Source organism: Aliiruegeria lutimaris (genome assembly GCF_900099935.1).
Taxonomy (GTDB): Bacteria; Pseudomonadota; Alphaproteobacteria; order Rhodobacterales; family Rhodobacteraceae; genus Tropicimonas; species Tropicimonas lutimaris.
Genome location: NZ_FNEK01000025.1, coordinates 1 through 56502, shown reverse-complemented (window position 1 = coordinate 56502; position 56502 = coordinate 1). Strand labels below are relative to the sequence as shown.

The following is a 56502-nucleotide window of genomic DNA, read 5'->3' as shown; positions in this document are numbered from 1 at the left end:
TCGGGGCGAAGTTCCATGAAGAACTCTCCGCCCGCTCCGATGACAATAACCTGTCCTCGCACCTGGGACTGGAGTTGTTCCACATTTTCGCTGCCAACCGCGATGTACCGAGCCTGCGCATTCTCAACGCCATCCGTATCCCCTATCGCGACGACAACCGTTTCGTCTGGGAGTTCGAGGAGTTCGACTGGGCCTCGCACGGCGCCGAGTACATCCCGGCCAGCCAGCGGCAGGTCCGCAAATATGTCTCCGTGATGGAGATGGCCCATGAGGTCGATGCCGAACTGGCCGGCGACGATGCGCAGGAGATCTGGGTCTGCAAGGACGAGTTCATGCCCTACGAGGATGCCGGCGAAGCGACGACCAGCTTCAACGACATGTGGGGCAAGGAGCCGATCTCGGCCCCCTTCCACTACCACGAGTGGGACTACCAGGTGCAGTTGCACCGGCCGGATTGGGCCACGGTCTATGAACGTCGCGCGAGCAAGGGCGATGCGGGCAATGTCGAGGCGATCCTCGCCGAGCACCGGCCCGTCGCGCATCGCATCCGCCAGATCATCGACATGCTGACGCCGGCGGGCGTGCAACGGGTACGCAACATGGAAGATGGCGACGAGATCGACCTCAACGCCGCCGTGGACGCAATGATCGCGATTCGCATGGGCAAGCAGCCCAACCCGCGCATCACCATGCGCAACGTGATCAACTCCCGCGACCTTGCCGTCACGCTCCTGCTGGACCTCTCCGAGAGCACGAACGACGCCGCCCCGGGCAGCGACAAGACCGTGCTGGAGTTGACCCGGGAAGCCGCGACGCTCGTGGCCACGGCCATGTCGGGCATCGGCGACCCATTCGCGATCCACGGTTTCGCCTCCGACGGGCGGCATGACGTGCATTACTATCGCTTCAAGGACTTCAACCAGCGCTTCGACGACGAGGCCAAGGCGCGGCTCGACGGGATGAAGGGGGGGCTCTCGACCCGCATGGGCGCGGCGCTCCGACATGCCGGGGCCGGGCTCTCGAAACAGCCCCAGCAGCGCAAGCTGATCCTGCTGGTGACCGATGGCGCCCCCGCCGATATCGACGAGCGCGACCCGCAGCACCTGCGCCATGACACCAAGAAAGCGGTGGAGGAATTACAGGCGAAAGGGGTGCTTACCTATTGCCTGACGCTCGATCCGGAAGCCGACAGCTATGTCAAACGGATCTTCGGTATCAACAACTACACCATCATGGACCAGGTCGCCCGGCTTCCCGAAAAGTTGCCCGCCCTGTTCGCAAGCCTGACACGCTGAGGCCTTTTCTCGCCGATCCCGCGGCCTGTCTCCCGCAACGCGGCCCGGATAAATCGTTCAGATCGTGAAGCAACTTGATAAGTCGCACTTCCGATGTATATTAAAATCATCGTTCTCCACACGCTGCCTTGGGGAGACGTCGAATGTCGCCGGAACGGAGTGCGTTCATGAGTCTGCATTCGCTCTATTCGCGGATGCAAGGGTTTGTTGAAAAAGCGAAAATCGAACCGCCCCTGTCGCGAATGGAGCGACAGGAGATAGGCATCTTCGAACATCCTCAGCCGCTGCATTTCATCGCGCGACAGGTGGCGGCGCTTCGCTCCTCCGGGACGGCCATCGCTGCCTCGCTCGAAGAGAAAGGGCTCGCAGGACGGCGCCGCGCCTCGCGGGACGGAGAGGTTTGGCTGCTGGGGTTGACCGACGCCGGGCACAACACTCACGAGCATCTGATCGAACGGTTTTCAAAGCTGTTTCGGCAGGAGGTACGCCTGACACGCGCAGAGATAGTGAGCCTTGCCAGCATGCTCTCGCGTCTCGACACAAGCGCCCGGGAGATTGCCCTGCCAAGAATTGATCTCAAGGGGGAGGCGCAACATGGCACGGGTTGAACGGCCTGAAAACGGCCCCTGCTACGTGATCTACCAGATCCACATGGACTATCCCGAAGGGCGATTGACCTATACAGGGCGCACAACCTGCAAGCTCGCGGCCATCCGCAATCGTGCCTGTCGGGAGGTGGACCGGGTACTGCGCGGCGTTCCCCCAACCAAATCGCATCACAGCCGGGCGATCCACATCGTCTCGGCCGCCGCAGTGATCGAGGGCTGGCCAATGGAGTTCGAAGTCAAGGCCTACACGGACAGCCGCGCGCAGGCGCTCAAGCTGGAACACCGCTTCAAGGCTGAAATTCCGGCTGAAGCCTCTCTCAACGGCATAGGATCGCCGAAGCTTCTCAAGACCTGCCGCCTTATCATTGCCGAGCACCTGCAACGTCAGGGCATGGAAAACCACCGCATTCGTACCGCGCTGAACCTGGAAAAGCTGCCCGAGCAGAGCCACCACCATGCGCGCGCCATGGCGGAGCCGCCCCTTGTGCGGACCAGTAGGCCTGAGCGCGTTTTCAGTCGATGACCATCGTCTTTCCGGTCCGCAACCGGCGCGCCGCCTTGGCGATCCTGGGATCATTGGCGCGCGCCCGCGATACCGTCGCCACCGCAAGACCGGACAGTTCTGCGACCGTCTTGAGTGTCGGGCGTCCTGGCGACATCTTGATCTCCGATTGTGAAACATCCTCTGCAACAAGGATGTCTGTCGCTAACGGACATTATTGAAGCGTTACAACAACCATGATCCTTCGCGTCGGTTTCCAATGGGAGGCAAACATCGAACGCGAGCATGTCGAAGGCCGCACCCTTCGGTCCCACCATGACCGAGCGCATGCGACTGACGCCCGGCAGCCGCAGGATGCTCCAGAATGAAACGCTCCCGGATTAACGAGATCATGGCCTCGGCGGACGAGAGGATCCGTCAATTCGGCTTCGTTCTTCCGCCCTTTGCCTATTGGACACCGGATGAATTCAGGGCCAGGAGCGAGATCGCCCGGAGCGTGATCGACGCCCGCCTGAGGTGGGACATCACCGATTACGGACAGGGCGATTTTGACAAGCTGGGCCTGTTTCTCTTCACCTTTCGCAATGGACGGCTGAGCGACCTGCAAAGCGGCAGAGCTATGTGCTGCCGAGAAGCTGGTGATTTCCCGCTAGGACCAGGTCAGCCCCTTCCACACCCACGTGATCAAAGCCGAGGACATCATCAACCGTGGCGGCGCGACGATGGCGATCGAGCTTTATGGCTCCGATGCGGATGGGAATTTCGACGAAACTGCGGGCGGCACCGTGATGTGCGGTGCGCGACGACAAGCCCGGCGAGGTTCTGCTGTTCCAGCCCGGCGAGAGCGTCACCCTGATACCGGGCGACTGGCGTGCTTTCTGCGGCGAAGGGGCTGATGTGCTGATAGGAGAGGTCAACACGGTCAATAACGATCTGGCCGACAATATCTTCCGCGCCCCTATCGGCCGCTTCTGCAATATCGCAGAGGATACCGACCCGACGCATCTTCTGGTCAGCGACTACGACAGCTGGATGAAGTAAGGCGATATAGGCCTGGGCTGCGGGCAACGCCCGCCGCCCCGCCATACTCACGATGGATCTGTCCGCTGTCGGTTCCTCGGGGCTCTAAGATCCGAAATGCAGTACTTCCCGGCTCATGCCGCCGGGCCGACGCCAATCGGTGCGACTGTCGCCCGGCTTCGCCCGGCCCGTTTCGACGCGTAAAGGGCAAGATCCGCGGTTTCCAGGATATTCTCGGGATCCGCTTTCGGATTATGCGCACTGGTCGTGATACCGATGCTTCCGGAAATTCGAAGCCGCGTGTCGCCGTAGGGAATCGGGACCTCCAGCCGCCGGATGATCCGGTCCCCAATGTCTGACAAGATCATGACATCGACCAACTTCTGAAAGATCAAAATGAATTCGTCGCCACCGACCCGCGCCGCGATGTCCTTTTCACGTGTCTCGTGAACAAGAATCTTGGCGACGGCCTGAAGAACCTCGTCGCCGGCGGCATGACCATGGGTATCGTTGACCTGCTTGAAATAATCGAGATCGAGATGAAGAAGGCCGAACGGAATGCCGTCCGTACCAAGCCGGGTTAGAACATGATCCATCGCGCGCCGGTTCTTCAAACCGGTCAGCGTATCTGTGAAGGCCTGTTCCTCCGCCGCGATCATTGCCCCCTGGAGCCGCTGGTTCAGTTTCTTGGACTCCTGGAGCGCCGCCGATTTTGCCTCAACCAGGTGGAGCATCTCGATGGCAAGATCGGTCCCGGCAAAATCGGCCGCTGTCAGATCGAAGCTGCGCACCGCCTCGACGAGGGAGAAGCCGAAGGAGAGGTTGAGCAAAACCTCGCCACTATTTGACAGCGGAACGACCACGCCCTTGAAGCAACCATTGGCCTGGTCACGCAAATGCAGCGAAAGACGACCGCCTTCGACGGCCTGCAACTCGGAAACGCTTCGGGCGCCCCGTGGTCGGCGCAACTCGAAAACGTCGAAGAAATTTGCGCCTTCCAGATCTCCGTCCGGTCGCAATTTCCGCAAACTTCGCCCAAGCCGGAGGATCCGGCCATCCGGAGACAAGACCAGATGCATGGGCATCAGCCGTTGCAGCGAGGTGGCGTCCAACGACACAGGGGGCAGTGCGGCAGGACATCCGACAGAGCCGGTAATGATTGGCAAGGCGATATGATCGGGGCAACTCATGCTTGCGGCTCCGGCGCATTGGCTGTCGGGCGCGCAAGCGAGAAACTTCGGCCTTCGGAAAAGGCGCTATCGAGCAAGCTGATGCGGATCGTCGGCCCATTGCCCGTCGTGCTTTCCTGTTCCAGAAAGGCAAGTGCGCCAAAATCATCCGCCATGGCACGCAGGATACCCACGAGCACGCAGGCATAGCGCGGCTCCGGCCCGCCCACACGCAGTTCGAATTGCCCGTCTTCTCCTCCCAGCAATTCCAGGTTCGGAAGCAGAAGATCCGGAACCGCCAAACGGACCCTGTCTGGCAGGTCATCCAGCGACAGCAGGAACTCAGAGAAAGTCTGCCCCCCGAAACGCAGCAATCGCCGAATCGCTTCCGTGTTCGGATGGCTCACAAGATAGGTCCCCACATCCTCCAGAAACATATCTTCCGGCTTGTCGAGCAGGCAGGAGGCGGCCTCGATCAGGGCATTCGTGAGCGCGTCCTCATATGTCAGCATGGACTCGAAACCGCTGACCTCGATTCCGATCTGCCGGGCGATCTCGATCCAGACGACCTGCCCGTAATTGTCCTGAACGAAACACTGGATCGACTTGTTTACTAATCCATGCATACCGATGCCTTTTCTTTCGAAGGAGGCTAGGTTGGCGGGTTTAAGAAATCGAAAACAGGCGCCTGGGTTCGGTGAGATCAGAAATCGGTCGGCGCACCACCTTCGGATTTCCGGCGCGCGACGAAGTCGGCCAACTCGTCGGCGATACCGGCCTCCAGAGCCGGTGGTTCGAAATCCGCGACGATCCGCTTCCAGAGCGCATGCGCACGCTCTGCTGTCCACCTGCCGCCATCCAGCGCCCAGGCCTCGTAATTGCGCCAATCGGACAGGATCGGCTGGTAGAAAGCCGTGCTATATCGGTCCTGGGTATGCGGCGTGCCGAAGAAGTGCCCCTCCGATCCGACTTCGGCGATCGCCTCCACGGCGATATCCTCCGGGCCAGTCGCCGTCAGGGCGGGATCAAAATATCGTTGAATTTGCTGTATAATTTCGCAATCCATGACGAATTTCGCGGGGCTAGCGATCAAGCCCCCCTCCAGCCAACCAGCGGCGTGATAGACGATATTTGTCCCCGATTGCACGGCCGACCACAGGGCGTTGGAGGTCTCCCAAATAGCTTGCCCGTCGGGCACATTCGCCGCGCTGGAACCGCTGGCCCGGAGCGGCAAACCATAGAACCGCGCCATCTGGCCGGTCATCTGCGTTGCCCGCATGTATTCCGGCGTACCAAAAGCCGGCGCACCGGACTTCATGTCAACATTAGACGTGAAGGTTCCGATCACGCAGGGGCAGCCGGGACGAACCCATTGAAACAGGGCAATCGCGGACAGCGCCTCGGCGATGGATTGGGTCACAGCACCCGCCATGGTCACAGGCGCCATCGCTCCGGCGAGCGTAAAGGGCGTCACGATGACCGCCTGCCCGCGCCGAATCAGCCGCAGGCAGCCGTCGATCATCGGGACGTCATGTTTGAGCGGCGAGGTGGAGTTGATGTTGGTGTACATCCGCGGTGTGGTCTCGAATTCCTCGTGGCTCAGCCCCCCGGCAAGGCGCACCATCTCCATCACGTCCTCGACCCGCTCAGGCCCGAGCGAATAGGCGTGAACGACCTTGTCCGTCAGCACCAGCTTGTCGTGGAGCACATCGAGATGACGCACGGAGGCATGGATATCCACCGGCTCCACGGGATAGCCGCCCGCGAAGTGGATACAGTTGAAATATTGGGTCAGTTTCAGGAGGTCTGCGCATTGCTTGCGGGTTCCAGGCAGCTTCCCATGCTCGATATCCCAGTAATTCGGCGGCGAGGAGACATTTCCAAACAGGATGTTGCGCCCGCCGATCGTGATCCTTCGAGCCGGATTGCGCGGGGTGATCGTGAAACTGTCCGGTGCCTTGCGCACCATCTCCATCACCCAATCGCGCCCCATGCGGACATTGGTGCCGTCGACGCGACAGCCTGCAGCCCGGAAAAGATCGAGCGCTTCCTTGTTCAGAAACTCGATTCCGATCTCTTCGAGAACCCGCATCGCGCCGTCATGAATCGCCAGAACGCCTTCTTCGCCGAGGGGTTCGGTCGGCCGGTCCGTATTCTGCGGAAGATGCCAGGGCATCTGTTCGATCACGCCGCCGGCCTGCCGCCGGGCATTGCCGGCACGTCCTCCGCCGCGCCCCCGACGGCGCGCGCCCTTCTCCCCGACAGTTTCCGCGTCCCTGTTCATGTCGCCGCTCATTCCGCGCCCCCCTTGGTCCTGCCAGAATGCCCGCAGGTGCGATGCAACGGAGTGCCGGAATGCGACCGGGCATGTCGGAAACGGGTGGCTTTGGCTCAGCTCCCGGCGAGCCAGCGGGGTAAATGGCCGATATCGGGCAACACGGCGGAGGCAAATGGCGCGAGATCCTCGTGCTTTGCCGGGCCCGTCAGCACAGCAACCGGAACCATTCCCGCAGCCTTGCCGGCATGGAGGTCATGCGTGCTGTCCCCGATCATGGCGACCTGCTCCGGGCGCAGGCCCACGGCCTCGCAAAAGGCCAGGCACTGGCCCGGTTCGGGCTTGGCGCCGAAGCCGCTATCGGCTCCAACGACGAAATCGAAAATACCCAATGCGCCGATCGTCTCCAACTGCACACGCGCGGCGCTCTCGGCGTCATTAGTCGCCACGCCGAGCACGATTCCTTCGGCCCGGAACCGTTCCATCAACGGAAGGAGCGGAACCGCCGGCGCCGGCGAAATGCGTTCGGAGGCTTCGACGATCCATGCGAACAGCTTGCCATAGTCGAGATGGGGCAGCCCCGGAAGCAGAGCCATCACAGCGTCGTCGACGGTTCCGGCGATCACGACGGACTCGGGCGCGAACTGCCGCTCCGCACGGTTCAGGTGGATCCGTCGAGCAAGGTGCTCCGCAACCGCCTCGTCACCCTCACCCAATTCTAGCATGAGATCGGACGCCCAGCCGCCCCAGGTTGCCTGGAAGTCAAAAAGCGTGCCGTCCTTGTCGAATAGAAGCCCGCGGATTTCGGACATCGATACGCCTCCAGCTAGGTCCAGTCCGGCGATGCGCCACCGGGCAGAGCCTGCCGAGCCGCCATCGGTTCGTCGTAACGCAGGCCTTGTGATTCGCAGAAGGCCATGACCCAGGCATCGTCCATCATTATGAAATCGAGCACGGAGCCCAAAAAATCGGCATCTTCTGCCCGGGTTTTCATGTCATCCAGGCTCGCACCGGTCGCTCCGAGAAAGACCGGCAGCAACTCGTCGTTTCCGGAAAGCCACGCAAGCGCCAGTATAGCCAAGGTTTCCGCGGTTTCGCTCTGCATCAAAGCCTCGTGAAGATTCGGGAAAGGTTTCTTTAACCAATCTCAACAAAGAATGAGCACCACAAGAGTTCGCGGGGGCTCATGAGGGGAGTGCGGCGCAATGCCCGGTAGAATACTGGTCGTCGACGATGTTGCCACCAACAGGATCATCCTGAAGGTGAAACTTGCCGGCGCCGCCTATGACGTGCTTCAGGCCGGAAGCGGCGCGGAAGCTCTGAAGTTGGCGCAGCGGGACATGCCGGACCTGATCCTTCTGGATATTTCCATGCCCGAACTTGATGGGCTGGAAGTCTGTCGGCGGCTGAAGGCCGACCATCGCACAGCCGACATACCCGTGATCATGGTAACCGCCTTCAACGATCCTGCCTCCAAGATCGCCGCACTGGAAGCCGGCGCCGAGGATTTCATGACAAAGCCGCTCGACGATCTGGGTCTTCTGGCCCGGGTCCGCTCGTTGATACGGGCACGCGGCGTCGCCGCTGAGCTGGCCCTGCGAGAAGGCACCCGGCAGGCGCTCGGCTTTGCCGAACCGACGAGCGGATTCGTGGCTGCGGGACGGATCTGCCTTGTTGCGGCCGATGAAGCCACCGCGCTTGCCTGGCGCCGGGGGCTGGACGGCAAACTGCACGACAAGATCGAGGTCCACTCCCCCGGCGAAGTGCTGAAGAACGCCAACGGGCCGAAGCTGCCGGATCTCTACGTGATCGCGGCGGATCTTTCGCGCAGCAACGAAGGGCTCATGTTGCTGTCCGAGCTGCGCTCGCGCCAGACCACGCGCCATGCCGGGATTCTCATCGCGATCGACGAGGACGCCCGTATGCCGGCCACGATGGCGCTGGACATGGGCGCCTCGGACATCATCACCCTGCCATTTGACTATGACGAGTTGGCTCTTCGTCTGCGGGCGCAGCTTGCCCGCAAACGCCAGGGAGACCGGCTGCGGTCACGGGTCCGCGACGGGCTGCAGATGGCGGTAACCGATCCTCTGACCGGGCTTTACAACCGCCGCTATGCCATGTCGCACCTGACACGTGTCCGCGAGCGGGCGATCGCGAATGATCGCAGTTTTGCGGTGATGATGATCGACCTCGATCACTTCAAGCAGGTCAACGACACGCATGGACACGCGGCCGGGGACGAAGTGCTCAAGACCGTCGCCGAGACGCTGAGCTGCAACTTGCGGAGCGTCGATCTGGTGGCGCGGATCGGCGGCGAGGAGTTCATCGCCATCCTGCCTGACATCTTTCCGGACGCCGCGCTCAGTGCCGCCGAGCGGCTTCGGGAAAAGGTTTGCACCGCGCCGATCACCCTGCCCCGGAAAAACGGGCAGGCTACTCCCTTGACGTTGATACAGACGATCTCCGTCGGCCTGGTCACGGATGGTTGCGGGCCGGCCGGCACGCACGCATCGCTGTCGGAACTGTTGGATCGCGCGGACAAGGCGCTCTACCACGCCAAGAGCCTGGGTCGGAACCGGGTAGTGATCAAGGCGTCCGGCCAGGAAGCGGCGTAACAGGCACGCCGAAGATCAGCCATTGAGACGCGCGGCCGGCACCTTCGTCATTGCGGCGGGCGCGGCGGCATGGCGGGACGCATGCCGTCGCCACGTTTTCCATCACGCATACCTGGACCACGTTGTGCGCCCGTCTCAAGGCGATCGGCAAAAGCTGAGCGCTCCTCGGGAGTCATGGCTTCAAGTTGGGAGACCATCACCTCCAGCCCAACCTCGCGACTGCGTGCCGCCAGTTCGGACTGCCGGGCAATCGCGGCCCGCAGGCGTTCCGCGTCGAACGGGTCCGCACGCAACGCCTCAAGGGTCTCGGTATAGAGATTCCGCCACTCCGCCCGGTTGACGTTGACCTTGCCACGCTGCGAGCGGGCCGCCTGTTCGAGTTGCCTGCGGTTCTGCGGTTCGAGCGCCATCAGGTAGGGCCCAAGCCCCAGGTCGCGCGCGATTAGCCTTGGATGGTCCTCGCCGCGCGAGAAATTCAGCCAGGCTCCGCCGGCAACGCCGAGGATCACCATGTTCAGTGCCAGCGAAATGAACAGCAGCACGCGCAGCCCGGTGCGGCGGCGCGGCTCGTCCTGTTCTTCGGGCATCGTCGTTTGATCCGTCATCTTCTGCGGTTCCTATCCTTCGGCCAGCAGTTCGGAATATACCGGAAGCATCGAGCCGAGGCTGGCGTCATAACTGTAGCTGCTCTCCATGACCGACAGCGTCAGGTCATCCAGCGCGGCGGGCGGGTTATATCCGATCCAGACACCGGCCACCGTTGCCGTGACCAGCCCAGCCACCGCCGGCCAGCCGCCGATCATGTCCAGCAGGCCACGGATCCGTCCGCGTCGGGCAGGCTGCGGGCCGCTTGAGACGGGTTCGGGCATGGCCTTGGCCGCCCGTGCATCCTGCGCCTCGTAAGCATCCGCCAGCACGCGGGCCAGAAGGTCCGAGGAGGGCTCTTCGGGCTCGTCCCGCAGCGCATCGAACAGCGCTTCCAGTTCCAGCTCGTTCTGCTTTTCGAATTCAGCCGTCATCGCTCAACCCCAGTTCAGCACGCCGTCCCTTCAACAGGGCGGACAATGCGCGTTTGCCTCGAGCGGTCAGACTTTCGACCGCCTCGACGCCGATTTCCATCACAGCCGCGATCTCGGGGTTCGACAACCCCTCCAGGTGACGAAGCACCACTGCCTGCCGCTGCCGGTCCGGCAACTCGGCCAGCGCCTCTTGCAAGGCCGTGGCTCGGACCGCCGTCTGCATCCGTTCCTCCGCGGGCGGCTGCTCGTCCGCGGGCGCGACACCGTCTCCGAAAGCGTCGTCCAATCCGACCCCGCGCCGCCGGCGCAACCTGTCCGTGCACAGGTTCGACGCCACCCGGTAAAGCCAGGTCGAGACCTGCGCCTCGCCCGTGCGCCACTCCGGCGCAATCTTCCACAGCCGCAACATGGCTTCCTGTGCCACGTCCTCGGCCTCGGAGCGGTCGCCCAGCATCCGTGCCGCCACCGACAGGACCCGCGGCGTCAACCGCATCGTCAGCGTGCGGGCCGCCGCCCGGTTGCCGCTCGCATAGAGCGCCAGGAGGGCTTCGTCCGTTAGTTCGGAGTCGGCATCGAATGGCATGGTCATGGTATCCGTGGCCTAGCCTTGATCTCCCTCCGGACGCAATGGTCCGTTGCGGAAGGCCCCGCGCGGCCGCTTGCCGCGCGAAGCAGGTTTTCATTGCAAGCTCAGTTGCGCCAGAACGGCATCCAGTCGCCGCCCCGCTGGTCTCCACGGCCACCACGCATGCCACGCTCACCGGGCTCGCCACGCTTGCCGAAATTGCCGCGATCACCGCGCTGTTGCATCCGCTCGGCCATGGCAGCGTATTCCGCTTCGCTGATCGCGCCATCCTTGTCGGTGTCGGCGAACTGCATCATCCGGTCGCCCGGATCCCGCTGCGCGCGACCCTGGCCCATCGCGGCTTCCATTTCCTCCTGGCTGATGAACCCGTCCTTGTCGGTATCAAAACGTGCAATCATGTTATCCAGACGGTTATTCTCGCGGGCGGCTCTCATGGTTTCGATCTCGGCTGCCATCTCTTCCTTGGAGATCTTGCCGTCGCCATCGGTGTCGGCAGCTTTGAAACGCTCGGCCGCGCGGGCAGCGGGGAAGCCCTTCAGCTCTTCGGCCGAGATCTTGCCATCGCCATCGGTGTCGATCTGCGCAAAGCCCGGACGGTCCTCGGGGCCCATCGGCCCGCCGAAAGCAACGGCGGAATTTGCTGCGACCAGACCTGTCACAATAGCGGTCGTCAAAAGCACGATACGGGTCATTTCCATTTTCCTGTTCTCGGTTTCTTTTTCGCTCGAACGCGGCGTTTTCGCACCCCGTTATGCTTCTCCAACGCCCGGACGCGGCAGTTCCGTCGCTTCGGGTGCAACTTTTTTTCGGTACCCCTTTCGCGACATCGCGCCGCAAGACCGCGCAAGACCCTGCCAAAACCGTTGAAAGGTGCCATGTTATGGGCTGCGAACAGGAAACGCCCTTTCGGGCAGAAAGAAGAAGGCTTCGATATGTGCGCTGTACAGCAGACGCCCGAAGAACGGCCCGTCCGGCCGGCCATGGCGCGTGGCTGGAGACGCCGTTGCCCCAATTGCGGCCGTGGACCGCTGCTGTCGGGCTATCTCAAGGTTGCCGATCACTGCCCCGTCTGCGAGCAGGAATTTCACCACCAGCGGGCCGATGACGGCCCGGCCTATATCACCATCCTGATCGTCGGGCATATTATGGCGCCGCTGATCCATGTTTTCTATGCGCGACTCCATCTTGAGCCGCTGGTGATGGCATCGATCCTGTCGGTTCTCTGCGTTGCGCTCTCGCTCTACCTGTTGCCCCGGATCAAGGGCGCCTTTATCGGGTTGCAATGGGCCCGCCGCATGCATGGCTTTGGGGGCGACACGAGCGGCGCCGGCTACAGCCACTAGCGGTTTTCGCCTTAAACCGGAATCGCCTTTCACTGCCTCTCGGCTTCGCCTCGAACGCAAAAGGCGTTACGTGGTATTTCAGATTGAAGGCAAAACTCTACAGGAGCGCCACATGGCCGAGACCATCGACAAGACTGCCATTCGCGACGCCTCAACGGTCATCCTGTGGCGCAAGGGGCGCGCAGGGCCCGAAGTGCTGATGGGCCAGCGCGGCTCCGGCGCGGCCTTCATGCCCAACAAGTTCGTCTTTCCCGGCGGCGCGATCGACGACGCGGACGCGGATGTGAAACTGGCCGGAAAGCCGGACGCCACCTGCCTGCGCCGGCTTGCGATAGAGACTGATCGCGCCCGCGTTCCGGCGCTTCTGGCCGGGGCCATCCGTGAGGTCTGGGAAGAAACCGGGCTGGTGCTGGGCCGCAAGGCCGCGTGGGAAGCACCCAACCCGGATTGGGCGGGTTTTGCCGCGTCCGGTTTCGCGCCCTCGGCGGCGGGGTTGTCCTACGTGTTCCGCGCGATCACCCCTCCGGGCCGGCCGCGCCGCTTCGATGCGCGGTTCTTCCTCGTCTCCGCCAGCGCGGTGCAGGGCGATCCGGAAGACTTCACCCATGCCTGCGACGAACTGCGCCACTTGCAATGGATCCCGCTCGCCAGCGCCCGCGATTTCGACTTGCCCTTCATCACCGAGGTCGTGCTTGCCGAACTGGCGCCGCTGATCGCACGAGGCGGGCTGCCCAAGACGGTTCCCTTCGTGCGCAATGACGATGTCGTCTCCGGCATTACCCGGCTGGCCTGATCGTCAGACGACGAACGCCAGCACGAGCACGCTGCCCCCCAGCAGGACAACGCCCGAGACCTCGCGCCGCGAAAGCCTCTCGCCAAAGAACACCGCCCCGCCAAGGATGCTGAGCAACAGCTCCACCTGCCCGACGGCATAGACATAGGCCGCGTTCTGCAGCGCGAAGGCGGTGAACCAGAAAAAGCTGCCGCCAAGGCTGGTCAGCCCCATCGCGACCCCCGGACGCCGGGCGGCAAGCACGCGAGCGATTTCCGCCCGGTCGCGCCAGAGAAACCAGCCCAGCATGAGCAGCATCTGCGACAGGCTGATCAAGGTCAGCGCCAGCGCGGAGCGCAACCAGAGCGGATCGTCGCCGAGCGCCAGCATCGCGCCGCGATAGCCGACGCCGGCAAGCGCAAAGAACAGCCCGCTCGTCAGCCCCAGCACGGCCGAAGGGGTCAACAGGCGCCGCGCAAGGCTCTGCCGCGCCCCACCCTGCGCCACCGTTTCCCTGGAAAGCACCAGAAGCGCCACCGCGCCGAGCAGCAGCGCGCCGAAACCGGCCAACGACACCGCCTCTCCCAGAACCAGCCACCCCACCAGCGCCGTCATCAGCACTTCGGATTTCTTGAGCGTTATGCCCACGGCGAAATTGCGCCGCGAAAAGAGCGCGACGACACAGATCGTCGCCAGGATCTGGGCCACCCCGCCCATCAGGCCATAAGCCCAGAATTCCGTGTTCGGAAATGGCAACTGCGCCCCCGATACCCGCTGCACCCCGAACAGGGCGACCACCAGCGGCGGCGCCGAGTATACGAACCGCGCCCATGTCGCCCCGGCCGCCGAAAGACCCGCCGTTTTCAGCCGTTTCTGGATGGAGAAGCGCGCCGTCTGGAAACAGACGGCGGCAAGGGTGGCGGCGATCCAGGGCTCCATGGCGCTGGTCAGTCCAGACAGACCGTCGCCCGCCGCCCGCCGGAAACCAGAACCTCGTGGCAGCCGAAGAGGGGCGTGACAGGCGCACAGGTCTGCGAACGCGCGAGGCAGTACCCTTCACAATCGGATTCCTGCCGACAGGCCTGATTGGCATCCTTCGGCGTGATTAAACAGATCTTGCTGGCATCGCCCGGGGCATTGCTGAAGGTGCCGCCACGGGCTGCGCAATTGGCGCGCTGCTGTTCGAGAAACTCCGCCGTGCCCGGCGGCGCCGTGGGTTCCGGCGCCTTGGACGACAGCATGCAGGCCCCCAGAACCAGGACCCCCGCCAACAGGTATGTCGTTATGCGCATCTCACCGCTCCGGGCATCAGAAAGGCATCGGGTGGGTCCGGTAGGCCGCGTCGATCTCGGCCAGTTGCTCTTCGGTGAGTGTCAGATCCGCGCCTTCAAGGATATGCGCCAGTTGCACGGCATTGGTCGCTCCGAAGATCACCGAGCCCATGAAGGGCCGCGCGACACAAAAAGCCAGCGCCATTTGCGCAAGGTCCAGACAATGCCGTTCCGCGATCTCCGCATAGGCCTCCACGGCAGCGGTCGAGCGCTCGTTCACCCGGTCGCCCAGAGACGCATTGATCGACATCCGGCTGCCCTCGGGCACGGCACCGCCGCGGTATTTCCCCGTCAGCAGGCCCGTCGCCAGCGGCGAATAGGCCAGCAGGCCGATATTTTCGCGCACGCAAAGCTCAGCCAGGTCGGTGTCGAAAATCCGGCACATCATCGAGTATTCGTTCTGGATCGCGACCATCTCCGGCGCCCCCGTCTGCCGCGCCAGCCGCAGCCATTCCGACGTGCCCCAGGCGCTCTCGTTCGACAGGCCGAAATGGCGGACCTTCCCTGCCTCCTGCAGCTCCCGCATGGCTTCGAGTACCTCGACCATGTTGGCCTCGATCTCTTGCTTGTTCTGATCGCCTGGCTTGTAGGTCCAGTATTGGCGGAAATGATAGGAGCCGCGATTGGGCCAATGCAGCTGGTAGAGGTCGATCACGTCCGTCTGCAGCCGCCGCAGCGAGCCTTCTACTGCCTCGACGATAGTCTCGCCGTCGATCCCGCGCCCACCACGCGTGTGCCCCTTGTTGTTGCCAATAATCTTGGTGGCCAGCACCATCTCGTTGCGCCGCCCCGACTCCGCGATCCAGCGCCCGACAATCTCTTCGGTCTTGCCAATAGTCTCGGGTTTGACCGGGTTCACCGGGTACATTTCCGCGGTGTCGACGAAATTGATGCCCGCGGCGAGCGCCATGTCGATCTGGCGATTGGCGTCCTGCTCGCTCGTCTGGGTGCCGTAGGTCATCGTTCCGAGGCAGAGTTGGCTGACCTCCAGATCCGAAGTCCCCAATGTCGTTTTCAGCATGTTCGCTCCTGTCATCCGGTCAGCGCCAAGGGATACGCGCCCCCGGCGCGAGCGCAAGACGTTTTCCGCCGTCGGGCTTCTCCTGCTGCTTGCCCCCTGATCTGTAACGGGATCTGTCTTGCCCGTTGCGGCAGGGAAAAACATCGTTGTAAAAGCAACGAGATTATTCCCGCGGAATCCGCGGTTACCCGGGACGAGCCCGGCCGTAGAGATCTGGAGGAAATGCATGACCCTATTGAGAAGCTGGATCGAGACCGCGAATGATCCAGAATGCCCGTTTCCGCTCAACAACCTCCCCTATGGCGTCTTTACCCACAAGGACAGCGCGCCGCGTTGCTGCACCGCGATCGGAGACAAGGTGCTGGACCTTGGCGGGATGCAGCGCGCCGGGTTGCTGGAACCTCTCGGGCTGACAGAGCCGGCACTGAACGGCCTGATGGAGCAGGGGCCAGAGGCCTGGGACAGCCTGCGGGTGACACTTTTCGGCTTTCTCGGAGAGGGAAGCGACGCCGCGGCAATGGTTCTGCCGCATCTCTTCCCGATGGAGGAGGTGAGGATGCACCTGCCCTTCCGGGTGTCCGAATACACGGATTTCTATTCCAGTCGCCACCACGCCTTCAATGTCGGCTCCATGTTCCGCGGCCCGGAAAATGCACTGCCGCCGAACTGGCTGCACATCCCGATCGGCTATAACGGTCGCGCCTCCACAATCGTCGTATCCGGCACCGATATTCGGCGCCCGATGGGCCAGATCAAGCCGAAGGAAGCCGACATTCCCTTCTTCGGTTCGTCGCGACGGCTCGATATCGAGCTGGAAATGGGCACGGTTGTCGGACAACCTTCGCAGATGGGCAAGCCCATCACCGTTGCCGAAGCCGACCAGATGATTTTCGGCTATGTGCTGCTCAATGACTGGTCCGCGCGCGACATCCAGGCTTGGGAATACCAGCCGCTGGGCCCGTTCCAGTCCAAGGCCTTCGCCACTTCGATCAGCCCATGGGTCGTTACCCGCGCCGCACTGGAACCATTCCGTTGCTCGCCCCCTCCGCGCGAGGTGCCGCTGCTCCCCTATCTGGCGGAGCCAGGACCGATGCTTTACGACATCAACCTGTCGGTGACGCTCACCCCTTCCGGGCGGAAAGCCCCCACGACGATCACGCGAACGAATTTCCGCGAGATGTATTACTCCGCCGCACAACAGCTTGCCCACCACGCGTCGTCAGGTTGTGCCATGCGAGTTGGCGACCTGCTCGGCTCCGGCACTATTTCCGGACCTGAGAAAGACAGTTTCGGCTCGTTGCTGGAACTGACCTGGGGCGGACAGGAACCGCTGAAGCTGGCCGATGGCGAAGAGCGGACCTTTATCGAGGACGGCGACCGGCTGAGCTTGGAGGGCCATGCCCAAGGTACTGGGTATCGCATCGGCTTCGGGGAATGCACCGGGACGGTTCTTCCTGCTTCCGGTCTCCCGGACTTTTGACCGGGCGCTGGCTCCCAACGGAAGACTATTGGGGGCGCTGCCCCCAATCCCCCGGTATATTTCCTGTCAGAAGAAAACAAGGGAGCGCCCTGGACTTCTTCTGACAACAAATATCCCTACCAGAGGCACGATCCGCAGGATCGTTACCACGCACTAAATGAAACTGACGCAAGGCTCACGAACGGCGTCCAGCAATTGATCCCGGCAAAAGAGCCGCCAAATCTCCTTGCCACTCGTAGCCGTTTCTGGCTTCCATCCCCGGCAAGCGCAAAATCAGCGGAGATCCGATGACCATAATTACTGTCTGCACAACCTGCCGCAACGAAGCGACCCGCGGCAGCAAGGATGGCAGCCCGACAGGCGAAGCCTTTCTCGAAACCGTGCAGGCGGCGGCAAAGGATGCGCCGGTGAAACTGCGGGGGGTGGCCTGTCTGATGGGCTGCGCTCATGGCTGCAACACCGCAATCTCCGCCGAAGGCAAGATGACCTACGTGCTTGGTCGCTTCGATGGCACCGAGGAGGACGCGCAGGCGCTGGTGGAATATGCAACACTTTACAGTGAGAACGAGAAAGGCGTTGTACCCTTTCGCCAGTGGCCGCAGGGGGTGAAGGGGCGTTTCGTCTCGCGGGTGCCGCCCCTCGACTGACCCGGATCAGATCGGTCGGGCAAGTGCCAGCATTGCGTCCAGCGACATGTGCCGTTCCAGGTGGTCGGCCAGCTTGTCCAAAGTCTCCTCGACTGCCGCGTCATAACCAAATCCGGACGCCTCACCGCCAATGCTGCGCAGGAAGGCGGCGCGGAAGCCGTCATCCGAGAACAGCCCGTGCAGGTAGCTGCCGATGATGCGTCCGTCCGGCGAGATCGCGCCTTCCGGGCTTCCCGCCACCTCGGCAAAGGGGCGCGCCCGATCCGGCCCATCGCTGCGCCCGATATGGATCTCGTAGCCCGAGACGGCCTCACCGCTGGCGACATGGCGCGCCTGCACGCGTGTCAGCCGCTTGTCCGGTACCATCACGGTTTCGATATCGAGCAGGCCGAGCCCCTCCGTCTCGCCCGCCGGGCCTTCCAGCCCCCCGGGATCCACGATCCGGCGGCCAAGCATCTGGTAGCCGCCGCACAGGCCCAGCACCCGCCCACCGCGCCGCACATGCGCGGCAATATCCACGTCCCAGCCCTGTGCCCGCAGGAAAGCGAGGTCCCCACGTGTGGATTTCGTGCCCGGGATGATCACGAGGTCAGTGTCGGGCGGGATCACGTCGCCGGCCTCGATCATGCTCAGCCTGACGCCCTGTTCCAGACCTAAAGGGTCGAGATCGTCGAAATTGGCAATCCGCGAAAGCACGAGGCAAGCAACATGCAGCGCGCCATTGCTGTCCGAACCGCTGATATCCAGCGCATCCTCCGCCGGGAGTTTGCGCGCATCGGCAAACCACGGCACCACGCCCAGTCTCTGCCAGCCCGTGCGCTCCGCGATCAGGCGATAGCCATCATCGAAAAGCGTCGGGTCGCCGCGGAACTTGTTGATGGCAAAGCCGGCGATCATTGCGGCATCCTCGGGGTCGAGCACTTCCTGCGTGCCGATGAGCTGCGCGATCACGCCACCACGGTCGATGTCGCCGACCAGCACGACCGGACAATTCGCGGCACGGGCAAAGCCCATATTGGCAATGTCGCCCGCGCGCAGGTTCACCTCGGCCGGACTGCCCGCCCCTTCGACAAGGACCAGGTCTGCCTCCTGCCCCAACCTTTGAAAGCTCTCCAAAACCGCGGCCAGGAGCTTTGGCTTCATCGCCGAAAACTCGCGCGCCGGCACCGTCGCCACGCGCTTGCCCAGCAGGATCACCTGCGCGCCGATATCGGTTTCAGGCTTGAGCAGGACGGGATTCATATCCACCACCGGGTCGACGCCGCAGGCCAGTGCCTGAAGCGCCTGTGCCCGCCCGATCTCGCCGCCGTCCACCGTGACGGCAGCATTATTGGACATGTTCTGCGGCTTGAAGGGGCGGACCTTGAGCCCACGCTTAGCGAAGGCCCGCGCAAGCCCCGCCACCATCAGCGATTTGCCGACATTGGAGCCGGCACCCTGTATCATCAAGCCCTTAGCCATCAGCCGGCCCTCTTTCCGATATCCGTTCTGCTCAGAACTCGACGCCGGCCTGCGCCTTCACGCCCGAGCGGAACGGGTGTTTCAGCAGCTCCATCTCGGTGGCCAGATCCGCCGCCTCGATGAGCGCTTCGCTGGCATTGCGCCCGGTCAGCACGACATGGGTCATCGGCGGTTTGTGCTCGGCGAGGAAGGCGATCACCTCGGCCGTGTCGATATAGTCGTAGCGCAGCGCGATATTGATCTCGTCGAGCAGCACCATGCGGTTTGTCTCATCAAGGATCAGCTCCTTGGCTTTCGCCCAGGCCGCCTGCGCCATTTCGATATCGCGCGACTTGTCCTGCGTCTCCCAGGTGAAGCCCTCGCCCATCGTGTAGAACTGGCACTTGTCGGCGAAATGCGCCTGGATCAGGTTGCGCTCGCCGGTATCCATGCCGCCCTTGATGAACTGCACCACGGCGCAGGGCATGTCATGGGCGATGCAACGGAAAATCATGCCGAAGGCGGCCGAACTCTTGCCCTTGCCCTTGCCGGTGTGGACGATGATCAGCCCCTTTTCCTCGGTCTTGCCGGCCATGATCTTGTCCCGCGCTGCCTTCTTCTTGGCCATCTTGGCGTTATGGCGTTCAACATCGTCGGTCATGGGAAAATCTCCTGAACTGTTGGGAACATGGCTGCCTGAAGCGGCGATGGCAGCGTCCGTCTTCTTGCTTTGAACTCACGACGCCAACTCCGCCAGTCGCGCGCGTGCCGAGTTGGACCGCGGCGACCAGAGCCCACGGTCGATCGCCTCCTGGAAACGCTCGGCCATTTCGCGCAAGGCGGGCGCATTGGCCTCGGCAATGAACTCGCGCGTCTCGTCATCCTCCAGGTAGGCGTCGTAGACGAGGTCGAAATGGTGGTTGCGCACCGAATGGGTCGTTGCTGCGAAGGCAAAGAGGTAATCGACCGTCGCTGCCATTTCGAAAGCGCCCTTGTAGCCATGCCGCTTGATGCCATCGATCCATTTCGGATTGGCCGCACGGGAACGGACCACCCTGCCAATCTCCTCGTCCAGCGTGCGGATCACGGGGCGTTCGGGGCGGGAATGATCGTTGTGATAAACCTCCGGCGCCTCGCCACGCAGCGTCTCGACCGTCGCGGCCATGCCGCCTTCGAACTGGTAATAGTCGTCGCTGTCGAGCAGGTCATGTTCGCGATTGTCCTGGTTCTGGACCACGGCTTCGACCTTGCCCAGACGCTCGGCGAAATCCTCCCGCGCGGCGGTGCCCTCGGCGCTTTCGCCATAGGCATAGCCGCCCCAGGTCAGGAAGGAGGAAGCGAGATCCGAGCGGTTCGCCCAGAGTTTTTCGTCGATCATCGCCTGAAGACCCGCACCATAGGCACCCGGCTTGGAACCGAAAACGCGGAAGGCGGCACGGGTCTCGCCGACCTCCGCCGCTTCCGCGCGGAACCGCGCAGCGGCCGGGTTGTCCGCCTCTGCTTCGTCCAACTTCATGACGGCCTTGGCCGCCGAAGCCACGAGGTCCATCTGCGCCGGAAAGGCGTCCCGGAAAAAGCCCGACACCCGCAGCGTGACATCGACACGCGGCCGGCCCAGCGCCGAGATCGGGATGATCTCGAAACCGGTGACGCGGCCCGACATTTCGTCCCATTTCGGCTTAACACCCATTAGCGCGAGCGCCTGGGCGATGTCATCGCCGCCGGTCCGCATATTCGCGGTGCCCCAGGCCGTCAGCGCCATGGCGCGCGGCCAGTCGCCATGTTCCTGCAAATGGCGGTCGATCAACAGGCTGGCCGATTTCCACCCCAGCGACCAGGCGGCGCGGGTAGGGATGGCGCGGCTGTCGACGGAGAAGAAGTTTCGCCCCGTGGGAAGCACATCCAGCCGTCCCCGCGTCGGCGCGCCAGAGGGACCGGGAGAAAGGAACTCACCGTTCAAGGCGCGCAACAGCCCGGCCATTTCCGATTGCCCCGTCCGGGAGACAACCCTGCGCAGCCACGTATCGATCCCTTCAAGAACCGCGGCGGATCGAGGCCCCGGCGCCGAGGGTTCCTCTCCTGCAACAAGACGTGCCGCGAACAATTCCAGCCGTTCGACACTGTCACCGTGGCTGCGCCAGGGATTGCGCTCTCCCTTCGGAGAGCGCGGGGCGGTGGGGGAGGCGGGCGCGCGCAGCGCGCCCGCCTCCCCCACCGGGTCGCCTGCGCCAGCAGGCGAAACGTCCAAACTGGCAAGGGCGTCCGGTCGGGGACCGTTCCAAGGCGCCGCCATGTCGCAATCCAGCGGATCGAAATCCATACAGAAATCCGCTGCCAACGCCCGCAGCAACGATGCGTCCTTGCCTTGCCCGTCCCCGCGCGGCACCCGCGTCAGCGCGACAATCAGGTCGGTCGCGAGCCGCCCTTCCGGCGCCTGGCCGAAGATATGCAACCCGTCGCGGATCTGGCTTTCTTTCAGTTCGCAGAGATAGGCGTCGAGCTTCTGCAAGCGGCTGTCGGAATCGTCTCCCGCCTTGATACCGGCATCGACCGTAAGACCGGTGGACTCCATCAGCGACAGGATCTCGTCGCGCAAGTAGGAAATCCGCCGCGGGTCCACGCCCGCCGCCTGGTAGTACTCGTCCACCAGCGCTTCGAGATCGCGCAGCGGGCCATAGCTCTCCGCACGGGTGAGCGGCGGCGTCAGGTGATCGACGATCACCGCCTGGCTACGCCGCTTCGCCTGCGTCCCCTCGCCCGGATCGTTGACGATGAACGGGTAGACATGCGGCAGCGGGCCGAGCACGGCTTCCGGGAAGCAACTCTCCGAGAGCGCAACCGCCTTGCCGGGTAACCACTCAAGGTTGCCATGCTTGCCCATGTGGATGATGGCGTGGGCCTTGAGGCTCCCCCGCAGCCAGAAATAGAAGGCGAGGTAGTTATGCGGCGGCACGAGGTCCGGCGCGTGATAGGTCTGCTCGGGATCGATATTGTAGCCGCGCGCTGGCTGGATACCGACCACGACATTGCCATAGCGCAGTATCGACAGTGCGAACCCGTCATCGCCGCAGAAAGGGTCGTTCTCCGGCGCCCCCCAGCGGTCTTCCATGGATTGGCGAACGTCCAGATGCAGGCGATCATACAGCGCGCGATACGCGTCAAGCGACAGCGTTTCACCACCCTGCCGCACTGCGCGATCGGTCAGCCAGTTCGTCGGGCCTGCGAGGATCTGTTCCATCAGCTCCGCCGATGTCTCTGGCGCCCCCGATACCGTGTAGCCCGCGTCGCGCAGGGCATTCAGCACGGTGACGGTCGCGGCCGGCGTGTCCAGCCCGACACCATTCGCCAGCCGGCCGTCCTTGTTGGGGTAATTCGCGAGGATGATCGCGACCTGCCGTTCGCTCCGCGCCGCTTTGCGCAAAGCCGCCCAGTTCGCCGCCAGATCGGCCACGAACTGCACCCGGTCGCCGCGCGCCCGGTAGGCTGCGATGGCGCTTTCGGTCGCCTCGTCGAAATAGGCCTGCCCCTTGAAGCTGATCGCCCGGGTCAGGATCCGCCCATCGACTTCCGGCAGGGCCACGTTCATCGCGATGTCGCGCGCCGACAGCCCGCGCTCGGCATCCTCCCAGGCCTCCTCGGAGCTCCCCGAAAGGATTACCTGCAAAACCGGCGCGCCGGTTGCGTCCAGAACGGTGGCCGGTCGCTCGCCCTGCTGCCAGCGGGCCGGGTCGGGCGAGGAAACGGCGAAACTGGTGCCGTTCAGAACCACGTCCGGCGCATGCTCGGCAAAGATCTGCTCCAGCGTCGAAACCGACACCGGATCCTTCAGCGAGGCCACGAAAACCGGCAGCGGGTTCAACCCGCGCCGGAGCAGCGCCTTGACCAGCTGGTTGACCGGGTGCAGCCCCGCCCCTTGCAGCAGGGCGCGGTAAAAGGTGATCGCAATCACCGGCGCGCCGTCCTGCCAGTGCCGACGCAAAAGGTCCAGATCGGCCAGCGCCTCGCCCGGCCAGTAAAGCCCGGCACGCAACAGCGGCTCAGCTTCGGGCGGGCGTTCGCCCTCGCCCAGCATGTGGCGGGCAAGTTGCAGGAAGCGCGTGGCATTCTGCGGCCCGCCCTCGATGCAATAAGCCCAGAGCGCCTGCCAATCCTCCGTGGACACGGTGGAAAGCGAGAGCAATTCCGGGTCGGGCTTGTCATCGCCGGGCAGGAGCGCCAGCGGCACGCCCGCTTCCAGAAGCCGCGCGGCCAGTTGCTCGACGGCATAGGACCAATAGGCCGCCCCGCCCAGAACCCGCACCACGACCAGCCGCGAACGCTCCGCCGTATCGCCGATATACTTGTCGACCGAGAACGGGTGCGACAGCCAGCCGAGATTAGCCAGCCGCAGGCTCGGCGCTTCCGCGCCCAGCGACTGCCGCGCCTCAGAGAGCGCGGCCAGCTCGGTATCGGCCGCCGAGAGGAAAATCACATCAGCCGGCGACTGCCCCGGATCGACCGGTTCGCTCCCGTCCGAGATCTGGCCGGGCGTGGCCGCAAGCAGATGCATTCAGATCGCCTTTTCCATGAAGATGGAATGCGGGCTTTCGGGGTATTCGCCGAAACGCTCGCACTCGGTGAACCCGTGACGGCGATAGAGCCGATGCGCCAGTTCCAGCGTATTGCCGCTCTCCAGCCGTAACAACGTTATGCCCCGTTCGCGGGCCAGCGAAGTCAGTTGCTCCAACAGCCGGTCGGCAATGCCCATGCCGCGCGCATCCGGATCGACGAACATCGACTTGATCTCGCCATAACCCTCCCGCTCGGCCAGCGCCACGCATCCAAGGCTCCGTCCGCCGCGCTCGGCAACGTAGAAATGGATGCCAGGCATGCAGAGCGCGTCAATCGGCAGGAAGTAGTTGGCGTCGCTGGGATACAGCTCCTCCATCAGCCCATGGCTGGCCTTCAGAAGGGACGTCGCCCCGGGTTCTCGCGGGTTCGCGCGGCGAATGGAAAAATCTGTCATACCTGAAGCGCCTTCTCGATGGCCAGCCGGTCCAGCCCGGCCTGCCCGATCACCACGAGACGGGTTTCGCGCTGGTCGGCGGCGGCGAATGGACGGTCGAAATAGCTGTCGATCCTTGGACCGACGGCCTGAAGCGTCAGGCGCATCGGCTTGCCAACGACCGCGGCAAATCCCTTCAGGCGCAGGATGTCATGCGCGCGGATCACCTCGGCGACCTGCTCGGAGAAGACTTTCGGGTCGAGGATCTCGGCGCGGGTGACAACGAAGCTTTCGAACTCGTCATGGCCATGGGCGTGCTCATGATCGTGCTCTTCATGATCGTCGTCGTGGTGATGATGATGCACCTCGTGGCGCCCGTCCATGTCGTCCTCGGAGCCGATGCCCATCCCCAGCAGGACCGCCGGATCCACCACGCCCATCTCCGCATGCAGGACGGAAACGCCGTCGCGCACTTCACCGCGCAGCTTCTCGGTCAGCCGGGCCGAAGCCTCGGCGCCCAGCAGGTCCGCCTTGTTGATGATGACCATGTCGGCACAGGCCAGCTGGTCTTCGAACAACTCGGAAAGCGGCGTCTCGTGGTCGATCGTGTCATCGGCCTCCCTCTGCGCATCCACGGCGGCCTCGTTGGCGGCGAAACGCCCCTCGGAAAGCGCCGGGCCATCGACCACGGCGACCACCCCGTCCACGGTTACGCGGGTGCGAATATCGGGCCAGTTGAAGGCGCGCACCAGCGGCTGCGGCAGGGCAAGTCCGGAGGTCTCGATCACGATGTGATCGGGCGCCTCGTCCCGGTCGATCAGCTTCTGTATCGCGGGCAGGAAATCCTCGGCCACGGTGCAACAGATGCAGCCGTTGGAAAGCTCCACCACGTCCTCGTCCTTGCAACCCTTGATGCCGCAACCCTTGAGGATTTCGCCATCGACGCCGAGATCGCCGAATTCATTGATGATCAGCGCGATGCGCTTGCCATTGGCATTCTCGACCAGATGCCGGATCAACGTCGTCTTGCCGGCCCCGAGGAAGCCGGTCACGACCGTTGCGGGTATCTTCTGTGCCATTTTGTCTGGCTCCTTTGAAGCGCCTGTCTTTGGGTGCGGATCGTTCGTTCGCGGGGACGGGCCGAGGCCCGAGCGCGTCCCAGAGCACCCCGCCCGGACCACACCCCGCGCCGGCCAGCGGGCCGGCGTCACGAGGCAGGTCTCCTGGCTCGCGGGTCAGCGCCGGCCCAGCCTTCCCGGCGCGTCGCGCACCAGTGGCACCGGGGGTCGGCTCACCGCATACAGTCGCGGGGGCGGCTGCGGTTCGGCCTGCCGAATCCCAGGCTTCCGCATTCCCTCTTGGCCCGGGGGTGCCCGGGAACCTCGTGACGGGGGTTATGGGGTCGGGCCGGAAGGCGTGTCAAGCGCGAGCCACATTGCAACGGCCCGTAGGATATCCGCCATGTCGTGAAAGTCTGGCGCGATGCCGGACGTCCCTGGCCGCTCGATCATCAGGATCGGCAGGCCAAGCGCCGCCGCTGCCGCGAGTTTCGCCCGCCCGCCCCCGCCGGAATTGCGCGTCACCAGATGCGTCACCGCCCGGCTTTTCATCAACTCCCGCTCCTGCGCCTCGGAAAAGGGCGGACGGGCGACGAGCGCCTCGACATGCTCGGGCAGGTCTTCGAGCGGTTCGATAGCCCGCAGGACCAGGTGCAGGTCGGACCGAATCCCCAACACATCCCGCGAGCCGGAGCCGGTTGCGAGAAATGCCCGCGCGCCCGCCGGAAGGGCTTCGATGGCCGCTTCCAAGGAAGGATGGGGCTGCCAGTCCTCGCCCTCCTCGGGTTCCCAGGCAGGTCGGGTGAAACGCAGGAGCGGGCAGTCCTTGCGCTTCGCGGCTCGGGAGGCATTGGGCGAGATCCGTTCGGCATAGGGATGGGTCGCGTCGAGCAGAAGCGAGATATCTTCCTTCTTCAACCACTCCGCGAGCCCGTCTTCGCCACCAAAGCCGCCCATCCGGACCTCTCCAGGATAGCGGGCCGGCACGCTCGTCGCCCCGGCAAGCGACACGGTGAGGCGAACGGGCCACTCGGACAAGGCCTCGGCGAGGTGCCGCGCTTCCGCGGTTCCGGCCAGCAACAGGATGTGCGGCTTGTTCATGGTACATGGACTCCCTTGGAATCGGCGAGCGCGACGAGGTTGCCGGCCCGGTCGATCAGCAGGATATCGACCTCCACCGGCGCGTCGGACAGCACGGCTTGTGCCTTCATTCGCGCCGCCTCGGCGATGGCGCAAGCCAGCGGCGCGCCGACAATGCCGAGCGCCTGGTTCGCGGTATTACATGCCGCGATCTCGGCCCGGTCGGCGCCAAGCGTTGCGGCAAGATCGGCCAGTTGCTCGAAATCGACCTGGCTGCGGCCCGAATGCAGGTCCATCGCCCCCTGCGCCAGCTTGGTCAGCTTGCCGAAGCCGCCGGCGATAGTCACGCGCGGCACGGGGTGGCGGGCGATGTATTTGAGCATGCCGCCGGCGAAATCGCCCATGTCCAACATGGCGTGATCTGGCAAGCCGAACCGAGCCTGCGCGACCTTTTCCGAGGTGGCGCCGGTGGCGCCCGCAACATGAGCGAGACCCGCCGCCCGCGCCACATCCACCCCGCGATGGATCGAGGCGATCCAGGCCGCGCAGGAGAACGGGCGCACGATTCCGGTCGTGCCGAGAATGGAGAGCCCGCCGAGAATGCCCAGCCGCGGGTTCCAGGTGCGTTCGGCCAATTCCGCGCCACCAGGAACCGAGAGTGTCACGTCGAAATCGGCGCTGATTCCCGCCGCTTCTGCAAGATCCGCCAGCGACCGCCCGATCATCTCGCGCGGCACCGGGTTGATGGCGGGCTCACCGACGGGCACAGGCAGGCCGGGCCGCGTCACCGTGCCCACCCCCTCGCCCGCGAAAAAGCGCAAGCCCCCTCCGGTTGCGCCGCGCGCGACCGTCGCGGTGACATTTGCGCCATGGGTCACATCAGGATCGTCGCCAGCATCCTTGACCACCACGGCCCGCGCCCAGCCTGCGCCCTCGGCACGGGACTCGAGCGGAAACAACACCTTCTGACCCCGCGGCAGGGTGATCTCCACCGGGTCGACCCATTCGCCCGTCACAAGCGCCCCCGCGGCGGCGGTGGCGGCGGCGGTGGCACAGGCACCGGTGGTGAAGCCGGTGCGTAGCTCTCCTGCGGGTTTGCGAGTCATGCGCGCGGTATAGCCGGATTGCGACATGTCGCGACAGGGGCAAAGAAGCGGCCTCCGCCATCTCGCCATTGCCGCTGCGCAGCGATATGCTTCGCGCCATGATCGACGACACCCAGATTTCCCTGCCGGCGCATGACTGGCCCGACTTCCCAGCCGGCCTCGTCTGGCTGGTGGGTGCGGGTCCGGGCGAGCCTGGCCTGCTGACGCTGCAGGCGCTCCATGCGCTACGCAGCGCCGATATCATCGTACATGACGCGCTGGTGGATCCGCGCATTCTCGACTGGCGCCGTCCCGGAACCGAGTTGGAATATGCCGGCAAGCGCGGCGGGCGTCCGTCGGCTGTCCAGCGCGACATTTCCCTGCGGCTGATCGAGCTTTCGCGCTCCGGCAAGCGCGTGCTCAGGCTCAAGGGCGGCGACCCTTTCGTCTTTGGCCGCGGCGGCGAGGAGGCGCAGACGCTGGTGCAAGCCGGTGTGCCGATTCGGCTGACGCCGGGCATCTCGGCCGGAATCGGTGGGCTGGCCTTTGCCGGCATCCCGGTCACCCACCGCGACGTGAACCAGGCCGTAACCTTCCTGACCGGGCACGATCAATCCGGGCTGACCCCCTCGGCCATCGACTGGGAGGCGCTGTCACGCGGCAGCCCGGTGATCGTCATGTACATGGCGATGAAACATCTCGACCAGATCACCGGCAACCTGCTGGAAATGGGACGCGACGCGAACGAGCCTCTCGCCATCGTCTCCAACGCGACCCTGCCGGATATGAAGGTGCTGGAAACCACGCTTGGTCGGGCCGCCGCCGATGCACAGGCCAATGACATGCAGGCCCCCGCGATCGTCTGCCTTGGCCGGGTGGTCGCGATGCGGCAGGTGATCGACTGGATGGGCCAGCTGCGCGGCGAAGCGGTTCGCGACATGGATCCGCTCGGCACGGAGGCTTCCAGTCAGGTCTCATGAGCGCACGCGGCTTCGTGATCGCCGCCGCGACCTCGGGCGCGGGCAAGACAACCCTGACGCTGGGGCTGCTCCGGGCGCTGAAGCGGCGCGGGCTGGATGTGCGCGCGGCCAAGAGCGGCCCGGATTACATTGACCCCGCTTTTCACGCCGCCGCCTGCGGCGCGCCTTCCGTCAATCTCGATGCCTGGGCCATGCCGCCGAATGCGCTCAGGGCACGGGCAGCAGCGCAGGGCGGCGAGATCCTCGTGGTCGAAGGCGCGATGGGCGTGCTCGATGCCGGGCGCGACGGCAAGGGCTCGGCGGCCGACCTGGCGCAAGCGCTCGGCCTGCCGATCGTGCTCGTACTCGACATCGCCAAGGCCGGGCAATCCGCGCTTTTGCCGGCCATCGGCCTGCAGGCGCTGCGCCCGGAGCTGCCGCTGGCGGGCGTGATCCTGAACCGTGCCGGCACGCGTTCCCACGCCGAGATGGCGCGCGCGCCACTGGAGGAAGCCGGAACCGACGTCTTCGGCGCGCTCCTGCGCGACAGCACGCTGCACCTGCCCGAGCGCCATCTGGGCCTTGTGCAGGCCGGTGAGACGGAAGGACTCGACGCCTTTCTCGACCACGCCGCCGAAATCGTGGAGAAATCGCTCGATCTCGACGCGCTCCTGCAGGCTGCCGGCCCCCTGATCCCACCCGAGCAGGATTTCCCCCGCCTTGCCCCGCTGGGCCACCGGATTGCTGTTGCCAGTGACGCCGCCTTCGCCTTTGGCTATCCGCATCTGCTGGCGGACTGGCACGCACAAGGGGCGCAGATTCTCCCCTTCTCGCCGCTCGACAACAAGGGGCCAGACCCGCTGGCCGATGCCGTCTACCTGCCCGGCGGCTACCCTGAGCTGTTCGCCGGACAACTGGCAGCGGCCGGGAAATTCCTGGCCCGGACCCGGCAGGCCGCCGAGCGCGGCGCGCGCATCTATGGCGAGTGCGGCGGGTTCATGGCGCTCGGCAACGGGCTTATCGATGCCGATGGCAAGCGGCACGAGATGCTCGGCCTGCTCCCGCTGGCGACCTCCTTCCAGAAGCGCCGCCTCACGCTCGGCTATCGCCGTCTGACCCCCCTGCCCGGCGCGCCGTGGAAGGGCGCGCTGCGCGGGCATGAATTCCACTATGCCACGATCCTGCAGGAAGGCGCGGCCGAGCGGCTTTTCATCGCAACCGACGCAGCCGGAACGCCGCTGCGCGACATGGGGCTGCGGGTGGGCAAGGTCGCGGGGTCCTATGCGCATGTGATCGGCCCCGGCTGAGCGAGCGGTTCACCGAGAGTTCAACCGCTTGCGCTTGCCGCGCTCCGGCACTTCGCTAGGGTGGCGCCGAACCGCATATCGGAGAGCCGCATGAAACGGATGATCGCCTCGCTTCTTCTCGCCCAAATGGCCACGGCGGCCGTAGCGGAAATCCCCTGCGGCGGCAGCTTCGCCGATTTCACCGCGGCCATGAAAGCCGAGGCGATTTCCCGGGGCCATACGCCTGCGAGTGTGGACGCCTTTTTCCGCGGCACCGCGCAGGACCCCAAGGTGCTTCGCGCCGACCGCGCACAGGGCATCTTCCAGCTTCCCTTCATCGACTTCTCCCGTCGCGTCATCAGCCAGAACCGCATCCAGAACGGACAGGCCAACCTGCGCAAGCACGCCGCGACCTTTGAGCGGGTTCAACTGGAATACGGCGTCAGCCCCGGCGTGCTTCTCGCCTTCTGGGCGCTGGAGACCGATTACGGCGCGGTGCAGGGCAATTTCAACACGCTGAACTCCCTGCTGACGCTCAGCCATGATTGTCGCCGCCCCGAGCTTTTCCAGCCGCAGGTCTATGCCGCGCTGGAGTTGTTCGAACGCGGCGATTTCGTTCCGGCCACGACGACCGGCGCCTGGGCCGGCGAGATCGGCATGGTGCAGATGCTGCCGCGCGACATTCTCGAAAACGGGGTGGATGGCGACGGCGACGGCAAGGTCTCGCTGAAAACCTCCGTGCCGGATGCGCTTCTGTCCGGTGGCGCCATGCTGCAGGACCTTGGCTGGCGGCCCAACGAGCCGTGGCTGCAGGAGGTGCGCGTGCCGCGAGGGCTCGACTGGTCCCGCACCGGGCTCGATCACCCCCTGCCCGCCTCCGAATGGGCGGCACTCGGCGTTACCCCGCGCTCGGGCGCGCTGGCCGCCCCCGACCTGCCCGCCTCGCTCCTGCTGCCGCAGGGCCGCAACGGGCCGGCCTTCCTCGCCTATCCCAACTTCAACGTTTATTTCGAGTGGAACCAGAGCTTCACCTACGTGCTGACCGCCGCCTATTTCGCAACCCGGCTGGAAGGCGCCCCTGTCTACGAGGCAGGCAGCCCTGCCCCCGCCTTGTCGGGCGAGCAGATCCAGTCGCTGCAACGCAAGCTGGAATCCCGTGGGTATGACGTTGGCGGCATTGACGGCATCCTCGGTTCCCGCACCCGCGCCGCCGTTCAGGCCGAGCAAGTCAGGCTGGGTCTACCTGCGGATGCCTGGCCGACATCGGAGCTTCTGGGCGCGCTCTGAGCCCGGGCCTTCGGTACGGCGCGCCCCGGCACACCGAAGGCGGGCCGCCCCCAACGAGCGGAGTGCCCCCTTGCCCGGCATTGCTCCAAGCGAGGATCAGGCGACCAGCGCCTCCGCCTTCTTGAGATCGACCGATACGAGTTGGCTCACGCCCTGCTCCTGCATCGTCACGCCAAACAGCCGGTCCATCCGGCTCATCGTCACCGCGTGGTGAGTGATGATCAGGAACCGGGTGTCGGCCCGCTGTACCATCTCGTCGAGCAGGTCGCAAAAACGGGTCACGTTCGCGTCGTCCAAAGGCGCGTCCACCTCGTCCAGCACGCAGATCGGCGCCGGGTTGGCGAGGAAGACAGCAAAGATCAGGGCCATCGCGGTCAGCGTCTGCTCGCCGCCCGAGAGCAGCGACAGCGTAGAGAGCTTCTTGCCCGGCGGCATGCACATGATCTCCAGCCCCGCCTCCAGCGGATCGTCGCTCTCAACCAGTTCCAGTTTCGCCTCGCCACCGCCGAACAGGTGGGTAAAGAGCAGCCGGAAATTGCCGTTCACTTCCTCGAACGCGGTCAGCAGCCGCTCACGCCCTTCGCGGTTCAGGCTGGCAATGCCGTTGCGCAGGGTGCGGATCGCCTCCTCAAGGTCCCGCTTCTCGTCGACCAACGCCCCGTGTTCGGCCGAAACCTCCTTGGCATCCTCTTCCGCCCGCAGGTTCACCGCGCCAAGCGCGTCGCGCGAGCGGCGCAGCCGGGCGATATCGGCCTCGATCGCTTCGGTCGCAGGCATCTCTTCCGGGTCGGCGTCGAGCGACTCCAGCAGCGCCTCGGGCGTGGTCTCCAGCTCCTCGCGGATCCAGGTGACAGCGCCCTCAAGCGTCTCCCGCGCCGCCTCGGCCCGCGCCTCGGAGGCCGCCCGCGCCTCGCGCGCATGGCTGGCGAATTTCTCGGCATCGCGCTCGGCGCGCTCCGCCTCCCGAAACACGGTCTCCGCCGTGGCCAGCGCATCCGCAGCCGAGCGACGCCGCGCCTCGGCTACTTCCAGCCCTTCGGCGAGCTTCTCGCGACGCGCGGCGATCTCCTCCGGCGCGGCGCGCGCCAGCTCGATCTGCTCCATCGCGTCTTCCTTGCGCTCTTCCAGGTCGGCCGTGCGCGCCTCGGCATTGTCGAGCCGCTTCTGCCAGCCGTCGATATCGCGCTGGATCTCCTTGATCCGGCGATCACGCGCCTCGCCCACGCGGCGCAGTTCGTCCTGCGCGGCACGCGCGGCCATCATGTCTCGCCGCGAGCCTTCGACCTCGGTCTTGGCCTGCTCGATGCGAAGCCGTTCCTCGGTAAGGTCCGGCAGTTCCGCCCGCGCCTCGACAGCCTCTTCCAGCCGCTCTCGCGCCGCCGCCGCTTCTTCCTGGTGGCGCGCGACGGCCATTTCCGCCGCCTCAAGCCGCGCCCCGGCCATGGAGCGTTCGTTCTCGGCCTTGGAAAGCGCCCGGCTGGCTGCAGCCACCGCCGTGTCGGCGTCCTTGCGCGCCTGCCGCGCGCGGCGATCGGCTTCAGTCAGGTCCTGCAATTGACGGTGCAGCATCTCGTGGGCCTGTGCGGCGCCCTCGGAACGGGCCGCGACCTCTTCCAAGTCACGCTTGAGCTCGACAAGCCGGTTTAGCTGCTGCAGGCGCAGCGCCGCCGCCGAGGGCGCATCCTCCGCCGCGGCGCGCAGGCCGTCCCACCGCCAGAGATCGCCTTCGAGGCTCACCAGCCTCTGCCCTGGTTTCAGCAATGGTTGCAGACGCGCGCCCTGCTCGGCTGGAACCACGCCGACCTGCGACATCCGGCGGCGCAGAACCTCCGGAACGTCCATCCGGTCGGCCAGCGACGGCACACCTTCCGGCAGCGACTGGGAGGCATCATAGGGCGGCAGAGCCACCCAGCCCGACCCGTCGTCCTCGCCGATCTCCGGCGCGCGCAGGTCATCGGTTAGCGCTGCGCCGAGTGCCTTCTCAAAGCCAGCATCGACCCGCAGGTGATCCATCACCTGGTCGCCTTCGCTGGCATCGCGTTCCACGAGCCGTGCCAGCGCGGCCACCTCGGCGCGCAATGCCTGCGCCTCGCCCTCGGCGCCGGAGCGCTCCGCTCGCGCCTCGGCCTCGCACGCGGCACATTCGGCGCGCGCCGCATCGGCCTCGGCCAGCGCATACTCGGCAGCCTCGGCGGCCTCCGTCGCCTCCGAAAGCCCGGCTTCCGCCATTTCCAACGCTTCCTCGGAAGCCTCCAGCACCGAGCGCGCATGTTCGGCCGTTCCCGAGGCTTTCTGCGCTTCCTGTTCATGGCGGGCAACGGCGCGCGTCGCGTCTGCCTCCATCCGTTCAGCGGATTGGTGTCGCGCCGCGAGCCGGGCGACATCTTCCGTCAGCTCGGCCAGCGCGCGCTCCTTGCCCTGCAGGTTCGAGGCCGCAATCCGCGCCGCCTCTACCGCCGCCTCGAGCTTCTCCTCGTGCCCATCATTGGCGACGGCAAGCTCCTCTCGCTCCTCAACCAGCCGCGAAATCGTCTCGCCGGCATCCCGGTTCAGACCGGCCTCGCGCTCGATATCCTTGGACATCTGCAGGATTTGCCGTTCCAGCGTGGCGATGCTCTCCTGCGCGCGCGCCTCCTCCTCACCGATGGCGCCCAGCTCGACCTGGAGCCGTTGCAGAACCGCCGCCGCGATCGCCTCTTCTTCGCGTAGCGGCGGCAGGGCCGCATCCGACACCTCGCGCTTGCGGGCCGCCTCCACCGCCAGACGCTCCGCCTTGGCCGCTGCCGTCATACGCTCGCGCAACTCCGCCCGTGCAGCTTCCAACGCATCGGCCGCCTCGCGCCAGCGGCGATAGAGCAACATGCCCTCGGCCTTGCGCAGGTCGGTGCCAATGGTGCGATAGCGCTCCGCCTGCTTGGCCTGCCGGGCCAGTTGCGCCAACTGACCGGCCAGTTGCTCGACAACGTCATCGACACGGGCGAGGTTCTGTTCCGCCCCGTTCAGCTTGAGCTCCGCCTCGTGGCGCCGCTGGTAGAGCCCCGAGATTCCGGCCGCTTCTTCGAGGATCCGGCGACGATTTTTCGGCTTGGCGTTGATCAGTTCAGCGATCTGCCCCTGCCGGACCAGCGCCGGCGACTGGCTACCGGTCGAAGCATCGGCGAACAGCATCTGGATGTCGCGGGCCCGCACGTCCCGCGTGTTCGCCTTGTAGGCGGAGCCTGCATCGCGGGTGATCCGGCGCACCACTTCGAGCACGTCGGAATCGTTGAACCCCGAGGGCGCGAGCCGCTCCGAATTGTCGATGCTCAGGACGACTTCGGCAAAGTTGCGCGCTGGCCGGCTGGAGGCACCGGCAAAGATCACGTCCTCCATCCCGCCGCCGCGCATCGCGGTCGGGCGGTTCTCGCCCATTACCCAGCGCAGCGCTTCCAGCAGGTTGGACTTGCCGCAGCCATTCGGACCCACAACTCCCGTCAGCCCGTCCGCGATCACCAGATCGGTCGGGTCCACGAAGCTCTTGAAGCCGTTGAGTCGCAGCCGTGAGAATCGCAAAAGCCTGTCCTGCTCGAGTCGTCAAATGGTGACGGATCTTTGCAAAGCCTGCACCAGAGTCAAGTCTTGGCCCAGAATGTGGGGATTTCCACCGAGTTATCCACAATATCTATTACGGATTCCCATGATGAGGTGACCCCAGAAACAAAACTGAACCGTGCAGTTCAAATTCTCTTGCAAGACGGCACATCCCATGTATTCATATTTACGAATGTGAATACGAAAGGAGCGCCCCATGAGCACCCCCACCCGTCCTTCAGACAATTATTCACCGCTCTATTTCCTTGGCTCGCTTGGTGCAGGCGGCCTGTCGGTGACCTTTTTCATGTACCTGTTCATGTGGGTGCCGCATAAGGGCATCCCCGTGCCGACTTTCGAGCATATCTGGGCAGCGCTGACGACCGGCGGCCCGCTGCAACAGGCTGCGATCCTGATCGCCTGGGCCGGTATCGCCTTCTTCGTCTTCCTGAACCTGAAATACCTGATCTGGAACCTGAACGCCTTCTCGGCCTTCAAGAAGACCGACGCCTACCAGAAGCTGCGCAACTCCAATGCCGAAACGACCATCACCGCCATGCCGCTGGCGATGGCCATGACGATCAACGGCCTGTTCGTAGCCGGTCTGGCCTTCGTGCCGGGCCTATGGTCCATCGTCGAGTATCTCTTCCCGCTCGCCATGATCGCCTTCGGCCTCGTCGGCATTCTGGCGCTGAACATCATCGGCGATTTCCTCGGCCGCGTGCTGACCAAGGGCGGCGTGTTCGACGTGACCGCGCATAATTCCTTCGCCCAACTCACGCCGGCCTTTGCGCTTTCCATGGTCGGTGTCGGCTTCGCCGCGCCCGCCGCGATGAGCCAAAGCACCGTGACCGTCGGCATCGCGCTGGTACTTTCGACCTTCTTCTCGGTCGCCGCAGCGCTCTACATGGTTGTCGCCATGATCACGGCCTTCAATTCCATGTTGCATCACGGAACCGCCAAGGAATCCGGGCCGACGCTGATGGTGATCGTTCCGATCATGACCATCCTCGGCATCACCTTCCTGCGCCAAAGCCACGGCCTGCACGTGACTTTCGAAGCCCATGGCAGCACCGCCGACTCGCTGATGTTGCTGTCGCGGCTGCTTACGGTGCAGGTGATCTTCCTGATGCTCGGCCTGCTCGTCCTGCGCCGCCAGGGATATTTCAAGGAGTTCGTCTTCGGCCCCAAGACCTCGCCTGGCTCCTATGCCCTCGTCTGCCCCGGTGTCGCCCTGTCGGTCATGCTGCAATTCTGGCTGAACAAAGGCCTCGTCGCGGCCGGTGTCGTGGACAAGTACTCGCTTGCCTTCTGGCTGATCTCCGTACTCGCCGTGGCTTTCCAGGTCGCCATGATCGCGCTGGTCCTGAGGCTCAACAAACAACATTTCGGCTACTCATCCAGCGACAAGAAGAACGTCGCGGTTCCCGCCGAATAGTCTTCTCCCAAGTGCGCAAACGAAACGGGCGGCCTCCGGGCCGCCCGTTTCATGTCTCAGCTGAGAGCCGATTGTGATCGTTTAGATGGACTCCGCCACCCGCACTTTTCCAAATGGCCGCGCTGGCGTCCTTGCGCTCCTCAGTGGCGCTGTTCCTCTCCTGGCCGCAAATAGATGAACCAGTAAAGCAGCCCGACGAACAGCCCACCGCCGATGATGTTTCCGATCGTCACCGGCAAGAGGTTGTCGAGGAAGAAATGGCCCCAGGTCAGGTCGGCGAACTGGGCTGCAGTGGCACCGGTCGCTTCCCAGAATTCCGGGCCAACCGCGTTCTTGGTCAGGATCGCCATCGGGATCTGGAACATGTTGGCAACGCAGTGCTCAAAACCGGCAGCAACGAACATTGCCACCGGCATCGTCACCGCCAGCAGCTTGTCGGTCACCGTGCGCGCCGAGAAGGTCATCCAGACACCGAGGCACACCATCACGTTGCACATGATGCCGAGCGCGATGGCCTGGCTGAAATCATGGTGCAGCTTGTGCTGCGCGATCTTCATGTAGTTCAGGCCAAGCTGTCCGCCGGCAAACTCGTAGTGCTGCGCCACCTGCATGATGGCGACAAGCGCAAGGCAGCCGATGAAGTTCCCGACATAGACCAGCACCCAGTTCTTTCCGAGCTGCCCCCAGGTGATCTTGCCGCTGGCCTTGGCCACCACGGTCAGCACGGACGAGGTGAAAAGCTCACCGCCATTGACCACAACCAGCATCAGGCCAAGCGAGAAGGCGAGGCCGCCGAGCATCTTGCTCGCGCCCCAGCCCATGTTCGGATTTCCGGTCGTCACCACGGTATAGAAAATGAAGGCGATGCCGATGAAAAAGCCTGCCGAGATCGCCAGTGCGAAAGCGTTGCGTGGGCGTTTCGTTGCCTTTGCCACGCCGAGATCCTCGGCCTTCTTGGCCATCTCCGGCGGCAATATGGGATCGAAGGGTTGGTGCTGCATGTCCATGCGTGTTCTCTTTGATGCGGTCGGGCGCTGTCGCTTCTTTGCCGCGTGTCAGGTCGCTTCCAAGCCACGGGCGCGAAAAATCTCCCGCGCGGCCTCGGTTTCATCGTTGGACGGAGTGCGGGTGTCGCGAAGCTTGTATTCCAGCCCCAGCCGGTCCCATTTGGACGTGCCGAGCTGGTGGAAAGGAAGGACCTCGACCAGCTCGACCGCATCGCCGTAACTGGCCACGAGATCCGCCATTTTCGTCACGTCGTCGGGCGCGTCGGTCCAGCCGGGCACCAGCACGTAGCGGATGCGCATCTGCTTGCCGAGCCGCACGAGGCGCTCGGCAAAATCAAGCGTCGGTTGGAGCGGCTGGGCGGTGAGCTTCAGGTAGCGTTCCGGGTCGATATGCTTGATGTCCAGCATCACCAGATCGATCGGGTCGAACCACGAGTCCTCGACCTTGCCATGCAGGAAGCCCTGCGTATCGAGCGCGATATGCAGACCCCAGCGTTTCTTGATCGCCGCCGCCGTGCGGCCGACGAATTCCGCCTGCATGAGGGGCTCGCCGCCCGAGAAGGTGACGCCGCCGGCGAATTTCAGGAAGGAAGAGTATTTCCGCACCTTCGCCAGCATGTCCTTAAGTTCCACACGGATGCCGTTGTGGAGCTTCCAGGTATCGGGGTTATGGCAATAGAGGCAGCGGAACTGGCACCCGGCCATGAAGAAGACGAAACGCATCCCCGGTCCGTCGACCGCCGCACCCGATTCCACCGAATGCAGAAAGCCGTGGCAATCCGCTTGATGCGTGGCGTCGAATGCCGTCTCGGGGACCAATGCGGTCATGATGTCTTCTCCGGCGGTTTGGATGGGGCGCCGGAGAGCGCCCCGCCCGGTTGACTTACATCTGGTTGTGGAAGGTCCGACCGATCACATCGAGCTGTTGCTCGCGCGAGAGCTTGACGAAGTTCACCGCATAGCCCGAGACACGCACGGTCAGCTGCGGATACTCTTCCGGGTGATCCATCGCGTGCATCAGCGTTTCGCGGCTGAGCATGTTGACGTTCACGTGGAAGCCGTCCGCGTCGAAGAAGGCGTCGAGGCAGTTCGACAGGTTGCGCATCTGCTCCTTCTCCGTGTGCCCCATCGAGTCCGGTGTGGCCGAAGCGGTCCAGGAGATGCCGTCCTTTGCGAACTCGTAGGGCAGCTTGGCGACCGAAGCCCCGGCGGCAACGAAGCCGTTCTTGTCGCGCCCGTTCATCGGGTTGGCGCCCGGGGCGAAGGGCTCGCCGGCCTCGCGGCCATCCGGCGTCGCGCCGGTCTTCTTGCCGTAGACCACGTTGGAGGTGATGGTCAGCACCGACTGGGTCGGCATCGACTTGCGGTAGAAATGCGGCTGGCTTTCGACCTTCTTCATGAAGACCTCGGTGAGCCAGACGGCGATATTGTCGACCGTGTTGTCGTTATTGCCGAAAGCCGGGTACTCGCCCTCGATCCTGTAATCGACAGCCAGGCCGTCCTCGTTGCGGATCACGTGCACCTTGGCGTGCTTGATGGCCGAGAGGGAGTCCGCGGCGATCGACAGCCCGGCAATGCCGCAGGCCATGGTGCGAAGGATGTCGCGATCGTGCAGCGCCATCTCGATACGCTCGTAGGCGTATTTGTCATGCATATAGTGGATGACGTTCAGCGCCTTGACATAGGTCTTGGCCAGCCAGTCCATGGCGATCTCGAACTTGGCGACAACCTCGTCATATTCGAGCACATCGCCGGTGATCGGCTCCAGACCCGCTGCGACCAGTTGGCCGGACTTCTCGTCCACACCACCGTTGATCGCGTAGAGAAGCGCCTTGGCGAGGTTAGCGCGGGCACCGAAGAATTGCATCTGCTTGCCGATGGCCATGGCCGAAACACAGCAGGCGATACCGTAATCGTCGCCCCATTTCGGGCGCATCAGGTCGTCGTTCTCGTACTGGATGGCCGAGGTGTCCTTGGAAACCTTGGCGCAGAAATCCTTGAAGCCGCGCGGCAGCTTGGAGGACCACAGAACCGTCAGGTTCGGCTCCGGCGCGGGACCGAGGTTGTAGAGCGTGTGCAGCACCCGCATGGAAGTCTTGGAGACCAGCGTGCGGCCGTCCTTGCCCATGCCTCCGATGGCCTCGGTCACCCAGGTCGGGTCGCCCGAAAACAGCTCGTCGTAATCCGGCGTGCGCAGGAAACGGACGATGCGCAGCTTGATGACCATGTCGTCGATCATCTCCTGCGCGGCTTCCTCGGTCAGCGTACCACGGGCAAAATCGCGCTCGATATAGACGTCGAGGAAGGTCGAGATCCGGCCGATGGACATGGCCGCGCCGTTCTGTTCCTTCACCGCGGCAAGATAGCCGAGATAGGTGAACTGGATCGCTTCGCGGGCGGTCTCGGCCGGTTTCGACATGTCGATCCCGTATTTCAGGCCCATCTCGCGCAGTTCTTCGAGTGCGCGATACTGCTCGGCCAGTTCCTCGCGGGCGCGGATCGTTTCCTCGTCAAACACCGCGTCGTCCAGCTCACGATGCTCGCGCAGCTTGTCTTCCTTGAGGAAGTCGATGCCGTAGAGCGCGACCCGGCGATAGTCACCAATAATCCGGCCGCGGCCATAGGCATCCGGCAGGCCGGTTATCACACCCGATTTCCGGCAGGCGGTGATGTCGGGAGAATAGACGTCGAAAACGCCCTGGTTGTGGCTCTTGCGGTACTTGGTCCAGATCTCGTGGACGGTCTCGTCCGACTTGAAACCATAGGCCTCCAGACCGTTCTCGACCATGCGCAGGCCACCGTTCGGCATGATGGCGCGTTTGAGCGGCGCGTCGGTCTGCAGGCCGACGATGATCTCCAGATCCTTGTTGATATAGCCGGCATCATGCGCGGTGATGGTCGACGGCTTGTCGGCAGAGACGTCCAGAACGCCCGCAGCGCGTTCCTGTTTCAGAAGCTCGCCAAGCTCTGCCCAAAGCGCGGTCGTGCGCTCGGTCGGGCCCACCAGGAAGCTGTCATTGCCTTCATACGGCGTGTAGTTCTCCTGAATGAAGCCGCGCACATCCACCTTGCTGCGCCAGACGCCGTCGGAGAATCCCTCCCAGGGATCGGAAATTGTGCTTTGAGTCATGACGTTCATTCTCGTATCCTGACGATCCATTGCGCGAATCTGCTCCGCGACAGTCCTTGAAATCCGAACCGGGGCCCGAAGGCATCAAACCGCACCAGCCACTTGGCGCCTTCCCGACCCTTACGTTACGGCATCACGCCGCCTTGCGACAAACATAGGGTCAGACAGAATAATGCTTCAATTACCGTTGTTTCCGGTAACATATTTTTTTCCTTTAAATTTCAATATGATGCCAGAACGGTTGAGGCGGCATTGCGCCGTTTGCATAGAACGATTCGAGTAATCTCGTTTCGTTCAACCCCCATCCAAATGCGGAAAATTACCTGACGACATATTGCAACCCCCACGGAGGGAATAACGAAAGATCCTGTCTTTCCAAATCTTCTCCCTCCTCGGAGCGGAACGCACGGCAAAAAGCCGAGTCCCCGAGAGGGAATGCCACCAAGTTCCACGGGACGCACATTTTTTCACCACGGGACAAGCGGCAATCGCGACCGGGACGAAGCCTGCTCGGGCGACCTGATGCTCCCGATCTCGCTTTCGGATTGTCGAGAGACATAGGCCCGGGATCGGGTCTTGATGACATCCAGTATCCCGATGCCGGAATCGAATAAAAACCGTTGTGATTACAGGAGGTATATGGGGACGGAGTTCGTGGAGTGGGTAGACGGAATCGAACCGACATAGCCTGCTTGGAAGACAAACGTGCAAATCGGATATTTATAAATATATTCAGATACATATCGCCAACATCTGGCGTGTTTTGCAGGCATTGTGTCGGAAATGGATTTCTGGAGCGGGCGGCGGGAATCGAACCCGCGTCATTAGCTTGGAAGGCTAAGGTCTTACCACTACACAACGCCCGCTCAGCAGAGTACGGCTTATTTCATGGGTGTTCCGAGGTCAAGGACTGGCTGACGATTCATCTGGAGGTGACGACGATGTCCGAAACAGACGCGGTGATCATTGGAGCGGAAGACGGAGAGATCGCCGCCAGCAATGACGGCGTGGACAGATTCGTCACGAAACACTTCGGCGTGCTCGGGACGTTTCGCCTGCATCGGGCGGCTATCGGCTGGGACCTGCTGGCCGCGCCTCTCAACGTGATGCTGGCGCCGATATTCCTGCTCTCTCGACTGACTGCACTGGTACTGGCCGCGCTCCGCGTTAGGCGAGCCAGTCAGTGGATCCTCGCTTACCCGATCTTTCTCCACTCAGCGGTCGCACGCGCCGTTGAGCAACGGATCGAGTTCGAACTCTGGCCTGCAGTCTCGCCGCAAAAGGCGTCACTGAACGATCGGCAGAGGCAACTTCTGAGAGATTACACCAGCGTTCGAACCTCTGTTGCCGAGATATTCACCACTCTCGTCGTGCTTGCGCTCGGCTTCTACCTGTTTCGAAATCCGACGCCGGGTATCGTCTCGTTGACCCCGTTCGTTTCCGACCTCATGACGCAAACCTCGGCTGTCGCGAACTTTCCGTTTGGTCAGGGGCTCGGGCAGATGTGGTACGCAGCGTTTCCACCCGTGCGATCCTTGAGTTATGTGATCACCGTTGGGATCAGTCTCGCTCTTGTCGCCTCGCTTGTCACGACCTTCGCTGGGATCATCGCCGACCCGATCCAGGCATATCTCGGCATCCATCGCAGACGTCTGTTGCGGCTTCTTGAAGATCTCGACGCGAGCGACGCGGCCGGACCTGTCCTGGCCCGGGAACATGTTCTCGCGCGGCTCGCGGACATTTCAGATGCCGGAGTCAGCCTCTTCCGGATGCTAAGGTGATGGGTAGAGCGGCGACGCGAGAGTTCGAGGAGGACCAGTTCGAAATGATCGGAGGCGTGTTACTCGACATCTCTGGCGTTCTCTACCAGGGAGACGTGGCGATCCCGGGCGCCGTCGAGGCTGTAAGGCGCCTTCGGGACACCGGCTTACCGATCCGTTTCCTGACCAACTCCACTGTGCCTGCCCCCTAAAACTGGGCCATTGATTGGACTAGGAATGGGGGAAGAGAGATGGCTCGGAAACGGTATTCGGATGAGGACGTCCTCAAGCTGCTTCGAGAGATCGAGTTGAAGCTGGCGGATGGTAATGACGTGCGAACGGCCTGTCGTTCGGTCGGTGTCAGCGACGCAACCTATTACAACTGGCGGCGTCGGTTCGGCGGGATGGGCAGGTCTCAGCTGTCGGAAATGCGCACTCTTGAAAAAGAGAACGTAAGACTGAAGAAGATCGTGGCCGAGTTGGAACTCGACAAGCTGATCCTCAAGGAAAGCCTGAACCACCTAAAGCCGAGGGCCTGACGACGAGCCAGCTTCGTCAGGCCGTCATTCACACGCGTCAGAAACTCGCCACGTCCGAACGCCGGACCTGCAAGGTGATCGGACTTGCCCGCAGTTCCATGCAGTACCGAGCTGTCGAACAGAACGACGATGAGCTGCGGCTTGCCATGATCCGACTGGCGAAGAGCTATGGGCGTTATGGCTATCGAAAGGTGGCAGAGTTGCTGCGGGTCGAGGGCTGGCGCGTGAACCACAAGAAGGTGGAGCGGCTCTGGGGCGAGGAAGGGCTGCAACAGCCACAGCGGCACAAGAAGAAGCGGCGCCTTTACCACGAGGACAGTTCGATCATTCGGTTGCGACCGACACATCCGAACCATGTGTGGAGCGTTGATTTCGTTCACGACAAACTCAGCAATGGCCGCAGCTACAAGATGCTGACGGTGCTGGACGAATACACCCGCCAGGCGCTGGCAGTAGAAGTCCGCACCCGCATGGGTTCTGAGGATGTGCTGGAGGTCCTCTACGGGCTGTTCCTGCGCCACGGAAAACCGGAGTTCGTCCGGAGCGACAACGGCCCAGAGTTCGCATCGGAAGCGACACAGGGATGGCTTGAGAAGGTCGGTGTGAAGCCAATCCGGATCTATCCGGGCTCACCATGGGAGAATGGATACAACGAACGGTTCAACGGAACGCTACGCCGGGAAGTCCTCAATGCGGAATGGTTCACGACGACCAGGCAGGCCCAGATCGTCATCAACTGCTGGCTCAAGCAGTACAACCACACCCGTCCGCATCAGGCACTCGGAATGCGGCCTCCTGTGCCTGAAACCCTATCAAGAAGTGGCCCATAGAAATGGGGCTGGACATTTGGGCCGGAGATAGTCGGAAAGAATTGAATTAGAACCGTCTGGGTTCATTGGAGTTCCAATGGACTTCATGCTCATTTCTGTTACCTCATCTTTTCATTCTGCCTAAACAGATTCCATAACATTCGCCAGGCGTCAACCGGCTAAGCATTTGTTATAAAACAGTTTTCTTCACTCTTTGGTTGACATTTCACATTTTCGTTGAGGTTGGTATTGTCTAAATTCAAAAGCTTATTAGAGAAACGAACTGCCAAATTGCGTTATTCGAAACCCAAAAAAACGTTCACAGATTTGTCACAAAAAGAACTGGAGACGAAAGAAATCCACCCAAAAAAGAGCGTCGTTCGGCACTCACATCATCGTTTGACGTTCGGCGGCATCCTGATTGATTCTATCAAAAGTGGCTCGACCAACCACCGGTGCGAAGTTCGGACAATGCTGCTAACGTCTCTACGGAGGTGAACCAAATGCTCGTTCGAGTAATCACTGCTTTATTCGCAGCGGTCGGCGCAGGTGCGGTCTCGGCCCAGGTCGCAGATCCTGACGCCGGGCGAGACATCTTCATGTCGTACTGCGTACAGTGCCATGGGTTCGACGGAGAGGGCGCCGGACCAATGGCCGAACTGCTAAACGTCATCACTCCAGACCTGACGATTCTCGCCAAAGGCAACGGCGGCGTCTTCCCGACCGCAGAGGTCGCGATGAAGATCGATGGTCGATCGCTTGTGCTCGCGCATGGCGGAGACATGCCGCTGTTCGGACCGTTTTTCGATGTTGGAACCGACGTGATCATTCGATTGCCGAGCGGGCAGTCGATGATGATGAACCAGACGCTGGCCGATCTGATCAGCTATCTGGAGACGTTGCAGGCGCAATGAGCGCACTACGTCCATATCCGCACTAAGAGGACACCCATGAAACCGCCTGAGCAACTCGAAGCTGAGATAGTCGATCCCGAGCAAACCCATGCCCGAGAACTGCTGAGCGACAGACTGGCCGGCCTGTGGTGGACCTTCGTGCTGCGGGGAATCCTTGCCGGGGTTGTTGGCATTGCCGCCCTTTTCTGGCCGACCGGCAGCATCTCCCTCTTGCTTCAACTCGTCGGCGTGCTGTTGCTTCTGGACGGCGCACTGACCTTGTTCGGCTTCGGTCGCAAGGGCGCTGCAGGAGGCGTCGGGATCGGGGCAATCCTGATCGGCCTGGTGCTCCTGATCTGGCCCGAGGGAACGGCGCGGTTTGCCTTCTTCCTTCTTGGCGCCTGGGCGTTGTTTATCGGCATCGGGTCTCTGATCACCTGGTGGCAAATGCCCGAATGGGACCCCGAACGCTCAACCGCACGCGGCGTCGGGTTACTGGCGTCGCTTGTCGGGTTGGTGCTCATCTTCTGGCCTGGATCAGGGTTGGTGGCTCTCGGCTGGGCGATCGCATTTGCTGCGATTGCAATCGCCGCTGTGATGTTCTGGCTGGCAACGCGGTTCAAGCGGGCGAATGAACGGCTACAGATGCGGGTCGTTAATCGGTAGCGGCCGAGAGCGTGCACAACGATCTTGCCGGTGGTGTTGCAACGACGCCAGCTCCTAAGGCGAAACACGTTCTTTGGATTCCGGTCGGGAGCACGCTAGGTCTTTCTGCATGAGACTGGTTTTGCTGTTGACCTTTGCGCCTTTCCAGGCGCTGGCATGGGAGTTTTCCCCAACGCCCATCTGCACGCTGTCTCATAAAACAGACGAGGCCAAACTGGTGATCACTCACGATCCCGCCGTTCCGGAATATCGGTTGGAGATAAATCTGAACGGGGACTCCTGGGCCACGAGTGGAACATTTGGCATTGCCTTCCAGGGCGGCGCAAAACTTACGATCGGCACCAACCGACACCGAACAGATGGCTCAACGCTGAGCGTCGCTGATAGCGGCTTTGGAAACGTGCTCGATGGGCTGGAGTTCAACGGCACCGCGACGGCCTTCACCGAAAGCCAGACCGTTGCGTTTTCTCTTGCTGGTGCCCAGCAGCCGGTCCGCGACTTTCGCGACTGTTCCGAGAGCTTTCGCCTGTCTTAGCCGGGTCTTCCCGATAGAGTTGGATCAGATTCGCAGGTGCCTCTGCGCTGGTCGGCAGGCATTGGCCGATGCGGTATGGCGTTTGTCCCACGGGTCCAGTTCCGACAATCGAGTTCGTCTCTTTGCGAGGTATCGAGCATGACACCGACAGAAATCATGGAAGCACTGGCAGAACCGGGACCGCTGCCGCGCAAGGCCATGGAAGCGGCTGGGCGGTCCAGAGAGGCAATGATCTTTGAGTTTCTGGCCTGCATCGAACGGCTTCAGACGGCCGATACAGACACCGCGCTGAAAAGCGACCTAAATGCGTTTCTCTTCGTCTACTACCTGCTTGGGGAATGGTGTGATCCGCGAAGCTACCGTCCTCTTGTGAGCCTGCTGAGGTGCAATCCCGACCTGCTAGAGACTGTGCTTGGGGACGCGCTTACCGAAGCAACCGCTCGGGTCGTGGCCGGCGTTTGCGACGGAGACCTTCAACCAATCTTCGACGCCGCATGTGATGAAACGGCCGACGAATTTGTCCGTTCGCAGATGTTTGACGCAATGACCGCGCTTGCCCTCTCAGACCCGTCAAAGCGATCCCAGGTCTATGAGTTTCTTAGCAATTTCGAAGGCCCCAGAACGAAGGATTCAGAGGCGTCCATACTCAGTGCGTGGGCGTTTTCCATTGCCGCGCTCGGGCTCTCTGATTTGAAACCAGCGGTGCGAAAGATCTACGGCGCTGGCCGGATACCGCCAGACGACAGCGATTTCCCGTATTTCGAACGTTGCCTTGAACAAACACTTTCCGCAGGCCGACCGCTCTGGTTCGAGCGACGGCGTGTCGGCCAGCCTATCGACAGCGCGATTGACGAGTTGTCCGGCTGGTACTGCTTCTCGCCGGAGTTTCTTGAGAGCAAGTCGGACGGTTCCGCACGGACTGGAGATTCGCTTGGGCTATCGAGCGACACATTTCAGACCGTGCTGCCGAAAGTAGGCCGGAATGATCCTTGCCCTTGCGGCAGCGGCAAGAAGTACAAAAAGTGTTGTCTGCACTAACTGTTACGCTTCGGTAAATCTGATAATGTTCTTTCCCGACCGCATTTGACGGATACGGTATTGGCCGTTCACCTCGTCCGGCGGCGCAGCTCCTCACACACTGTCGCCATCGCCGGCCTAAGGGCCTCAATTGACGGTTTGGTGTATCGCTGGCCAGTAATCGAGAGCGGCGTATGGTTGAGCAATCGACCGACAATCTCTTCCAGCACGCCGGCCTCCATTGCCACGGTGGCGAAGGTACGCCGATTAGTGTGCGGGCTCCATTCCATCCGTGTTGGCGTTGTCAATCGCCCAGACATCCAGAGCGTCGATACAGCGATCCAGAGAAGAGTGCTGCTTGTCCCGTTCAACGTGACGATCTCTGAGCATGAACAGGATACCGAACTCGAGAAACGGCGGATACACCAACGCCAAGACGAACACGGCAAGAAGCTTCAAGGGGATTGAACTACGCCCTTGGCATCCATCTCAATCGATTTCCACCTGCTTCGATCTGTGACACTTGTGACAGGATTAAGGAAATCGCCCTCCGTTTTCCATCAGTCGAAGGCTTCGGTTGAAAGTCTCGAACCTATCACATGTGCCGCGCGTCCAGAGAGACCAAAATTCACTTGGCAATCTCAGAAAACTTCAGTGTTTTGCCAAGAATTTAGCCAATCAACCTCCCTATTTTTGGTTCAAGCAATTGCCCATAGAAATGGGGTTGGACAAGTTGGTAGATAGGCAGAAGCCTTCTCTTTAATCGCAATGTACGGGAGGTCCCCGATGAAAACGACACGGCTTGGGCCCGATGGCCCCGAGGTCTCGCAGTTCGGGATCGGCGCAATGTCCTTCGCGGGCCTCTACGGCGACGCGACGGTCGAAGAAAGCCATGCCGTTTTGGACGCCTGTCGCAACGCGGGCGTTACCCACATCGACACGGCGAATGTCTATGGGAACGGGCGCTCAGAAGAGATCATAGGCAGTTGGTTTGCAGCCAATCCAGCCGCTCGGGACGAGATGGCGTTGGCTACGAAAGCTGGGATCACACGGGATCCGAAACGTCGATTCAACAATGATGCCGAGCATCTGGAGGCGTCACTGGATCAAAGCCTGGAGAGATTGGGAGTCGATCACGTCGATCTGTTCTACGTCCATCGCTATGACCGTGCCCACAGCCCCGAGGAGGTTGCTGGATCGCTGAAGCGTCTTATCGATTCAGGCAAAACCAAGGCCGTGGGCTTCTCAGAAATCGCCCCAAGCACACTCCGTCGGGCCTCCTCGGAATGCCCAATCGCGGCGGTCCAATCCGAGTACTCTCTTTCAACGCGTGCGCCTGAGCTTGGTCTCGTTCAGACCTGCGCGGAGCTTGGTACAACGCTCGTCGCCTTCTCACCGGTCGGTCGCGCCTTCCTTACCGATGATCCGTTCAGCTTTGAGCGCGCGCAATCCATGGCCTTCACAAAATCCAATCCGCGCTTCATCGAACCAAACTACACTGCAAACATTTCGGCGACGGATCGGCTGCGGGCGCTTGCAACCGAGATAGGAGAACCCACTGCCGCGCTTGCCATTGCATGGCTGATCTCGCGAGGGGATCACGTCCTTCCAATCCCCGGAACCAAGAACACGGCCCACCTCGCAGAGCTCGTTCGCGGCACTGAAATCACCTTGTCAGAAGATGCTCTAGACGAGATCGACAAGGCGCTCCCCGTCGGTTGGGCGCATGGTGATCGATACAATGCAACACAGTGGGAGGGGCCTGAGAGATTCTGTTGAGCCCGGCTTCAAAACCAGAACGTATCGAGTCTCTGTCGCGGAGCTGCGCCACGGGTAATCTCCTGTAGAGACATTATTTTCTTTTGGAATCCAACTTGAGAACGATCACGAAAGGTGAAATCCCACAGACATGCCCAGCATTCGATTTGTTCACACTTCCGACCTTCACCTCGGCAAGCGTTTTGGCACCATGCCGGATACGATCCGCAGCAGGCTGGTCGAGGCACGACACGAGTCCATTGCTCGGGTTGCGGACGTTGCACGATCACGCGATGCAAGACATGTCCTCGTAGCGGGCGACACATTCGACACCGAAACTCCCTCGGACAATGTGCGTGTTCAGGCCTTAGCCGCGATGGGATCCGATCCGGATCTGAGCTGGTGGATCATCCCCGGAAACCACGACAGTCTCTCGGCTGAAACCCTCTGGGAACGGGTGGAAGTGGATGCGCCCTCGAATGTCCGTGTCCTGACGAAGCCAGAACTGGTGGAAATTGCACCCCAGGTATTTCTGCTGCCCGCCCCGCTCCCGCATCGTTTTCCGGGTAGAGATCTCACCGATTGGATGCCTAGTGCGGAATCTTCGGAAGGAGCGCTTCGAATTGGCCTGGCGCATGGGCGCGTGCAGAGCTTTCATGAGGATGCGGATACGCGGGACATCATCCCCCCCAATCGTGCGGCCAGTGCCGGTTTGGACTATCTTGCTCTGGGCGATTGGCATGGAGCCCTGACAGTCGATCAACGCACGCACTACTCCGGAACGCCTGAACGGGATCGGTTCAAGCACAATGGGCCGGGATCCTGCCTTGTTGTGACGCTCGACGGTGGAACACCCGAGATTGAAACTATCGAGACCGGACGCTTTGACTGGCAGGACGTGGACCTGACCCTGACTCCGGATGCCGATGTCGGCACCCTCCTGTCTGCTCATGTACCAGAAGACGCCGTAAAGCGTCGGGACATGTTGCTGACGATCCGAGCCAACGGCACCCTCCGTTTGCCTGAAAAGGGTAAGTTGATTACCTCCGGAAAGTCCGTCGCCGACAGCTTTGGGCTTTTCAGATTGCTCACAGACGACCTGACGACCGAAGTCGAAGCGGGTGATCTGGACGCCATCGCGACGGGTGGAGCCCTGCGAAGCGCTGCGGACCTTCTTCGAAACGAAGCGGAGAACGAGGCTGCCAGTGAGACTGATCGGCTGATCGCAGCACGAGCTCTCGACCGACTGTGGACTCTCGCCCAGGAGGACGTGTGATGCAGATCCATTCGATCCGCCTGGAAAACGTTCGCCGCTTCACCGATCCGGTGGAGATCACAGATATTGGTCCTGGCCTCAACGTGCTGTCCGCACATAACGAGCACGGCAAGTCGACGATCTTCGATGCGCTGCACGCGGCGTTCTTCCTTGATCGGAAATCCATGCGGGCCGATGTCGCCTCCCTGATCCCGCATGCTGGCGGCGATCCCGAGGTGACCGTCTCATTCTCGACGGCGGCGGGCCGCTGGAAACTGCTTAAACGCTGGAGCCGGACGGCCAGCCGCAAGGAAGTAAAGCTTTGGAAGGACGACGTGCTTGTCGGCCAGGAGGACCAGGCCGAGTCCATGCTCTCAGACATTCTGAAAGCTCCCAAAGCGGGCGGGCCAGCAGGCCTCCTTTGGGTACGCCAGGGTCTTGTCGGACTGGAGGAGAAGGGAGATGAGCAGAATGTGCGGCGAGATCTGCTGTCGTCTGTCACTGGCGAGGTTGAGGCCATGACTGGTGGGCGCAAGATGGACGGTATTCGCGCAGGCGTTAAGGAGTCTCTTGCCCGGTATCTCACGAGCACAGGGCGTCCGAAGAAGGACGGTGATCTGGCACGGGCGCAGGACAGACTGGAAGACCTTGACCAACGCCATTCGTCTTTGAAATCAGCCGTCGACGACCTCAGCAACGATCTGGGCGACCGACGCCGTCTTCGTGGAGAACTGGAGGAGCTTGAGGAACCCGAGGAGAGAGAGCGCAGGTCTGCTGCCCTGAAAGAGGCCGAGACAGCATTGGCCGATGCCGAACGTGCTACCGAAAAGCTGAATGCAGCACGGGAAACAGCAGCACGTGCCAAAGCCCAGGTCGCGGGAACGGAGGAACGCCTTGATCGGTTGACCAAGGCCATCAGTGAACGCGATCTTGCCGAGGAAGCGTTGCGGTTGGCCCAACAATCGGCGGATCCGGCCAAAGAAAGATTGGCAGCAGCCGAAACAGCATTCGATAACGCGAACAGGTTTCAAAAGGCCGCTGAAGTTTCCACAGACGCCGCTCGGGCGGTGCTGAAGGCCGCAACGCTTGCGAAACTGGCTGCATCCTCTGAGGCGCGACGGACTGAGTTGCGGGAAGTTCTGTCTGCGGCAGAGGCTGCACGCAAAGATCTCGAGAAAGCCAATGCGGACATCGTACTCGGACCAGATACAAAGACGGTCGAACGGATTGCCAAACTCGCGCAAGCTTTGGAAGTTGCACGCATTGGTGCGGAGGCGTCCGCACCATCCGTGACCGTTTCCTATACCGGCGATGGCCGCGTTCGCAGAGATGGTGAGGCATTGAAGGAAGATACCCGCATTGCCTTGCCGAACGGCGCCGATCTGGAGATCGACGGAGTTGGCCGCTTACTGGTCCAACCTGGCTCGGACGCCACCACCGATGCAGTCAGCAGAGCGGAAAGGGCTCTGTCGGATGCTCTCGAGGTAGCAGGTTTCGCTGATCGCGCATCGCTGGACGAGGCGGTCAAATCCCGTGTCGAGGCGGAGGATCGTGCTCGCAACGCCAGTGCCAACCTGAAGGCGGCTGCGCCGGATGGTATCGAGGCGCTTCAGGCACAGATCGCGGCCATTCCGGAACCCGCCGAAAGTGACGAAGATCTGCCGACTGTTGGCGAGGCTGAAGCGGCAGAAGCCATGGCCATCGAAGCGCTGTCAGACGCGAACGTGGAATTGGAAAAAGCGCGTACGGAGAAAGATCTCGCACACAGGGAGGTGACACGCGCTTCAACGGAGCTTGCGGCAGCAAGTGAACGTAATGCCCGCGCCACCCAGGCCTTGGAGAGTTCGTCCGATCCCGAAAAGGAGGCGAAGGACCTAGAGGAAGAACTTACGAAATTCCGGGGGGAGCTGGCAAATGCCATTGAAGATCGGGTTACGCTGGAGGCCAACACCCCCGACGTGTCGGCGCTGAAGATCACGCGTGACCGGGCGAGAACCGCCATCGAAAACGCGCGCATCAGGGTTGAAGACATTCGTGTCAGACTGGCTGAACTGGATACCCGGATCCGGGCCCTGGCGTCGGACGCCGTTGAAGAGGAACTTGCCGACGTCGTGGAGAAACGTGATCAGGCGCGCGCAACCCTGACGTCCATCGAAACCGAAGTCGCGGTTCTCCGCAAACTCCTGGATGCCCTGGATGCGGCTCGCGAAGAGGCCCGTGAACGCTACGTTGAGCCGGTCCTCAAAGAGTTGCGCCCGCTGATCGACCTGCTCTGGCCAGAGGCCGAACTTCAGATCGACGCGGAAACGGTGATGCCGACCAAGCTCGTGCGGCGCGGCACCGAGGAAGACTTCGACGTGTTGTCAGGCGGCACTCGTGAACAGATCGCGCTTCTTGTTCGCCTGGCCTTTGCGCAGATGCTGGCGAAAGACGGCAGACCTGCTCCTGTCATTCTTGATGATGCCATCGTTTACACCGACGATGAACGCATCGAGACGATGTTTGACACGCTTAACAGGCAGGCGCTGGATTTCCAGGTCATCGTGTTCTCCTGTCGGCAGCGCGCATTCCGCGACCTTGGTGGAACGCAGTTGAGCATTGAGACGGCGGCTTAGATGCGAGAGCAAGCGTAGTGGCGCCCGGCGCTGACGTCTTGGCAGGCGAAAATCGTGGAGGGATTTCCGGATGAACAGAACGGTCCTTGCGTTCATACTTCTTCTCCCCATCCTGGCTGCGCAACCCACCCTGGTTGAAGCCGACGCGACCGGCCCTGACTACCTCGCGGTCGTCGACGTATCGTCGGACGAAACGTTGAACATGCGAGTTGGCCCCTCTGCTGATTTCCCGAAGATCGGTGAACTCCCGCACGATGCGGATGGCGTTGCGAACCTTGGGTGCATCGGAGGCCTGACATTTGCAGATTGGTCAGAAGCGTCTGAGGAGGAACGCGAAGCATCAAGTTTCAAGAGATGGTGCCTTGTTGGATATGATCGCCTGGTCGGATGGTCATCCGGACGGTTTCTGACCGAAGGCACCCACACCGACCGCTTTCGGGCGGGACAGGCTCTTTCCGACATGCAAGGCTCGGTATGGCGAGCGACATGGATTGGCGGACGTCCGGTCGACGATGAACTGATTGTCAGGTTCGGATCGGATGGGCGCTTCGGAGGAAGCGGTGGTTGCAATCAGCTCATGGGGTCCTTCCAACAAGACCGTGACACGATCTCTGTTGGTCAGATCGCAACAACCAGAAGTTTGTGCGCACAAGACGTTATGGAAACTGAAGCGGAGTTCATCGAGCTGCTGGAGAGCGCAGCGCGTGTTTCAGCCCACCATCTCGTCATGGTCTTGCTCTCAAGTGACTCGGAGATACTTTCTCAATTTGCACGCACGGACTGGGACTAGCTGACCAGAACAATGCCCTTCGTCGCGCGAAGACATGCATTTCGACTGGCACCTGAACAGGAGATATACGATGACGGCGAACACATTCTCACACATTGGCATCACCGTGCCGGATCTGGATCGTGCCGTTGATTTCTACACCAAGGCCTTCGGTTTCTACACCATCATGCCACCAACCGAAGTGGAGCGTGACGACAGTGCCATCGGGCAGATGTGCGACGACGTTTTCGGCTCAGGTTGGAGCAAGTTTCGCATCGCACATCTTTCGACCGGTGATGGCATTGGGATCGAGTTGTTCGAATTTCCCAACACCGAGCAGGAGGACCGTCCGTTCGAGTACTGGCGCCCAGGTCTCTTCCACTTCTGCATTCAGGACGAAAACCTGGAGGAGCGCGTGAAGGTCATCGAGTCCTTGGGAGGCAGGCAGCGCATGCAGCAGGTCCGGAAATATTACCCAGGAGAGAAGCCTTACAGGATGGTCTATTGCGAAGACCCGTTCGGGAACATCTTTGAACTCTATAGCCACTCCTATGAGCTGACTTACTCCGCTGGAGCCTATCAGGACTAGGGCAAGACAAATGCCGAGACCGTTGGATCGGTGACACAAACCAAACTTTGAACAAAAGGGCGAAATCAATGAAAGTCTTGATCGGAGCGGCCATCGGCGGAGCACTCGTGTTCGCAGTATTCTTCTTCATGAACCAGCCGGAACCGACTCCCGAAGAACGGCTCGAGGAAGCGGCGCAGCAAGCCGGAGAGGCCACCAAGGATGCCGTTGATGCTCTAAAGGACGCCGCCAACGAGGCGACCGGCGCGCTTGCGGAGGACTTGAGTAAGTCAGCGGAAGAGATTGCCGGTCAACTTGAAGCTGCCAGCGCCGACCTCTCCGCCCGGATTTCCAGTTCGTCGGCTGAAGCTCAGGCAGCGTTGGATCAGATGATTTCGGACTGGAAAGCAACCGGCATCCTGACCGACGAAGGTATCGACTTTGACAAGGCCAATGAGGCGATAACAAGCAGTGATTTGCCGGACGAGGCCAAGTCTCAACTGGCGCTGGTTCTGAACTTCCTCAAGAGCGCTCCCGGAGCGTTTGATGCACGCCTGAACGAGGTCGAAGAAACTCTGCAAAAATAGGGCTGTGACGGCACTAACCCTTGCATCCATCAGGGACTGGAAGGCCCAGATCCACTGTCTCCACTTACGCCTCTCTTCGCGATCCTTGCTCCGGCTTTCACGACTTCCCAGGCTCCGCTTCCCGAGCGTTTGAGGTTGGTGGAAATACCATCTGTTCGTGCCTCTCGTCTTGCTCTGTTTCGCTGAGTTTTCAGACCATCGGCATAGAGCCCGATCAAGGCTCGGCGTATGGACGCAATGTTCCAGGGGGTCGCGCCAGTCGAGGCCGGGATAGGTTTCTGGATCTCCAGCTCATTGGCGGCAGCGTTGCAGGCGTCTTCGAACCTGTCACGCACTTCGGCGGGTAGCGCGTGTTCCGCGTACGGCCAGATCGGGGCAAGCTTGTCCACGAATGTGAGTACGAACAGAACTGGCGGTTGGAGGCGCTCCGGTTCGTTCTCGAAGTGCTCATTGAACAGCTTCAGTGAGGCCCTGTCGATCTCCCGGCTCGGCCTGTTCGCTCTCAGAACCCAGACGACGACATCTGCGTCTGCCGCTTCTTCCGCGACCTGCTTCGCAATCTTGATGCTGCCATCCAGGCCGGGCGTGTCGAGAATCCTGAAGCTCGCATCGTCGACGGCGACCTCATGGATCGTTGGCGCATCGGTCGTCGGTAGAACATCAACCTCGGCAATGTCCTGACCAGTCAGCTGATTGATCAGGCTCGACTTGCCCGTACTGATCTGACCCACGAAAGCGACCCTGAGCGCGCTGTCGGGGCGCGCCAGACGGCGTCTGTCCCCAGAGATCTCCTCGAGTTGGATTTCCAGAAGCTCCTGGTCGGATAGCCGGAGGTTGTCCGAATACAGATCCACAGCCACCTGGCCGACGACCTCGAAGAGTGCTCTCTGCATTTCGAGCAGGAGTTCCCTGGAGACCGAAATACCAAGGTAGTCCTGCGACGACCTCCAGACCTCACTGATCACGCCGTGCACCGGGTTCGTCAGGAACCGCTGAGCCCGCCAGAGAACCGAACCGGTCTCAAAGACGTTTTGCAGGGTCTGCCGGTTTCGCCAGGCCTGCGCCGGGCGATACAGGGAAATCGCATCAACATATGGAACATGCCTTTTGAGGATACGCCGATAGCGGCTTGGGACCTGTTCAGCGAAGAGGAGAAACTCCGGAAGCGTTGCGTCGAAGCAATCTCTTCGGGAATCCTTGAACTGCCTTGCTGCCGTCTCGACAACGGAAACGGCGAGATCCTGGGCAGCCCCAAGGTCTTCGATAGGGTCAACCAGGTTCTCAGCGATGTGGGCGCATACGGCATCGTAGGCCGTCTTCTGGCGGTCGTTCCACTCTGGATCGGGAGCGACTTGCAGTTCCGTCAGATCCTCGGAGGGCTGACCGGTCTCCTCAGAACTCTGATTACCCAGAGTCCGATGGATCACCGCCACAAGGACCACGAAGCCCGCGATCGTCGCCACGAAGGGCAGCAGCAGCCCGTTTTCCCGGAGCCAGACCCAGCCCAAGATGAAGACCGCCAAAAGCGGGAGCCCTACACCAACAAATGCCAGGACAACCTCGGCCTTCAGGAGTAGTTCCTTAATCCTTCCGCGCTGTCTCATGCCCTGCGCCTCTAAGTGCCTTCTCGAATACGGCCTTTAGCTCGTCGTGAGTGATCTCCTCGTTCTGATCGCTCTTGAACAGGTAGTAGGCAGCCGCACGCCCCAATGCGTAGGTCGTGGAAAAACTGATCGCAGCTGCCGACGCAGCGCCGATGGTTTGTCCCCATCCCGGTACTAGCTTGGCCGCCTGACGAACCCCCAGGCTTGCAGTGAACCTGAGCACTGTGCTCGCCCCCAGCGTCCCGGCGAAGCCCAGGGTCATCTTGCGGGTCCACTCAGCGCCGTGATGCTTGCCAATGCTACGAAGCATCGTGCCCTGGATCGCCGGGACTCCAATGAGACCTACAGCCGGTGCCACATCGACCGCACCTGCTGCGGTCGCGAACTTCAGGATCATCGGTCTCGCTTCCTTGAACGCCATGGATTCAGCGTCGCGACCGTCTTCCCGCAGCTTGGAATATGCGACCAGTGGAAGCCATTGTGAGAGCAGATCGAGGACTTCGCTTGTATCGGAGTCCTTTCCCAGCGAGGTTTGAGCTGATGGAAGGTCCGTCTCGGCAGCTTTCTCAAAAATCTTCTGGTTGGACAGACGGGCCCGCTTTCTCTCCTGGTCGTTATCGATCAGGTCTGCACCGGTGTGGACGACCCCGACCGGCGTCTGTGGGCTTTCTGCCAGAATGTCAGCCAATATCTCTGCAATCTCTCCCTGGACCGGATCGTCTTTGCGCGCGACAACAAGGAGGGCGTGACTTCTGCCAGCACATTGCGCGATGTCCTCGCGGGGATCGTATCCAACCTGTCTGACGTCAGCACCCGACGGAGAGATTTAGGGGTTTGAGCAACGGAGGGTTCTGGTTCATCGAAGCTGATAAGGAGCGAAGATGAACAAGAAACCCGGAACATCGAAGGATTCCGCTGACAGGCTGGTCAGGGGGATCAAGCGGAAGACTCGCAAGCATTACTCATCGGAAGAGAAGATCCGCATCGTGCTGGCTGGTCTTCGTGGCGAGGAAAGTATCGCCGCGCTTTGCCGCCGTGAGGGGATCGCCGAGAGCCTGTACTACGCCTGGTCGAAGGAATTTCTTGAAGCCGGGAAGCGGCGGCTGGCTGGCGATAC

General features: G+C 62.3%; 53 protein-coding genes, 1 tRNA gene, 2 pseudogenes and 1 riboswitch (1 of these 57 only partly in view). Of the genes and pseudogenes, 28 read left to right on the top strand and 28 right to left on the bottom strand.

The genetic code is table 11. The annotated features are described in order from the left end of the window. From BLR85_RS13375 to BLR85_RS13365, 3 genes are all read left to right on the top strand, one after another. Positions 1-1295, top strand: the 3' portion of a protein-coding gene (locus BLR85_RS13375) for a nitric oxide reductase activation protein NorD (protein WP_093156704.1). 1048 nt of this gene lie to the left of the window's left edge; the window shows 1295 of its 2343 coding nt (coding positions 1049-2343); its start codon lies beyond the left edge, outside the window; it ends in the stop codon at positions 1293-1295. Positions 1296-1462: 167 nt separating this feature from the next. Continuing rightward, positions 1463-1903, top strand: coding sequence for a helix-turn-helix domain-containing protein (locus BLR85_RS13370; RefSeq protein WP_139188389.1), 441 nt, complete (start codon positions 1463-1465; stop codon positions 1901-1903). Continuing rightward, positions 1890-2426, top strand: coding sequence for a hypothetical protein (locus tag BLR85_RS13365; protein ID WP_093156698.1), 537 nt, complete (start codon positions 1890-1892; stop codon positions 2424-2426). Before BLR85_RS13370 ends, BLR85_RS13365 begins: the two co-directional genes overlap by 14 nt. On the opposite strand, the gene BLR85_RS28505 is transcribed toward BLR85_RS13365, so the two are convergent. Continuing rightward, a complete protein-coding gene (locus BLR85_RS28505; protein WP_139188388.1) occupies positions 2416-2562 on the bottom strand; it encodes a LacI family DNA-binding transcriptional regulator in 147 nt (48 codons plus the stop codon). The genes BLR85_RS13365 and BLR85_RS28505 overlap by 11 nt on opposite strands. Positions 2563-2769: 207 nt before the next feature. Between BLR85_RS28505 and BLR85_RS13360 the strand changes: the two are divergent. Beyond that, positions 2770-3446, top strand: a pseudogene (locus BLR85_RS13360) (D-lyxose/D-mannose family sugar isomerase). 113 nt (positions 3447-3559) lie between these two features. Here BLR85_RS13360 and BLR85_RS13355 read toward each other — a convergent pair. The 5 genes from BLR85_RS13355 to BLR85_RS13335 form a co-directional block, all read right to left on the bottom strand. Continuing rightward, positions 3560-4615 (bottom strand): GGDEF domain-containing protein, encoded by a 1056-nt coding sequence (locus tag BLR85_RS13355; protein ID WP_093156695.1) that lies wholly within the window; start codon positions 4613-4615, stop codon positions 3560-3562. Then, positions 4612-5220 carry a heme NO-binding domain-containing protein gene (locus BLR85_RS13350; protein WP_093156692.1) on the bottom strand — a complete coding sequence of 203 codons (609 nt, stop codon included), beginning with the start codon at positions 5218-5220 and terminating at the stop codon, positions 4612-4614. The genes BLR85_RS13355 and BLR85_RS13350 overlap by 4 nt, the downstream gene beginning before the upstream one ends. 77 nt (positions 5221-5297) lie before the next feature. Continuing rightward, the gene (locus tag BLR85_RS13345) at positions 5298-6890 is read right to left on the bottom strand and encodes a trimethylamine methyltransferase family protein (RefSeq protein WP_244520722.1); all 1593 of its coding nucleotides are present in this window, start codon (positions 6888-6890) and stop codon (positions 5298-5300) included. Between the two features lie 95 nt (positions 6891-6985). Then, positions 6986-7681, bottom strand: a complete 696-nt coding sequence (locus BLR85_RS13340) for an HAD family hydrolase (protein ID WP_093156689.1) — start codon at positions 7679-7681, stop codon at positions 6986-6988. 14 nt (positions 7682-7695) lie between these two features. Then, positions 7696-7974 carry a DUF3572 domain-containing protein gene (locus tag BLR85_RS13335; protein WP_093156687.1) on the bottom strand — a complete coding sequence of 93 codons (279 nt, stop codon included), beginning with the start codon at positions 7972-7974 and terminating at the stop codon, positions 7696-7698. 100 nt (positions 7975-8074) lie between these two features. Here BLR85_RS13335 and BLR85_RS13330 point away from each other — a divergent pair, with 100 nt between their 5' ends. Then, positions 8075-9487 (top strand): diguanylate cyclase, encoded by a 1413-nt coding sequence (locus BLR85_RS13330; RefSeq protein WP_093156684.1) that lies wholly within the window; start codon positions 8075-8077, stop codon positions 9485-9487. Between the two features lie 47 nt (positions 9488-9534). Here the strand turns inward: BLR85_RS13330 and BLR85_RS13325 are convergent, their stop codons facing one another. From BLR85_RS13325 to BLR85_RS13310, 4 genes are all read right to left on the bottom strand, one after another. Then, the gene (locus BLR85_RS13325) at positions 9535-10092 is read right to left on the bottom strand and encodes a periplasmic heavy metal sensor (protein WP_093156681.1); all 558 of its coding nucleotides are present in this window, start codon (positions 10090-10092) and stop codon (positions 9535-9537) included. A 12-nt stretch (positions 10093-10104) separates the two neighbouring features. Next, on the bottom strand, positions 10105-10506 hold the full coding sequence (locus tag BLR85_RS13320) for a hypothetical protein (protein ID WP_093156678.1): 402 nt from the start codon (positions 10504-10506) through the stop codon (positions 10105-10107). Next, positions 10496-11095 (bottom strand): RNA polymerase sigma factor, encoded by a 600-nt coding sequence (locus tag BLR85_RS13315; protein WP_093156675.1) that lies wholly within the window; start codon positions 11093-11095, stop codon positions 10496-10498. Before BLR85_RS13315 ends, BLR85_RS13320 begins: the two co-directional genes overlap by 11 nt. A gap of 101 nt (positions 11096-11196) precedes the next feature. After that, positions 11197-11784: an EF-hand domain-containing protein gene (locus tag BLR85_RS13310; protein ID WP_170844565.1), complete on the bottom strand. Its 588-nt coding sequence runs from the start codon at positions 11782-11784 to the stop codon at positions 11197-11199. A 240-nt stretch (positions 11785-12024) separates the two neighbouring features. Between BLR85_RS13310 and BLR85_RS13305 the strand changes: the two genes are divergently transcribed. Further along, entirely contained in the window at positions 12025-12435 is a 411-nt protein-coding gene (locus BLR85_RS13305; protein WP_093156768.1) for a DUF983 domain-containing protein, read from the top strand. Positions 12436-12547: 112 nt separating this feature from the next. After that, positions 12548-13228, top strand: a complete 681-nt coding sequence (locus tag BLR85_RS13300) for an NUDIX hydrolase (protein WP_093156669.1) — start codon at positions 12548-12550, stop codon at positions 13226-13228. 3 nt (positions 13229-13231) lie between these two features. Here BLR85_RS13300 and BLR85_RS13295 read toward each other — a convergent pair whose 3' ends face one another. Genes BLR85_RS13295 through BLR85_RS13285 form a run of 3 tightly spaced genes read right to left on the bottom strand, consistent with a single transcriptional unit; the run spans position 13232 to position 15559 of the window. Continuing rightward, positions 13232-14146, bottom strand: a complete 915-nt coding sequence (locus tag BLR85_RS13295) for a hypothetical protein (RefSeq protein WP_093156666.1) — start codon at positions 14144-14146, stop codon at positions 13232-13234. Positions 14147-14154: 8 nt separating this feature from the next. Further along, a complete protein-coding gene (locus BLR85_RS13290; RefSeq protein WP_093156663.1) occupies positions 14155-14499 on the bottom strand; it encodes a hypothetical protein in 345 nt (114 codons plus the stop codon). Between the two features lie 16 nt (positions 14500-14515). Next, entirely contained in the window at positions 14516-15559 is a 1044-nt protein-coding gene (locus BLR85_RS13285) for an aldo/keto reductase (RefSeq protein WP_093156660.1), read from the bottom strand. Between the two features lie 226 nt (positions 15560-15785). Between BLR85_RS13285 and fahA the strand changes: the two genes are divergently transcribed. Together fahA and BLR85_RS13275 are read left to right on the top strand one after the other, a co-directional pair. After that, positions 15786-17039: a fumarylacetoacetase gene (gene fahA / locus BLR85_RS13280; protein WP_093156657.1), complete on the top strand. Its 1254-nt coding sequence runs from the start codon at positions 15786-15788 to the stop codon at positions 17037-17039. Between the two features lie 287 nt (positions 17040-17326). Next, positions 17327-17686: a DUF1636 family protein gene (locus BLR85_RS13275; RefSeq protein WP_093156652.1), complete on the top strand. Its 360-nt coding sequence runs from the start codon at positions 17327-17329 to the stop codon at positions 17684-17686. Between the two features lie 6 nt (positions 17687-17692). On the opposite strand, the gene BLR85_RS13270 is transcribed toward BLR85_RS13275, so the two are convergent. From BLR85_RS13270 to BLR85_RS13240, 7 genes are all read right to left on the bottom strand, one after another. After that, a complete protein-coding gene (locus BLR85_RS13270) occupies positions 17693-19147 on the bottom strand; it encodes a cobyric acid synthase (protein WP_093156650.1) in 1455 nt (484 codons plus the stop codon). A gap of 31 nt (positions 19148-19178) precedes the next feature. Beyond that, positions 19179-19787, bottom strand: a complete 609-nt coding sequence (gene cobO, locus BLR85_RS13265; RefSeq protein WP_093156647.1) for a cob(I)yrinic acid a,c-diamide adenosyltransferase — start codon at positions 19785-19787, stop codon at positions 19179-19181. Positions 19788-19862: 75 nt separating this feature from the next. Then, positions 19863-23675 (bottom strand): cobaltochelatase subunit CobN, encoded by a 3813-nt coding sequence (cobN, locus tag BLR85_RS13260; protein WP_093156644.1) that lies wholly within the window; start codon positions 23673-23675, stop codon positions 19863-19865. Continuing rightward, positions 23676-24131: a GNAT family N-acetyltransferase gene (locus tag BLR85_RS13255; RefSeq protein WP_093156641.1), complete on the bottom strand. Its 456-nt coding sequence runs from the start codon at positions 24129-24131 to the stop codon at positions 23676-23678. Beyond that, positions 24128-25189, bottom strand: a complete 1062-nt coding sequence (cobW, locus tag BLR85_RS13250; protein WP_093156637.1) for a cobalamin biosynthesis protein CobW — start codon at positions 25187-25189, stop codon at positions 24128-24130. Before cobW ends, BLR85_RS13255 begins: the two co-directional genes overlap by 4 nt. A gap of 117 nt (positions 25190-25306) precedes the next feature. Continuing rightward, a riboswitch (cobalamin riboswitch) is annotated at positions 25307-25510 on the bottom strand. After that, the gene (locus tag BLR85_RS13245; protein WP_093156633.1) at positions 25505-26269 is read right to left on the bottom strand and encodes a cobalt-precorrin-6A reductase; all 765 of its coding nucleotides are present in this window, start codon (positions 26267-26269) and stop codon (positions 25505-25507) included. (Overlaps the previous riboswitch by 6 nt.) Next, on the bottom strand, positions 26266-27354 hold the full coding sequence (locus BLR85_RS13240; protein ID WP_093156766.1) for a cobalt-precorrin-5B (C(1))-methyltransferase: 1089 nt from the start codon (positions 27352-27354) through the stop codon (positions 26266-26268). Before BLR85_RS13240 ends, BLR85_RS13245 begins: the two co-directional genes overlap by 4 nt. Positions 27355-27452: 98 nt before the next feature. On the opposite strand from BLR85_RS13240, the gene cobA reads away from it, so the two are divergent. From cobA to BLR85_RS13225, 3 genes are all read left to right on the top strand, one after another. Beyond that, positions 27453-28313 carry a uroporphyrinogen-III C-methyltransferase gene (gene cobA / locus BLR85_RS13235; protein ID WP_093156764.1) on the top strand — a complete coding sequence of 287 codons (861 nt, stop codon included), beginning with the start codon at positions 27453-27455 and terminating at the stop codon, positions 28311-28313. Then, the gene (locus tag BLR85_RS13230; RefSeq protein ID WP_093156630.1) at positions 28310-29599 is read left to right on the top strand and encodes a cobyrinic acid a,c-diamide synthase CobB; all 1290 of its coding nucleotides are present in this window, start codon (positions 28310-28312) and stop codon (positions 29597-29599) included. Before cobA ends, BLR85_RS13230 begins: the two co-directional genes overlap by 4 nt. Positions 29600-29689: 90 nt before the next feature. After that, on the top strand, positions 29690-30865 hold the full coding sequence (locus BLR85_RS13225; protein WP_093156627.1) for a lytic murein transglycosylase: 1176 nt from the start codon (positions 29690-29692) through the stop codon (positions 30863-30865). Between the two features lie 96 nt (positions 30866-30961). Here BLR85_RS13225 and smc read toward each other — a convergent pair whose 3' ends face one another. Further along, positions 30962-34417 (bottom strand): chromosome segregation protein SMC, encoded by a 3456-nt coding sequence (smc, locus tag BLR85_RS13220; protein ID WP_093156624.1) that lies wholly within the window; start codon positions 34415-34417, stop codon positions 30962-30964. Positions 34418-34652: 235 nt separating this feature from the next. Here smc and BLR85_RS13215 point away from each other — a divergent pair, with 235 nt between their 5' ends. Further along, positions 34653-35873, top strand: a complete 1221-nt coding sequence (locus BLR85_RS13215; RefSeq protein ID WP_093156621.1) for a TsoY family (seleno)protein — start codon at positions 34653-34655, stop codon at positions 35871-35873. A 140-nt stretch (positions 35874-36013) separates the two neighbouring features. On the opposite strand, the gene focA is transcribed toward BLR85_RS13215, so the two are convergent. The 4 genes from focA to BLR85_RS13195 form a co-directional block, all read right to left on the bottom strand. After that, on the bottom strand, positions 36014-36880 hold the full coding sequence (gene focA / locus BLR85_RS13210; protein ID WP_212635089.1) for a formate transporter FocA: 867 nt from the start codon (positions 36878-36880) through the stop codon (positions 36014-36016). Positions 36881-36928: 48 nt separating this feature from the next. Further along, positions 36929-37708 carry a pyruvate formate-lyase-activating protein gene (gene pflA / locus BLR85_RS13205; RefSeq protein WP_093156618.1) on the bottom strand — a complete coding sequence of 260 codons (780 nt, stop codon included), beginning with the start codon at positions 37706-37708 and terminating at the stop codon, positions 36929-36931. A gap of 55 nt (positions 37709-37763) precedes the next feature. Next, positions 37764-40019 (bottom strand): formate C-acetyltransferase, encoded by a 2256-nt coding sequence (gene pflB / locus BLR85_RS13200; RefSeq protein ID WP_093156615.1) that lies wholly within the window; start codon positions 40017-40019, stop codon positions 37764-37766. A gap of 783 nt (positions 40020-40802) precedes the next feature. After that, positions 40803-40876: transfer RNA gene (locus tag BLR85_RS13195), tRNA-Gly, on the bottom strand. 75 nt (positions 40877-40951) lie between these two features. Between BLR85_RS13195 and BLR85_RS13190 the strand changes: the two genes are divergently transcribed. The 8 genes from BLR85_RS13190 to BLR85_RS13160 all read left to right on the top strand — a co-directional run bounded on the left by BLR85_RS13190 (position 40952) and on the right by BLR85_RS13160 (position 46250). After that, complete coding sequence (locus BLR85_RS13190) at positions 40952-41791, top strand: DUF6635 family protein (protein ID WP_093156612.1); 840 nt, start codon at positions 40952-40954, stop codon at positions 41789-41791. After that, positions 41791-41982, top strand: a complete 192-nt coding sequence (locus tag BLR85_RS13185; protein WP_212635088.1) for a hypothetical protein — start codon at positions 41791-41793, stop codon at positions 41980-41982. Before BLR85_RS13190 ends, BLR85_RS13185 begins: the two co-directional genes overlap by 1 nt. A 39-nt stretch (positions 41983-42021) precedes the next feature. Next, positions 42022-42309, top strand: coding sequence for a transposase (locus BLR85_RS30480; RefSeq protein WP_425284479.1), 288 nt, complete (start codon positions 42022-42024; stop codon positions 42307-42309). Continuing rightward, the gene (locus BLR85_RS13180; RefSeq protein ID WP_425284480.1) at positions 42306-43139 is read left to right on the top strand and encodes an IS3 family transposase; all 834 of its coding nucleotides are present in this window, start codon (positions 42306-42308) and stop codon (positions 43137-43139) included. Before BLR85_RS30480 ends, BLR85_RS13180 begins: the two co-directional genes overlap by 4 nt. 482 nt (positions 43140-43621) lie before the next feature. Beyond that, entirely contained in the window at positions 43622-44032 is a 411-nt protein-coding gene (locus BLR85_RS13175; protein WP_093156609.1) for a c-type cytochrome, read from the top strand. Between the two features lie 36 nt (positions 44033-44068). Continuing rightward, positions 44069-44677, top strand: a complete 609-nt coding sequence (locus BLR85_RS13170; protein ID WP_093156606.1) for an HdeD family acid-resistance protein — start codon at positions 44069-44071, stop codon at positions 44675-44677. Between the two features lie 109 nt (positions 44678-44786). Next, a complete protein-coding gene (locus BLR85_RS13165) occupies positions 44787-45212 on the top strand; it encodes a hypothetical protein (RefSeq protein WP_093156599.1) in 426 nt (141 codons plus the stop codon). Positions 45213-45350: 138 nt separating this feature from the next. Continuing rightward, positions 45351-46250, top strand: coding sequence for a DUF1186 domain-containing protein (locus BLR85_RS13160; protein WP_170844564.1), 900 nt, complete (start codon positions 45351-45353; stop codon positions 46248-46250). Positions 46251-46318: 68 nt separating this feature from the next. Here the strand turns inward: BLR85_RS13160 and BLR85_RS29875 are convergent. Next, positions 46319-46573: pseudogene (locus BLR85_RS29875) on the bottom strand (tyrosine-type recombinase/integrase); the annotation flags it as partial. Positions 46574-47015: 442 nt separating this feature from the next. Between BLR85_RS29875 and BLR85_RS13150 the strand changes: the two are divergent. From BLR85_RS13150 to BLR85_RS13125, 6 genes are all read left to right on the top strand, one after another. After that, positions 47016-48008 (top strand): aldo/keto reductase, encoded by a 993-nt coding sequence (locus tag BLR85_RS13150; protein ID WP_093156594.1) that lies wholly within the window; start codon positions 47016-47018, stop codon positions 48006-48008. Between the two features lie 130 nt (positions 48009-48138). Beyond that, positions 48139-49263, top strand: coding sequence for a metallophosphoesterase family protein (locus BLR85_RS13145; RefSeq protein WP_093156591.1), 1125 nt, complete (start codon positions 48139-48141; stop codon positions 49261-49263). Further along, positions 49263-51857, top strand: a complete 2595-nt coding sequence (locus tag BLR85_RS13140; protein ID WP_093156589.1) for an AAA family ATPase — start codon at positions 49263-49265, stop codon at positions 51855-51857. The genes BLR85_RS13145 and BLR85_RS13140 overlap by 1 nt, the downstream gene beginning before the upstream one ends. A gap of 70 nt (positions 51858-51927) precedes the next feature. Then, positions 51928-52647: an META domain-containing protein gene (locus tag BLR85_RS13135; RefSeq protein WP_093156586.1), complete on the top strand. Its 720-nt coding sequence runs from the start codon at positions 51928-51930 to the stop codon at positions 52645-52647. A gap of 70 nt (positions 52648-52717) precedes the next feature. Further along, positions 52718-53215, top strand: a complete 498-nt coding sequence (locus BLR85_RS13130) for a lactoylglutathione lyase family protein (protein WP_093156583.1) — start codon at positions 52718-52720, stop codon at positions 53213-53215. Between the two features lie 68 nt (positions 53216-53283). After that, positions 53284-53781 (top strand): hypothetical protein, encoded by a 498-nt coding sequence (locus tag BLR85_RS13125; protein WP_093156581.1) that lies wholly within the window; start codon positions 53284-53286, stop codon positions 53779-53781. Between the two features lie 29 nt (positions 53782-53810). On the opposite strand, the gene BLR85_RS13120 is transcribed toward BLR85_RS13125, so the two are convergent. Next, positions 53811-55385, bottom strand: coding sequence for a GTPase family protein (locus tag BLR85_RS13120; protein ID WP_093156578.1), 1575 nt, complete (start codon positions 55383-55385; stop codon positions 53811-53813). Beyond that, positions 55363-56073: a YcjF family protein gene (locus BLR85_RS13115; RefSeq protein ID WP_093156575.1), complete on the bottom strand. Its 711-nt coding sequence runs from the start codon at positions 56071-56073 to the stop codon at positions 55363-55365. The genes BLR85_RS13120 and BLR85_RS13115 overlap by 23 nt, the downstream gene beginning before the upstream one ends. Positions 56074-56266: 193 nt before the next feature. Between BLR85_RS13115 and BLR85_RS13110 the strand changes: the two genes are divergently transcribed. After that, the coding region (locus BLR85_RS13110; protein WP_139188387.1) for a transposase at positions 56267-56502 on the top strand (236 nt) is incomplete at its 3' end.

Bases quoted from the DNA above. Each gene is read 5' to 3' on its own strand.
- BLR85_RS13370 (WP_139188389.1), top strand. From the start codon at position 1,463: ATGAGTCTGCATTCGCTCTATTCGCGGATGCAAGGGTTTGTTGAAAAA.
- BLR85_RS13365 (WP_093156698.1), top strand. From the start codon at position 1,890: ATGGCACGGGTTGAACGGCCTGAAAACGGCCCCTGCTACGTGATCTAC.
- BLR85_RS28505 (WP_139188388.1), bottom strand. From the start codon at position 2,562: ATGTCGCCAGGACGCCCGACACTCAAGACGGTCGCAGAACTGTCCGGT.
- BLR85_RS13355 (WP_093156695.1), bottom strand. From the start codon at position 4,615: ATGAGTTGCCCCGATCATATCGCCTTGCCAATCATTACCGGCTCTGTC.
- BLR85_RS13350 (WP_093156692.1), bottom strand. From the start codon at position 5,220: ATGCATGGATTAGTAAACAAGTCGATCCAGTGTTTCGTTCAGGACAAT.
- BLR85_RS13345 (WP_244520722.1), bottom strand. From the start codon at position 6,890: ATGAGCGGCGACATGAACAGGGACGCGGAAACTGTCGGGGAGAAGGGC.
- BLR85_RS13340 (WP_093156689.1), bottom strand. From the start codon at position 7,681: ATGTCCGAAATCCGCGGGCTTCTATTCGACAAGGACGGCACGCTTTTT.
- BLR85_RS13335 (WP_093156687.1), bottom strand. From the start codon at position 7,974: ATGCAGAGCGAAACCGCGGAAACCTTGGCTATACTGGCGCTTGCGTGG.
- BLR85_RS13330 (WP_093156684.1), top strand. From the start codon at position 8,075: ATGCCCGGTAGAATACTGGTCGTCGACGATGTTGCCACCAACAGGATC.
- BLR85_RS13325 (WP_093156681.1), bottom strand. From the start codon at position 10,092: ATGACGGATCAAACGACGATGCCCGAAGAACAGGACGAGCCGCGCCGC.
- BLR85_RS13320 (WP_093156678.1), bottom strand. From the start codon at position 10,506: ATGACGGCTGAATTCGAAAAGCAGAACGAGCTGGAACTGGAAGCGCTG.
- BLR85_RS13315 (WP_093156675.1), bottom strand. From the start codon at position 11,095: ATGACCATGCCATTCGATGCCGACTCCGAACTAACGGACGAAGCCCTC.
- BLR85_RS13310 (WP_170844565.1), bottom strand. From the start codon at position 11,784: ATGACCCGTATCGTGCTTTTGACGACCGCTATTGTGACAGGTCTGGTC.
- BLR85_RS13305 (WP_093156768.1), top strand. From the start codon at position 12,025: ATGTGCGCTGTACAGCAGACGCCCGAAGAACGGCCCGTCCGGCCGGCC.
- BLR85_RS13300 (WP_093156669.1), top strand. From the start codon at position 12,548: ATGGCCGAGACCATCGACAAGACTGCCATTCGCGACGCCTCAACGGTC.
- BLR85_RS13295 (WP_093156666.1), bottom strand. From the start codon at position 14,146: ATGGAGCCCTGGATCGCCGCCACCCTTGCCGCCGTCTGTTTCCAGACG.
- BLR85_RS13290 (WP_093156663.1), bottom strand. From the start codon at position 14,499: ATGCGCATAACGACATACCTGTTGGCGGGGGTCCTGGTTCTGGGGGCC.
- BLR85_RS13285 (WP_093156660.1), bottom strand. From the start codon at position 15,559: ATGCTGAAAACGACATTGGGGACTTCGGATCTGGAGGTCAGCCAACTC.
- fahA (WP_093156657.1), top strand. From the start codon at position 15,786: ATGACCCTATTGAGAAGCTGGATCGAGACCGCGAATGATCCAGAATGC.
- BLR85_RS13275 (WP_093156652.1), top strand. From the start codon at position 17,327: ATGACCATAATTACTGTCTGCACAACCTGCCGCAACGAAGCGACCCGC.
- BLR85_RS13270 (WP_093156650.1), bottom strand. From the start codon at position 19,147: ATGGCTAAGGGCTTGATGATACAGGGTGCCGGCTCCAATGTCGGCAAA.
- cobO (WP_093156647.1), bottom strand. From the start codon at position 19,787: ATGACCGACGATGTTGAACGCCATAACGCCAAGATGGCCAAGAAGAAG.
- cobN (WP_093156644.1), bottom strand. From the start codon at position 23,675: ATGCATCTGCTTGCGGCCACGCCCGGCCAGATCTCGGACGGGAGCGAA.
- BLR85_RS13255 (WP_093156641.1), bottom strand. From the start codon at position 24,131: ATGACAGATTTTTCCATTCGCCGCGCGAACCCGCGAGAACCCGGGGCG.
- cobW (WP_093156637.1), bottom strand. From the start codon at position 25,189: ATGGCACAGAAGATACCCGCAACGGTCGTGACCGGCTTCCTCGGGGCC.
- BLR85_RS13245 (WP_093156633.1), bottom strand. From the start codon at position 26,269: ATGAACAAGCCGCACATCCTGTTGCTGGCCGGAACCGCGGAAGCGCGG.
- BLR85_RS13240 (WP_093156766.1), bottom strand. From the start codon at position 27,354: ATGACTCGCAAACCCGCAGGAGAGCTACGCACCGGCTTCACCACCGGT.
- cobA (WP_093156764.1), top strand. From the start codon at position 27,453: ATGATCGACGACACCCAGATTTCCCTGCCGGCGCATGACTGGCCCGAC.
- BLR85_RS13230 (WP_093156630.1), top strand. From the start codon at position 28,310: ATGAGCGCACGCGGCTTCGTGATCGCCGCCGCGACCTCGGGCGCGGGC.
- BLR85_RS13225 (WP_093156627.1), top strand. From the start codon at position 29,690: ATGAAACGGATGATCGCCTCGCTTCTTCTCGCCCAAATGGCCACGGCG.
- BLR85_RS13215 (WP_093156621.1), top strand. From the start codon at position 34,653: ATGAGCACCCCCACCCGTCCTTCAGACAATTATTCACCGCTCTATTTC.
- focA (WP_212635089.1), bottom strand. From the start codon at position 36,880: ATGGACATGCAGCACCAACCCTTCGATCCCATATTGCCGCCGGAGATG.
- pflA (WP_093156618.1), bottom strand. From the start codon at position 37,708: ATGACCGCATTGGTCCCCGAGACGGCATTCGACGCCACGCATCAAGCG.
- pflB (WP_093156615.1), bottom strand. From the start codon at position 40,019: ATGAACGTCATGACTCAAAGCACAATTTCCGATCCCTGGGAGGGATTC.
- BLR85_RS13190 (WP_093156612.1), top strand. From the start codon at position 40,952: ATGTCCGAAACAGACGCGGTGATCATTGGAGCGGAAGACGGAGAGATC.
- BLR85_RS13185 (WP_212635088.1), top strand. From the start codon at position 41,791: ATGGGTAGAGCGGCGACGCGAGAGTTCGAGGAGGACCAGTTCGAAATG.
- BLR85_RS30480 (WP_425284479.1), top strand. From the start codon at position 42,022: ATGGCTCGGAAACGGTATTCGGATGAGGACGTCCTCAAGCTGCTTCGA.
- BLR85_RS13175 (WP_093156609.1), top strand. From the start codon at position 43,622: ATGCTCGTTCGAGTAATCACTGCTTTATTCGCAGCGGTCGGCGCAGGT.
- BLR85_RS13170 (WP_093156606.1), top strand. From the start codon at position 44,069: ATGAAACCGCCTGAGCAACTCGAAGCTGAGATAGTCGATCCCGAGCAA.
- BLR85_RS13165 (WP_093156599.1), top strand. From the start codon at position 44,787: ATGAGACTGGTTTTGCTGTTGACCTTTGCGCCTTTCCAGGCGCTGGCA.
- BLR85_RS13160 (WP_170844564.1), top strand. From the start codon at position 45,351: ATGACACCGACAGAAATCATGGAAGCACTGGCAGAACCGGGACCGCTG.
- BLR85_RS13150 (WP_093156594.1), top strand. From the start codon at position 47,016: ATGAAAACGACACGGCTTGGGCCCGATGGCCCCGAGGTCTCGCAGTTC.
- BLR85_RS13145 (WP_093156591.1), top strand. From the start codon at position 48,139: ATGCCCAGCATTCGATTTGTTCACACTTCCGACCTTCACCTCGGCAAG.
- BLR85_RS13140 (WP_093156589.1), top strand. From the start codon at position 49,263: ATGCAGATCCATTCGATCCGCCTGGAAAACGTTCGCCGCTTCACCGAT.
- BLR85_RS13135 (WP_093156586.1), top strand. From the start codon at position 51,928: ATGAACAGAACGGTCCTTGCGTTCATACTTCTTCTCCCCATCCTGGCT.
- BLR85_RS13130 (WP_093156583.1), top strand. From the start codon at position 52,718: ATGACGGCGAACACATTCTCACACATTGGCATCACCGTGCCGGATCTG.
- BLR85_RS13125 (WP_093156581.1), top strand. From the start codon at position 53,284: ATGAAAGTCTTGATCGGAGCGGCCATCGGCGGAGCACTCGTGTTCGCA.
- BLR85_RS13120 (WP_093156578.1), bottom strand. From the start codon at position 55,385: ATGAGACAGCGCGGAAGGATTAAGGAACTACTCCTGAAGGCCGAGGTT.